This window comes from bacterium, from assembly GCA_035527515.1.
In the GTDB taxonomy this organism is placed as follows: domain Bacteria; phylum B130-G9; class B130-G9; order B130-G9; family B130-G9; genus B130-G9.
Genome location: DATLAJ010000108.1, coordinates 1 through 57,671 on the forward strand (window position 1 = coordinate 1; position 57,671 = coordinate 57,671).

The 57,671-nt window shown below is 56.0% G+C and carries 48 protein-coding genes (1 of these 48 running past the window's edge); 20 read left to right on the forward strand and 28 right to left on the reverse strand.

Going from position 1 to position 57,671, the window contains the following annotated elements; all coding sequences use genetic code 11:
• Window positions 1-329: 329 nt before the first annotated feature.
• On the forward strand, window positions 330-1,688 hold the full coding sequence (locus tag VM163_08055) for a glucose-6-phosphate isomerase (protein HUT03826.1): 1,359 nt from the start codon (window positions 330-332) through the stop codon (window positions 1,686-1,688).
• 394 nt (window positions 1,689-2,082) lie between these two features.
• Here the strand turns inward: VM163_08055 and VM163_08060 are convergent, their stop codons facing one another.
• Window positions 2,083-2,637 (reverse strand): hypothetical protein, encoded by a 555-nt coding sequence (locus VM163_08060; protein HUT03827.1) that lies wholly within the window; start codon window positions 2,635-2,637, stop codon window positions 2,083-2,085.
• A gap of 188 nt (window positions 2,638-2,825) precedes the next feature.
• A complete protein-coding gene (locus VM163_08065) occupies window positions 2,826-4,217 on the reverse strand; it encodes a DNA methyltransferase (GenBank protein HUT03828.1) in 1,392 nt (463 codons plus the stop codon).
• Window positions 4,218-4,382: 165 nt separating this feature from the next.
• On the opposite strand from VM163_08065, the gene VM163_08070 reads away from it, so the two are divergent.
• The gene (locus VM163_08070) at window positions 4,383-6,284 is read left to right on the forward strand and encodes an oligopeptide transporter, OPT family (GenBank protein HUT03829.1); all 1,902 of its coding nucleotides are present in this window, start codon (window positions 4,383-4,385) and stop codon (window positions 6,282-6,284) included.
• 30 nt (window positions 6,285-6,314) lie between these two features.
• Here the strand turns inward: VM163_08070 and VM163_08075 are convergent, their stop codons facing one another.
• The 7 genes from VM163_08075 to VM163_08105 all read right to left on the reverse strand — a co-directional run bounded on the left by VM163_08075 (window position 6,315) and on the right by VM163_08105 (window position 10,762).
• Complete coding sequence (locus VM163_08075; protein HUT03830.1) at window positions 6,315-6,587, reverse strand: twin-arginine translocase TatA/TatE family subunit; 273 nt, start codon at window positions 6,585-6,587, stop codon at window positions 6,315-6,317.
• 123 nt (window positions 6,588-6,710) lie between these two features.
• Window positions 6,711-7,301 carry a flagellar biosynthetic protein FliO gene (locus VM163_08080; GenBank protein HUT03831.1) on the reverse strand — a complete coding sequence of 197 codons (591 nt, stop codon included), beginning with the start codon at window positions 7,299-7,301 and terminating at the stop codon, window positions 6,711-6,713.
• 36 nt (window positions 7,302-7,337) lie between these two features.
• The gene (locus VM163_08085; protein HUT03832.1) at window positions 7,338-7,658 is read right to left on the reverse strand and encodes a FliM/FliN family flagellar motor switch protein; all 321 of its coding nucleotides are present in this window, start codon (window positions 7,656-7,658) and stop codon (window positions 7,338-7,340) included.
• Between the two features lie 133 nt (window positions 7,659-7,791).
• Entirely contained in the window at window positions 7,792-8,340 is a 549-nt protein-coding gene (locus VM163_08090) for a flagellar basal body-associated FliL family protein (protein ID HUT03833.1), read from the reverse strand.
• 78 nt (window positions 8,341-8,418) lie between these two features.
• Entirely contained in the window at window positions 8,419-9,189 is a 771-nt protein-coding gene (locus VM163_08095) for a flagellar motor protein MotB (protein HUT03834.1), read from the reverse strand.
• Entirely contained in the window at window positions 9,164-9,904 is a 741-nt protein-coding gene (locus tag VM163_08100; protein HUT03835.1) for an OmpA family protein, read from the reverse strand. Before VM163_08100 ends, VM163_08095 begins: the two co-directional genes overlap by 26 nt.
• 99 nt (window positions 9,905-10,003) lie before the next feature.
• A complete protein-coding gene (locus VM163_08105) occupies window positions 10,004-10,762 on the reverse strand; it encodes a motility protein A (GenBank protein ID HUT03836.1) in 759 nt (252 codons plus the stop codon).
• A gap of 208 nt (window positions 10,763-10,970) precedes the next feature.
• Between VM163_08105 and VM163_08110 the strand changes: the two genes are divergently transcribed.
• The 4 genes from VM163_08110 (at window position 10,971) to fliP (ending at window position 14,509) form a co-directional block, all read left to right on the forward strand.
• Window positions 10,971-11,390, forward strand: coding sequence for a secondary thiamine-phosphate synthase enzyme YjbQ (locus tag VM163_08110; protein ID HUT03837.1), 420 nt, complete (start codon window positions 10,971-10,973; stop codon window positions 11,388-11,390).
• Between the two features lie 187 nt (window positions 11,391-11,577).
• Window positions 11,578-12,447, forward strand: coding sequence for a sigma-70 family RNA polymerase sigma factor (locus VM163_08115; protein HUT03838.1), 870 nt, complete (start codon window positions 11,578-11,580; stop codon window positions 12,445-12,447).
• Between the two features lie 78 nt (window positions 12,448-12,525).
• Entirely contained in the window at window positions 12,526-13,575 is a 1,050-nt protein-coding gene (locus VM163_08120) for a glycosyltransferase family 4 protein (GenBank protein HUT03839.1), read from the forward strand.
• Between the two features lie 127 nt (window positions 13,576-13,702).
• Complete coding sequence (gene fliP, locus VM163_08125; GenBank protein ID HUT03840.1) at window positions 13,703-14,509, forward strand: flagellar type III secretion system pore protein FliP; 807 nt, start codon at window positions 13,703-13,705, stop codon at window positions 14,507-14,509.
• Here the strand turns inward: fliP and VM163_08130 are convergent.
• The 3 genes from VM163_08130 to VM163_08140 all read right to left on the reverse strand — a co-directional run bounded on the left by VM163_08130 (window position 14,498) and on the right by VM163_08140 (window position 18,811).
• A complete protein-coding gene (locus tag VM163_08130; GenBank protein ID HUT03841.1) occupies window positions 14,498-16,237 on the reverse strand; it encodes a hypothetical protein in 1,740 nt (579 codons plus the stop codon). The two genes, fliP and VM163_08130, sit on opposite strands and share 12 nt — an antisense overlap.
• Entirely contained in the window at window positions 16,234-17,229 is a 996-nt protein-coding gene (locus VM163_08135) for a 2-hydroxyacyl-CoA dehydratase (GenBank protein ID HUT03842.1), read from the reverse strand. The genes VM163_08130 and VM163_08135 overlap by 4 nt, the downstream gene beginning before the upstream one ends.
• A 124-nt stretch (window positions 17,230-17,353) precedes the next feature.
• The gene (locus VM163_08140; GenBank protein ID HUT03843.1) at window positions 17,354-18,811 is read right to left on the reverse strand and encodes a hypothetical protein; all 1,458 of its coding nucleotides are present in this window, start codon (window positions 18,809-18,811) and stop codon (window positions 17,354-17,356) included.
• Between the two features lie 214 nt (window positions 18,812-19,025).
• Between VM163_08140 and VM163_08145 the strand changes: the two genes are divergently transcribed.
• A complete protein-coding gene (locus VM163_08145) occupies window positions 19,026-21,233 on the forward strand; it encodes a right-handed parallel beta-helix repeat-containing protein (protein ID HUT03844.1) in 2,208 nt (735 codons plus the stop codon).
• A gap of 301 nt (window positions 21,234-21,534) precedes the next feature.
• Here the strand turns inward: VM163_08145 and VM163_08150 are convergent, their stop codons facing one another.
• The 8 genes from VM163_08150 to VM163_08185 all read right to left on the reverse strand — a co-directional run bounded on the left by VM163_08150 (window position 21,535) and on the right by VM163_08185 (window position 31,311).
• Entirely contained in the window at window positions 21,535-23,058 is a 1,524-nt protein-coding gene (locus VM163_08150; protein ID HUT03845.1) for a hypothetical protein, read from the reverse strand.
• Between the two features lie 122 nt (window positions 23,059-23,180).
• The gene (locus VM163_08155; GenBank protein ID HUT03846.1) at window positions 23,181-24,092 is read right to left on the reverse strand and encodes a PEGA domain-containing protein; all 912 of its coding nucleotides are present in this window, start codon (window positions 24,090-24,092) and stop codon (window positions 23,181-23,183) included.
• A 71-nt stretch (window positions 24,093-24,163) separates the two neighbouring features.
• On the reverse strand, window positions 24,164-24,808 hold the full coding sequence (pilO, locus tag VM163_08160; protein HUT03847.1) for a type 4a pilus biogenesis protein PilO: 645 nt from the start codon (window positions 24,806-24,808) through the stop codon (window positions 24,164-24,166).
• 32 nt (window positions 24,809-24,840) lie between these two features.
• Window positions 24,841-26,622 carry a pilus assembly protein PilM gene (pilM, locus tag VM163_08165; GenBank protein HUT03848.1) on the reverse strand — a complete coding sequence of 594 codons (1,782 nt, stop codon included), beginning with the start codon at window positions 26,620-26,622 and terminating at the stop codon, window positions 24,841-24,843.
• A gap of 61 nt (window positions 26,623-26,683) precedes the next feature.
• Window positions 26,684-27,436: a prepilin-type N-terminal cleavage/methylation domain-containing protein gene (locus tag VM163_08170; GenBank protein HUT03849.1), complete on the reverse strand. Its 753-nt coding sequence runs from the start codon at window positions 27,434-27,436 to the stop codon at window positions 26,684-26,686.
• Between the two features lie 65 nt (window positions 27,437-27,501).
• Complete coding sequence (locus VM163_08175; protein HUT03850.1) at window positions 27,502-28,716, reverse strand: type II secretion system F family protein; 1,215 nt, start codon at window positions 28,714-28,716, stop codon at window positions 27,502-27,504.
• 20 nt (window positions 28,717-28,736) lie between these two features.
• Window positions 28,737-30,509: an ATPase, T2SS/T4P/T4SS family gene (locus VM163_08180; protein ID HUT03851.1), complete on the reverse strand. Its 1,773-nt coding sequence runs from the start codon at window positions 30,507-30,509 to the stop codon at window positions 28,737-28,739.
• Window positions 30,510-30,690: 181 nt separating this feature from the next.
• Complete coding sequence (locus VM163_08185) at window positions 30,691-31,311, reverse strand: prepilin-type N-terminal cleavage/methylation domain-containing protein (GenBank protein ID HUT03852.1); 621 nt, start codon at window positions 31,309-31,311, stop codon at window positions 30,691-30,693.
• Between the two features lie 357 nt (window positions 31,312-31,668).
• Here VM163_08185 and VM163_08190 point away from each other — a divergent pair, with 357 nt between their 5' ends.
• The 4 genes from VM163_08190 (at window position 31,669) to VM163_08205 (ending at window position 34,868) form a co-directional block, all read left to right on the forward strand.
• Window positions 31,669-32,247, forward strand: a complete 579-nt coding sequence (locus VM163_08190; GenBank protein ID HUT03853.1) for a hydrolase — start codon at window positions 31,669-31,671, stop codon at window positions 32,245-32,247.
• 297 nt (window positions 32,248-32,544) lie between these two features.
• Window positions 32,545-33,363, forward strand: coding sequence for a hypothetical protein (locus VM163_08195; protein HUT03854.1), 819 nt, complete (start codon window positions 32,545-32,547; stop codon window positions 33,361-33,363).
• A gap of 133 nt (window positions 33,364-33,496) precedes the next feature.
• The gene (locus VM163_08200; GenBank protein ID HUT03855.1) at window positions 33,497-34,183 is read left to right on the forward strand and encodes a hypothetical protein; all 687 of its coding nucleotides are present in this window, start codon (window positions 33,497-33,499) and stop codon (window positions 34,181-34,183) included.
• A gap of 220 nt (window positions 34,184-34,403) precedes the next feature.
• On the forward strand, window positions 34,404-34,868 hold the full coding sequence (locus VM163_08205) for a hypothetical protein (protein ID HUT03856.1): 465 nt from the start codon (window positions 34,404-34,406) through the stop codon (window positions 34,866-34,868).
• Between the two features lie 51 nt (window positions 34,869-34,919).
• Here VM163_08205 and secA read toward each other — a convergent pair whose 3' ends face one another.
• Complete coding sequence (secA, locus tag VM163_08210) at window positions 34,920-37,478, reverse strand: preprotein translocase subunit SecA (protein ID HUT03857.1); 2,559 nt, start codon at window positions 37,476-37,478, stop codon at window positions 34,920-34,922.
• A gap of 254 nt (window positions 37,479-37,732) precedes the next feature.
• Between secA and VM163_08215 the strand changes: the two genes are divergently transcribed.
• Window positions 37,733-37,942 carry a 2-oxoisovalerate dehydrogenase gene (locus VM163_08215; GenBank protein ID HUT03858.1) on the forward strand — a complete coding sequence of 70 codons (210 nt, stop codon included), beginning with the start codon at window positions 37,733-37,735 and terminating at the stop codon, window positions 37,940-37,942.
• Window positions 37,943-38,139: 197 nt separating this feature from the next.
• Here the strand turns inward: VM163_08215 and VM163_08220 are convergent, their stop codons facing one another.
• From VM163_08220 to VM163_08240, 5 genes are all read right to left on the reverse strand, one after another.
• Complete coding sequence (locus tag VM163_08220; GenBank protein ID HUT03859.1) at window positions 38,140-38,370, reverse strand: DUF2283 domain-containing protein; 231 nt, start codon at window positions 38,368-38,370, stop codon at window positions 38,140-38,142.
• Window positions 38,371-38,381: 11 nt separating this feature from the next.
• On the reverse strand, window positions 38,382-38,642 hold the full coding sequence (locus VM163_08225) for a DUF4258 domain-containing protein (GenBank protein HUT03860.1): 261 nt from the start codon (window positions 38,640-38,642) through the stop codon (window positions 38,382-38,384).
• Between the two features lie 298 nt (window positions 38,643-38,940).
• Window positions 38,941-39,855: a M23 family metallopeptidase gene (locus VM163_08230; protein HUT03861.1), complete on the reverse strand. Its 915-nt coding sequence runs from the start codon at window positions 39,853-39,855 to the stop codon at window positions 38,941-38,943.
• A 261-nt stretch (window positions 39,856-40,116) separates the two neighbouring features.
• Entirely contained in the window at window positions 40,117-41,082 is a 966-nt protein-coding gene (locus tag VM163_08235) for a hypothetical protein (GenBank protein HUT03862.1), read from the reverse strand.
• Between the two features lie 145 nt (window positions 41,083-41,227).
• The gene (locus tag VM163_08240; GenBank protein HUT03863.1) at window positions 41,228-42,538 is read right to left on the reverse strand and encodes an SGNH/GDSL hydrolase family protein; all 1,311 of its coding nucleotides are present in this window, start codon (window positions 42,536-42,538) and stop codon (window positions 41,228-41,230) included.
• A 666-nt stretch (window positions 42,539-43,204) separates the two neighbouring features.
• On the opposite strand from VM163_08240, the gene VM163_08245 reads away from it, so the two are divergent.
• Window positions 43,205-45,925: a hypothetical protein gene (locus VM163_08245; protein ID HUT03864.1), complete on the forward strand. Its 2,721-nt coding sequence runs from the start codon at window positions 43,205-43,207 to the stop codon at window positions 45,923-45,925.
• An 18-nt stretch (window positions 45,926-45,943) separates the two neighbouring features.
• Here VM163_08245 and VM163_08250 read toward each other — a convergent pair whose 3' ends face one another.
• A complete protein-coding gene (locus VM163_08250) occupies window positions 45,944-46,990 on the reverse strand; it encodes a metal-dependent hydrolase (protein HUT03865.1) in 1,047 nt (348 codons plus the stop codon).
• Between the two features lie 557 nt (window positions 46,991-47,547).
• On the opposite strand from VM163_08250, the gene VM163_08255 reads away from it, so the two are divergent.
• Window positions 47,548-50,346, forward strand: a complete 2,799-nt coding sequence (locus VM163_08255; GenBank protein ID HUT03866.1) for a PEP/pyruvate-binding domain-containing protein — start codon at window positions 47,548-47,550, stop codon at window positions 50,344-50,346.
• Window positions 50,343-51,725: a hypothetical protein gene (locus tag VM163_08260; protein HUT03867.1), complete on the forward strand. Its 1,383-nt coding sequence runs from the start codon at window positions 50,343-50,345 to the stop codon at window positions 51,723-51,725. Before VM163_08255 ends, VM163_08260 begins: the two co-directional genes overlap by 4 nt.
• 34 nt (window positions 51,726-51,759) lie before the next feature.
• Here the strand turns inward: VM163_08260 and VM163_08265 are convergent, their stop codons facing one another.
• Complete coding sequence (locus tag VM163_08265; protein ID HUT03868.1) at window positions 51,760-52,611, reverse strand: undecaprenyl-diphosphate phosphatase; 852 nt, start codon at window positions 52,609-52,611, stop codon at window positions 51,760-51,762.
• A gap of 353 nt (window positions 52,612-52,964) precedes the next feature.
• Between VM163_08265 and VM163_08270 the strand changes: the two genes are divergently transcribed.
• The 5 genes in view from VM163_08270 to VM163_08290 are tightly spaced (at most 50 nt apart) and all read left to right on the forward strand, a layout consistent with a single transcriptional unit that may run on beyond the window.
• Window positions 52,965-54,005 carry a rod shape-determining protein gene (locus VM163_08270; GenBank protein HUT03869.1) on the forward strand — a complete coding sequence of 347 codons (1,041 nt, stop codon included), beginning with the start codon at window positions 52,965-52,967 and terminating at the stop codon, window positions 54,003-54,005.
• A gap of 17 nt (window positions 54,006-54,022) precedes the next feature.
• Complete coding sequence (gene mreC, locus VM163_08275) at window positions 54,023-54,877, forward strand: rod shape-determining protein MreC (protein HUT03870.1); 855 nt, start codon at window positions 54,023-54,025, stop codon at window positions 54,875-54,877.
• A complete protein-coding gene (locus VM163_08280) occupies window positions 54,871-57,243 on the forward strand; it encodes a PBP1A family penicillin-binding protein (GenBank protein ID HUT03871.1) in 2,373 nt (790 codons plus the stop codon). The genes mreC and VM163_08280 overlap by 7 nt, the downstream gene beginning before the upstream one ends.
• Before the next feature lie 3 nt (window positions 57,244-57,246).
• Window positions 57,247-57,534 (forward strand): EscU/YscU/HrcU family type III secretion system export apparatus switch protein, encoded by a 288-nt coding sequence (locus tag VM163_08285; protein HUT03872.1) that lies wholly within the window; start codon window positions 57,247-57,249, stop codon window positions 57,532-57,534.
• Between the two features lie 50 nt (window positions 57,535-57,584).
• A protein-coding gene (locus VM163_08290) for a corrinoid protein (protein ID HUT03873.1) crosses the window boundary here: on the forward strand, window positions 57,585-57,671 show its 5' end (the start). Its footprint extends 549 nt past the window's final position; 87 of the gene's 636 nt are visible here — the first part of the coding sequence; its start codon is at window positions 57,585-57,587; its stop codon lies off the right edge, out of view.

Here is a 57,671-nt window from a genome sequence, read left to right on the forward strand (position 1 = left end):
ACACGGGGCTACTCACGTGGCCCCCTTTCAGGGGACTCAAGCAATAGCCACCAGAACTCAATCCCACCTTTCCCATACCCTGAAGCCCCCCATATAGCCACATACCCGGTCAACCAGCACAGGGAAATACGAAAACTCCTGTTTTACGTCCGGAGTGAATCTTGCCCGGAACAAGCCGGCCAGCGATGGGAGGTCCTGATTTGCGATAGCTCTTGCCGCTTTCGCTTTATGGGATGGTTGACCCCTGGACCTCGGTCAAATATATTGAGGTTTGTAGCCGTTTGTGAGCGTTTAACCGGAGGATTACTTTTACCGATTCGGAGAGTGAGATGGATATCGACATCAAGCTGTTGCAGTTTGACTGCCAAAACGCCCTGGCGGATGTGGTCGGCAGTCTCAATGGTATCGAGCGTGAAGAGCTGGATGAGTTTGCGAAAAAAAGAGGAAACAAGGCAGCACGTGCCATAATGAACAGGCGTGTGGACCTGAAGCTGGCATTTGCTGACGCCGTGCATGATCACGAGAGCATCGGAGCAGCCAAGTCCCTTGCCAAGCGGCTCGCGGGAAGGTTCGACAACCTCGTGATTATCGGCATCGGCGGCTCCGCTCTGGGCAACACTATGCTCCACTCGGCCCTGCTTGATCCCCTGCACAACTTGAAGACAACCGAGCAGCGAAATGGCAGTCCCAGGTGGTTTGTGCTCGACAACGTCGATCCTGATTGGACATCCGCGCTTCTCGAGACGCTAGACCTGTCAAAGACGCTCTTCGTCGTAACAAGCAAGTCGGGCACGACGCCTGAGGCCATAGCGAACTTCGCCATCGCCTACGGGCGACTTCGCGGCGCGGTCGCTCAATCCGACGTCGCATCACACGTCGTAGCCATCACCGACCCTGAGAATGGCTTCCTGCGGCGGCTGGCCAAAGACGAGGGTTTCAAAACACTCGCCATTCCGCCCAAACTCGGCGGCAGATTCTCCGTGCTATCGCCGGTCGGCCTCTTCCCCGCTGCGCTATGCGGTATCGGCGTTGAATCGCTCTTGATGGGAGCTCGTCGGATGCTGGAAGGCTGCTACGACCGAGGCGTAGTAACCGACAGCCCTGCCTATCTCGCCGCCCTGGTCTATTACCTGGCGGACACGACCAAGGGCAAGCACATCAACGTCCTATTCCCCTATAGCTCGCGGCTGGCTGCGTTCTCGGACTGGTTCGTCCAGCTTTGGGCGGAGAGCCTTGGCAAAGCCGCAAATCGCGATGGCATGACGGTCAATGCCGGTCAGACACCGCTTGGCGCCATCGGCGCCACGGACCAGCACTCGCAGAATCAGCTCTTCATGGAAGGACCCGCCGACAAGATAATAACGTTCGTTGACGTCGAGCGGTTCAAACAGGACTGCACCATCCCTGACGACTTTCAGAATGACCCACAAGTGGGCTACCTTGCCGGCCACTCGCTCGCCAAACTGCTCAGCGCAGAGAAAAAGGGCACTGAACTTGCGCTCAAAGAACGCAAGAGACCAACGTGCTCGATCAAGCTCCCCGTTGTGGATGAGGCCACCGTGGGGCAGCTCATCATGATGTTCGAGATGGCGACCGCCTTCGCCGGCGAGCTCTACAACATCAACGCCTTCGACCAGCCCGGAGTGGAATTGGGCAAGAAGATCGCCAAAGACCGCCTGCGCCGTTAAAGCAAGGCACGGATGATCCTGGGCGGAACATATGTGCCGGTTGGTAATGCGGTTTGCCTACACTTCTCTGGCTGGTGAGGATCAGATCAAACTGGCATCGAGAGCGTTCAGCACCTTCGGTACCGGGCGCGAGTCAGTCTTGGATAATGTGATTGAAACCGGCTCCTCACATCGTGAGATGGGGGAGCTTAATCGTTTTGCTCGGCTTCCTTTTTCTTTGACGGCGAGGCCGTGAAACTCTCTACTAGCACCTCCAGCTCAGGCGCTTTTACGCGAGAGTCGATTCTGACGCGTGCGCCGCCCGAACGCCCAGAGGATCCGGGGGATTCCCGATCTTCATCTCTGGCCTTGGTGGGGTGACCTTTATCATCCTGAACCATACCATTCCTCCTAATCACAACCTGCTGTAAGACAGCGCATAACTGATTACTGCCACAAGCAGCATAACCAAACCAATCAACACCGACAAGTACCCCTTTCGCGCCCATTTGACTTTCTGCTCCAAGGCGGCACGGTTTCGAGCCGTTGCCTCGGCAAGACGGCGGCTCACGGAATACAGACTGTCCACATATGTGTTCTCGCGAAAGTGGTCAATCAACTTCGTAGGGGGCAAAGAGTAAGTCGTCTGGAAGGACAAAGCCTTCCAAAAAAAAGCCACAGCGGCAACCAGAACGAGAACGGACATAAGGCTTATCACCGCCGCTAGCCGGGCGAGACTGGACTGCACGGAGGGTACCGACCACATCCTGTCAGTGGCCCCTAGAGAGAAACCCAACAGCACGATGCCCGCGGCCATAAACGCAGCCATCTTAGTGTAGAGTCGCTGCCAACGCTCAAGCTCAGAATTGAATAATTCGCGCAGAAGCTGGTAGAGGCCTTCGAACTTCTTGACGAAGTGCTCGTCACTCTCATCCTGACCCGGATAGATGAAACCGTCATCAGTCGCCATACTCACTCCCCAGACAAATCACCCATTGCGACCCAGAACGAATAAACACACCCTAACAAGACTAACGCTAAACAGTTCGCTTGTCAAAAATTTGTGCTTCGGGCGGTGGGAAACACTCTTAGACTATACTGCCGCGACTCACCTGCCAGACGGTCTGAAGCCTGTACTTAGGCCTGGAATGATGGCCCTCACTCATACGTGGTGTCGATGTCCACCAGCTCCGTCTTGATGAGCTCGGCGTTGACGAAGGTGTCGTCGTCAAGATAGACGTAGGCGAGCAGGCGGCCCTTGTCGTCGAACTTGAAGCGCTTGGACTCCCTTAAATAGACCTTCTTGCCCAGCGTGAGCCTCTCGAGCAGGGCGGTAACCTCCGCCTCCTTGCCCGCAATCGGCCGGTAGCCGATCAGGTGGACCTTCGTCTCGTCGTCGAGCTCCAGAAGCCACGGACCGAGGATGAGCTTCACCTTGCGGAGCTCCTCTTCGGGCACGTTGCCAGCCCGAACCCGCGAGCCGTAGGTCTTCTTTCGCGGATCGACCTTCCGGGTCATCTGGACCACGTCCTTGAATATGTAGGGCAGCGCCTTGATTCCATTTGTGATGTCAGACCTGCCCGACTTGTCGGACTTATCATCTTGCTCGATGAACTCGAATCTGACGTCACCGCCGAAAGTGGCCACATCCCGGGCGCCGGTCTTCTGCTCGATAAGCGGGCGGTAGTCAGCGTTGATCTCGTAGCCGATCGAGCTGCGGTCCTGATTCTTGGCCGCGAGAGTCGTGGTGCCGCTTCCCAGAAATGGGTCGAGCACCGTATCGCCGACGAAAGTGAACATCCGGATGAGTCGCTTTGGGAGCTCCTCGGGGAACGGCGCGATGTGCTCAAGCTCGGGCGCCCTGCCCCCTTTTGGCCTCATCTCGCGCCCCGACACTGCTGGCGATTCGTCCCCAAACGGCGATGAGCTCTTTAGTGTCGGTGGTGGCTTTTTCTTGCCCGCCGAGCCGCGCGATATTCGCTCGCCGGGGAAGTTCCAGTGCCCGTAGAAGCACTTGTTCCAGTCAGTTAGGCTGAGCTTCGAGGCTTTTCTCGCCTCGTCCGAGACCTCGGGCGGCTCGCCGAGTTTCTTGAAGATGAGTATGAACTCGTAATCCAGCTTGATGATCCCGTTCCGGGGGTAGGGATAAGAGCCCATGATCGAGGCGCCGCCAGTGGTGTTGCAGGTCGTTACTTTTTGCCAGATGATCGCGCCCATGTAGTCTAGCCCCAGCGCCTCGCACATCCTGACGACCTCGGTGCGGATTGGGATGACCTTGTATCTGCCGTAGTATGCGGCACGGGCGAACTGGTCGCCGATGTTGATGCAGAGTCGGCAGCCCTTGTGCAGGACGCGCTCGCACTCCTTCCAGACGAGGTTGAGGTTGTTGATATAGTCCTCGTAGGTGTCATCGAAGCCGATCTGGCCCTTGACGCCGTAGTCCTTCAGCTGCCAGTACGGTGGCGAGGTGATGATAAGGTGGACCGACTCGTCGGCCAGCTCCGTCATCGAGCGGCTATCGCCGAAGACTATCTTGTGCGTCGTTGGCATTGGTTACAATCCCCTGTGTCCGATAGAAGCACCACGATTCTAGCATTCTGTAGATTCCAACCACGGCAGTCAACAGGAGACCCAGATAAGATTTGGGATGTGGAAGCGGGATTTGCTACAATGGCTTTTCTCTTATGATTCATTTTGAAGCCAAAGGACGGGGCGATGCAAGAGGATAATGAGCATATAAATCAGGACGAGCAGGAGTTCAAGCCCTACGTTCCAGCCGAGCGCATAGTGCCTGAGATGACCGTCAGATCAATCGTCTTGGGCGTCGTGCTGGGGATAGTGTTCGGGGCAGCCAACGCGTATCTCGGCCTGAAGGTCGGCATGACCGTCAGCGCCTCGATCCCCGTGGCAGTCATCTCGATGGCGATATTGCGCGGCCTGATGCGAGGCGGGACTGTGCTTGAGAACAACATGGTTCAGACGATCGGCTCGGCCGGCGAATCGCTTGCGGCCGGCGTCATCTTCACCATTCCGGCGATGATTCTGCTCGGTATTGGCGATGTTGGCCTCCTGAAGATCATGGTTCTCGCGCTCTTGGGCGGGTGGCTCGGCGTGCTGTTCATGATCCCACTGAGGCGCTATCTGATCGTCTCTCAGCATAAGAAACTGCCGTATCCCGAGGGGACTGCGTGCGCCGAGGTGCTCGTTGCGGGCGACATGGGCGGCGCAAAGGCCAAGAAGGTCTTCTTTGGCGTGGCGTGGGGCGCCATCTTCAAGTTCCTAATGGACCCTCACGGCCTCGCCATCTGGAAGGAGACGCCGAGCTGGCGGCTCCCCCTCCCGCAGGGCGCACAGGTCAGTGTCGAGACGCTCCCATCGCTCTTGGGCGTCGGGTTCATAATTGGCCCGAAGATATCAGCCTACATGCTCTCCGGAGGCGTTCTGGGCTGGCTCGTCTTCATCCCCCTGTTCTACGCACTGGGCTCACGCATCAACGAGCCGCTCTTCCTCGCGAGCGTGCCCATCAGTCAAATGGAGCCAATAGATGTCTGGCACAACTACATCAGATACATCGGTGCGGGCGCGGTCGCGGTCGGTGGGATAATGAGCCTCATCAGGGCGGTCCCGACCCTCGTCGAGTCCGTGAAGCTGGGACTGAGCAAGGCCTACAAAACACTCGGAATCGCCGAGACCAAGCGGACTGACCGGGACCTCTCGCTCAAGCTCGTCGCAGCCGTCGCGGTAGCGATGGGTATAGCGATCTGGCTTCTTCCGCAGGTTGACATCGGCCTTGTCGGGGGGTTCCTGACGGTCATCTTCAGCTTCTTCTTCGTTACGGTCTCCTCCAGAATCGTGGGCATACTAGGCAGCTCCTCGAATCCCGCATCTGGCATGACGATAGCAACACTCTTGGGAACTTCGGCCATCTTCGTCCTGTTCGGGATCGATGGCACGGCGGGAATGGCCGCGGCTCTCAGCGTGGGCGCGGTCGTCTGCATCTCGATCTGCATAGCTGGGGACACGTCGCAGGACCTAAAGACGGGCTTTTTGGTTGGGGCAACGCCGCGGCTGCAACAGATAGGGGAATTCTTGGGCGTTCTGACGGCTGCACTGTTCGTCGGCGGCACCCTGTTCATCCTGCACGAGGGATACGTCATCGGCTCGGCCGCGCTCCCGGCGCCTCAGGCAACGCTGATGAAAATGGTCGTTCAGGGCGTTTTCCAGGGCAGAATGCCGTGGACATTGATCATGGTTGGGGCATTCACCGCACTGGTCGTCGAGCTCTTCGGCATCTCCTCGCTCCCCTTCGCGGTCGGCCTCTACCTACCGCTCGAACTCACAACGCCAATCATGATGGGCGCCCTTGTCAAGAGCGCAGTGGAGAAGACCAGGAATGCCAAACGGCTCAAGGGGCGGGGAGAGAGCGGGATATTGTTCAGCTCGGGGCTGATAGCAGGTGGTGCCTTGGTTGGCATTGCCTTCGCACTCATCGCATACTCCGGCGTAAAGACGGGCTTTGGCGGAGGCAACTGGATGGGCCCCTGGGCAGATCCTGTCTCAATGGCTCTATTTGTCGGGCTGGCCGTAGTCCTCTACAAAGCCGCCCGATCAAGTTGAGCAGAAAAGCCCACACAAGCGACGGAGCCGCTACGTCTTGTCGTCATCTTTGCCGAGCGGCCGAACTTTGATCGAGCTTCCGGGCTTGGCAACGTCCGAGAACCAATCGGGCACGCTTGAGCCGTCCGCGTCCTGCTGCCTTGCGGCATCTGTCAACGCCATATAGAACTGCCGAGACATATCGGAGAGCTGGCCCAGAGCCCGACCTATACCCCGCGCAACCCCGGGCAGCCTCTTCGGCCCAACGAACAGCAGCGCTATCACAAAGACTAGCAGAAGCTCCGTCAACCCAATGCCAAACAAGATCTTTCTCCTCTCGATGGTCGGAAACATGCCACCGGGTTGGGCTAAATGCAAGCCAGAAGTCCGCCCCCCAGAAAACGCTTTTTTACAGCGGCCTCTTGTTCCGAAGCGCGGAGCAGTGCGCTATTCCTTGAGGCGCGATATTTTCTTCTTCACCTGGTCAGTGAGGCTGTCCAGGAATGAGTGGGCTTGGTCTGATTCCATCGTTGAGAGCTTGTCTGCCAGCACGTCTGAGAAACCTTCCTGATTCTCTTTAGGGTTCGTGCCCTCCGGAGTGACCGCAGCCTGTGCTTCCAGGGGCAGCGCCGCCCCTATGTCAGCCAGCAGCGCAACCGAATCTGCGCCTACCCCGACGATCAGTGTTCTTCCGAGCACCTCAACCACGGCGATGTATTTCCTATCTACGATGTGCGTAACGCACAGGACAGTTGCCATCTTGCCAGCCCCAAACCGTCGTCCCTTCAGAAACTTTCCCATGAAAAACCCCAGTAGGATGATCAGCCCGATAATTACGATAAGGACTATGAACATGCGGACCGACATCTCAGTGAAGGATGGGGCCTCCTTCGGGGGCGAGGGCGAGGGCGAGGGGGATGCTAGCTCATCCAGCGCATTGCCGAGGTATTCTCCCTGAGCCCACAAAGGGACGGGGAGAACCGAGGCCAAAAGCACGCCCGCAATGAGAATGAAACCTAAGTATGCCTTTCCCCGCATCGATGCTCCCCAGCAGAAAGTCGGGATAGAAATATCCTACCCCTCGAAAGGATCAACTATCTCCGCAATACGCAGACCGTAGGTGTCCTCAATGACCGATACTTCCACTTTCCCAAACGGCGCTCCGTTTATATTGAGGTCAAAGCTCTCGTCGACCGGCCTGTTGATCTCCAAAACACTGCCAACACTCAATTCTAACAGTTCCCTCACAGTAATGGTTGTCCGGCCCATTACGACCGAAACTGTAACAGGGACATCCGAGAGGAAACCCATTGAGGTCTGCGCAGCCTTGTCCGGTTTTCTGCCTATGGGTTCTGAAACGGACACAGTCTCAGATGAGTGCAGAATCTTAGCCATTATTCCGCCTCCGCTTCTGGCTCAACCGGCGCCTCGAAGCAGCCCAAACGCGGTGCGAAGGACGTGCTGCCAGCGGGGTCTCCAGGGCAATCGGCTCGACCACAACGGTGCTCGGTTCGGAGCTCGAAACCTCTCATAGAATCTGAAATTCGGTGAAGTAGACAGATATAACAACATTAACAAGACCAGGCAACTCGTTCAGTGCTTTGTTGATGTCGTCCTTGAGCTTCATCTTCCCATGTTTGGTTGACAAGGACTTGGCGCTTTTGGAGGACAATATCGTCAGTATGGCATCTCTTATCTGCGGCTCTTTGCTCTTTAGAAGCGGCTCCTGCTCTGCAATGCCGTAGCCCAGCGCTAACGTGATCTTGAGATATGACCCGCTGTCCGCTAGATTGACAATGAACGATTTCAGTTCGTAGGTGCTAACCACCGTGGAAGCCGCTGGTGTCAAAGGCGCCCCGGACTCTTGCGGCTTGCTGGGCACCGTCTTCGAGGCGCCGCCAGTGTCGCTCGATTCCACACCATAGAGAAAATACAGAACACCTGCGGCAACACCACCAAACACGACAACGGCGATCATAAGAAGGATAAGTATCTTGACAATCGAGACTTTCTTCTTCGTCTCGCCTCCGCCCTGCTGCGACCCTACGCCTTGCGCCTGTCCGTTACTTTCCGCCACGATAATCAGTCTCCATAGCTATTTGACAAGTTACAGGTCGAAGATACCAGAAAGTTTATCTCGACACAAATAAACTTCTCAATCCCTATCGCCTGCATTACTAAGATAAGATTCCATCAGCGCATACCAGAACGATTCGGCGTCAGGCGGGTCAACAACGAAGATGTCAACTCGCCGATTGGCCCTTCTGTCCCTGTCATTTCGCTCCTTGGGACGTACCGGATTGTACTCACCAAAAGCGCCGACACAAGCGCCTCGCGGTGTGAAGGTTTTTTCTTCTAAAATGGTCTTCAGGACGCTGGTCGCCCTGTATGCTGAGAGGTCCAGGTTCGAGTTGAATCTCTGACCAACGACTGCTGTGCTGTCGGTGTTGCCCTCTACCCTCACTGTCTTGGCAAGCCTTGTTGCGATGCCCGCTATCTTGTGAAGCAAGGGCCGCGCCGCCGGCTTGACCGCTACGGAGGCTGTATCAAACAGGACGTCCGCCGCAAGGGAGACCTTTATCCTTCGCCCTGCCCGAGTGACTTGAGCATCGTCATCGAGGTCCTCAGCCGAAATGAATCTCTTGATCTCGTCAACTGCGGCTCGTATCTCGTCCGGCCGTATCACCAGACCGGGGTTCTCCGGCGCACCGGCCGAGCCGCCGCCTATGCCCAAAGTCCCGAGATTGAGAGCAGCAAACTCATCCTTAAGCGCCTTCATCGCCTGGTGCAGCTTCTCGCTGTCTGTTGATGACATTGAGAACAGGAGCACGAAAAACGTCAGAAGCAACGTCATCATGTCTGAGAACGTCAGCATCCAACGCTGGTCAACGCCTCCGCCCTCAGCCGCCCGTTTCTTCCTCGCCATCTCTCTCCTCTGAGTCTTTCAGCAAGCCCTGCACATCCCCTATATCTATCAGCATTGTTACCCTGCGATTGAACTTCTGCTTGTCGCCATCTTCGCTGGTGAGCGGATTGAATTGCCCATAGCCGTAGCTGGACAATTTGCCCGGGTCGATGCCGAAGTCTATCAAGAACCTCGTAACCGACAAGGCCCTTTCAATGGAGAGCTCCCAGCCCGAAGCGAACTGCGATGCCTTGATGTCCGACTCATCGCAGTGGCCCTCAACAATTGCACGGCTCTGAGACTCCTCGAGAAGGTCAGCCACCTTGGTCAAGAACTCTCTGCTGCCCTTGTTCAACTTCGCGGACCCGAGATCGAACAGCACTCGTTCAGCCGTGTCAATTCGTATGCCCTTAGAACTGTACTGCACACGGACCCCCTTGCGCGCCTGGCAGAATCTTGTGAACGCGCGAACCTTTTGCGCCCTCGATCTCGTCCTTGGGGTCTTCGACACATCCTTGGGGCTGCGAATTGAGGAAGCCCCGCCGCTCATGGGAAACAGCCCCAGCGAGCCGGAAACCCCAAATGTCCCTTGCAGCGATCCGATCGCCTTCTTGGACCTCTTCGTGTCAAATGACGAATATGCCACGAGCAGAATGAAGAAGGCGCACATTAGGATCATCAACGAGGTGAAAAGCGGCACCCAACCGGGAAGCTCTTGCGATTCCTCTTCGGCCATCTTGGCTCCTATGCCTTTAGGGCATGACCCCTCTCAGTTCGATTGCGCCCAGCATCATGTCCGCCCGATGCAGAGCCTTATTTTCTCCCGTGCGTCAGCCTACTCGAAAGAGGTCTCGCGCTCTTTCGGCGGCAGGAACGTATTCAGCTTCTGCTCCACCAGCCGCGGATTGTCGCCGCTTTGGATCGACATGATGCCGGAGACTATCATCTCCTTCCGCAGCCTTTCCTCTTGAGACCTCTTCTTGAGCTTGCTGCTCAGAGGCACGAAGACCAGGTTCGCAAACAAGGCCCCGTAAAAGGTCGTTATCAACGCAACCGCCATTGCCGGGCCGATGCTGCTCGGGTCATCCATTGACTGCAACATGAGAATAAGCCCGATCAGAGTGCCAACCATGCCGAACGCAGGCGCATAGCCGCCCATCGCCTCAAGTATCGAGGCACCGAGCTTGTGGCGGTCGGACAAGTAGTCCATCTCCGTCTCGAGTATCTCCTTTACGAGTTCCGCTTGAGTTCCGTCAACCGCTAGACCTATCCCCTTCTTCAAGTATTCGTCGTTTATCTCTTTTGATGCGCCCTCCAGCGAGAGCATTCCATCCCTTCTCGCCTTCTGTGAGAACGAGACCAGCTCCTTAACAAGGTCGTTGGGGGGCTTAACCCGAACGAAAAGGGCCTGCTGGACAACTCCTGTCAGACTCATCATATCCTTCAGTGGAAAACTGATAAACGCCGCACCCACCGTGCCACCGGCCACGATCAAGAAAGATGGTATATCGACAAAAGCTGTGATTGAGCCGCCAATCCCGAACAGGATGAGGCCGGCGCCAACCAATAGCCCCAAAATAGTCGCTATGTCCATAACCCCTGTCTGTTCCTGCCTTTCAGACTTACTTGACATCCAAGCACATAAAAAGGAACTTTCAACATGCGCTCCTATATATCGTAACGGGTTGAGGTTTTCTTAACCGCACACGTTCGCAACCGACTGAACGCCTCAGCTGTTATTTAAGCGGGGAGCCAGGTTCGGACTGCTTGATATAGTCATATTGTTTGTAGATGGAGATAAGATGTCTGTTGTCCTGAAAGAGTTTCAGGTCTCCACTAAGGGGTTCACGGACGTCATAGATATCACCGACCATGTCAGAAGGGCTGTCTCTGAGGACAACATGCAAGATGGGATTGTAACGGTCTCAGTCGCTGGCTCTACCGCGGCTGTGAGCACTATCGAATTCGAGTCGGGCGCCGTTCAAGACCTCAGGGACGCGATTGAACGCATGGCGCCTTCTGATATACCATACGAGCACGATTTGAGATGGCATGATGGCAACGGCTTTGCACACGTCAGGGCGGCCATGATCGGCAGCTCGCTCTCGGTGCCGCTTCACTCCGGCGGCCTTGTCCTGGGCACCTGGCAGCAGATAGTTCTTCTGGATTTCGACAACAGGCCACGCAGCCGGAGAGTCTTCGTTCAGATCACGGGCGAGTGAGCTCCCGTCGCCGCTGCCATGCCCGCAACTCCGCTAGAAAGATAGGAAACTGCCTCATGGCGGAGGCAGTTTGCGGCGCGGCTTGTTCCTACGTCGGTTGTTTAATATCTTGAAATCTGTTTATGTTCAATAAGTGCCAATACGATGCCTAATCGGGTTGGCTGCTTCAGAGGTGTAACTCAGAATAATGGGCGACAAGAACGGGCTCAAGCGTAAGGAAGGGCCTCCCGAGGACATCCTCGGCACATACCTTGATGAGATCTCGAGAACACCCCTTCTCACAAGGGAAGAGGAGATCGAACTGGGCCGACGCGCAAGAAAGGGAGACAAGAGCGCCATCGAGCAGCTGGTCGAGGCAAACCTGCGCTTTGTGGTCTCAATAGCCAAGAAATACGCCAGTAGCCGAGTCCCGCTGCCTGACTTGATCAACGAGGGCAACATAGGCCTCATCGAGGCGGCCAAGAGGTTCGATCCCAACAAGGCTAATCGCTTCGTCACCTATGCCAAATGGTGGATCCAGCAGGCCATCAGGTCAGCGCTGGCGGCGCAGGCCGGCGTCGTGCGCTTGCCCGTCAAGCAAACGATCAGACTGCGGGCGATTAAGAGGGCCTACGAATGCCTGCGGGACAAGCTGGATAGAGCTCCCGATGCACGCGAGGTGGCCGAATATGTTGGACTTTCTGAGGCGGAGGTCGAGACCCTTATGAGAGCGGCGGCTGACGCTATTTCCATCGAATCATCAAAGGAGCAAGGGACGGACATCCTCGAGGCGAATCTCGACGACGCCGAGACATACGGTGAGAGCGAGATTGAGCGGGCGCTAATACTCCAAAGCTACACGGACCGACTTCGAGAGCTCATTGAGCAGCTGAACGAACAAGAGAAGAAGGTAATCACGCTCAGGTTCGGCCTCAAGGACGGCGTCAAGAGAAGCCTCGAGAGCATCGGCCAGGAGATGGGACTGAGTCGAGAACGGATCAGGCAGATCGAGGCAGCGGCCCTGCGCAACATGCGGTTCTACGCGAAGGAAAGGCACCTCGCAGTCGTCCTCAACTGAGCCTTCAACTGCATCCTGCGTCAATGCGTAATCAGAGAGCCGCCTGACCACGCCACCAGTGTGATATACTCCTCAACCATGAAACGAATATGCGTGGTAACTTCTACTGTGCCTTTCGTCAGGGGCGGCAATGAGCTGCTCGCAGAGACATTGGTTCGAGAGCTTGTGCGATTCGGCCACCAGGCGCAGCTTTTGACCGTCCCGCAGAATCGGTTTGGGCGTCAGTTTTCCGCATATCTTGCTGCCTATCTGACTGATGTGCGCTTCGAGGGATGCCCAGAGCGCGTGGACCAGGTGATCTCGCTGAAGTTCCCCAGCTTCGCGATTCGCCACCCTGTCCACGTCTGCTGGTTCAATCATCGGATGCGCGAATACTATGATCTGTGGGAGAAGTTCTCGGCCAGCTTAGTCTCCCAAAAGCAATTTCTTAAGGAGAGAATGCGCCGGGGACTACTACATAAGATCGACACCTTCCTGCTCAAGAAAAACGTCACGAAGCTCTACGCTCAGTCCAAGAATATCCAGCAAAGGCTCCTGCAATTCGGGAACATCCCATCAGAGGTCCTCTATCCGCCCGCATCGGACTTGCTCCGGTGCAGCAAGCACACGTTCGGCACATTTATACTCTCGCCAGCCAGGCTTGTTGAACTCAAGCGGCACGACCTACTCATACGTGCTCTTGCCGACTTGAAAAAGCCGGGCGTTGACGCCATTATCGCTGGACAAGGGCCGCAAGAAAATGAACTCAAGCGATTGGCGGAGCAGATGGGACTTGGCAGCAGGGTCAAGTTTGTGGGCGAGATGAGCTATGACGATCTCAGCCGTTATTACTCCGAATGCCGCGCAGTTTTCTACGGCCCGTTCAACGAGGATTATGGGCTCGTGACGCTGGAGGCAGGCAAATGCCATAAGCCCGTGATAACCTGCACGGATAGCGGTGGCCCGAAAGAGCTAGTAAGGGATGGCGAGACCGGTTTTGTCTGCCAGCCCAACGGACACGCGATCGCGGACGCAATAGACAGGCTCGCGTCGGACCTGAGCCTGGCGCGATCGCTCGGCGAGAGGGCATACGAGGCGTCATTGGAGCACAGTTGGGAGAACACGATCGAACAACTGGTTATAGTATAGATGCGTGCTGCCGCGAAATTGATTTCGGTAGGTAGCCAGAACATGGTGTTCTGTGCATTCAATGAGGCCGATACTGATATATGTCTGACCTTGAATGGCTATGAACGATGGGAGTAAGCCGAGGTCCATGCTGAAACCCACACGCGCCGTCCTGGCGGCTCTTATCATCACGAGCATTCTCGGCCTATGGTGCAATACCGGTGTCGCATTCGCTCAGGCGCCCGTTGCTCCACCCAAGGCGCCGGCCCCTCCTGCAGCGCCCGCTCCGTCCGTAACCCTGACGCTCGGCGATACCAGCTCGCCGGACACCATCGCGCTCACGCTAAAGCTTATGCTACTGCTGACCGTGCTGACCCTCGCTCCGGCGATACTCGTGCTGCTGACCAGTTTCACCAGAATAATCATCGTCTTCCACTTCCTGCGGCAGGCTATCGGGACTCAATCGACCCCTCCGAACACGATCCTCGTCGGGCTCGCCCTCTTCCTGACCTACTTCATCATGAGTCCCGTCATCAATCAGGTCTATTCCGACGCATTCCTGCCCCTTATGAACAATGACATAGGCTACCAGGAGGCTTTCAACGCTGGTATGTCGCCGATCAGGCAATTCATGCTCAAGCAGACAAAGGAAAAAGACATCGCGCTGTTCGTGCACTTGGCGAAGGAGAAACGGCCAGCCAAGCCGGATGATGTCTCCAACAAGGTTCTCGTGCCAGCCTTCGTGCTGAGTGAATTGAAGACCGCATTTCAAATAGGGTTTCTTATCTTTGTGCCATTTCTCATTATCGACATGGTCGTCGCAGCCGTCCTGCTCTCAATGGGGATGATGATGCTGCCGCCTGTCATGGTCTCCCTGCCCTTCAAAATACTGCTATTCGTGATGGTTGACGGCTGGTATCTCATCGTCGGCTCGCTCGCCCGGTCATTCCACTGACGGCCTTTCTTTGGCCTGCTCGACAAGCCAATCATAGAGACCCCGACACGACGCCGAATTCGGCGACTGTCTGATCGCCCTGCCTGCCTCGTCAATGACGAGCTTCCGCGTCCGTGCATCGCCCAGGTAGCCAGCGAGATAGGCCGGATTGGCGACCGTAGGATCGATGAACCTATACTCGAACTGCCTGCGCACGGCTCGGAACTTATCGCTGCCATCAACGTAAACTGCGCAGATGTCATCCCAAAAGACGAGATGCCAGCCGTTATGACGCTTCCACCAGTCCAACAACCTCTCTGCTTTCGCCAAACGCGGCGGCCTGGCGGCCGATCTGACCGACCGGGCTGAAAACTGCCGGCGCCTCGAATCGAACTTATAGTCCAAGACGGCGTAGTCTATCTGGTATTCGTCTGCTATCTGTTCGAATGGCTCTTTGGCGAACTTCTCCCACAGCGCTTTGTGCACCATGTTTCTACCGTCGATGAAGACCTTCCGGCCCGGATAGGTCCTGAAAATGATGTAGCCTCCGAACCTGTGCGAGTTATAGATATTGCCGTATATGTTGTGCTTGACAATGAAGTTGACGCCGCCAACCGGATATGCGCTGAGATTGACTCCAACGCCCGGCACAAAAGCGGAGGGCTTGGCGAATATCACCACCATGCAAATCGCGGCAGCCCCTACCGCCGCAACTTGGAGGAGAAGGCGTGCCCGAGGTCGCGGCCGGACGTCCCGAGAGAACACCGACCATTGCGAGACTATGTGGCCGACGGCGGGAGTTACGATCAAAAAAAAGATGGGAACGTAGCGCCTCGCCATGATCGCCAGGAAGGATGCGAGCAGCAGGGTAACAGCGTCTCGTAAGCGCCATCTCCCGAAGCCCGCGAGAAAAACCGCCCAGACCAAGGCGAAGAGCGCCCAGAAGAGCTTGAAGCGAACGCCGGGCGGGGTCCACTCCATGACCGATACACCGCCCCCGGCCCCGTGCTCGGCAATGGCAGCTCTTGCGAAATCGAGGATGCGCAGCCCGTAAGGGTTGATGAAGAGAGCGCCGGTTGAGGCGAGTGCGGCGAGAGCGAGCGTCCGCCTGCCGCCGTGGTTGGCTTTTGGCTTTGGTTGTTGGCCAAACTTGGTGGACACGAGGTCTGAGCCGAGCATCAACCAGAGGTAGGCCGGGCCGATGATGGCGCCCGCCTGCATGTTGGCCCAAACGAGCGTCACCGGGGGCAGCAAGAGCAGCCATTTTGGCCTTCCGGTGTAGAAGAGCTCGAGCACAAGTAGGACAGCAGCGACGCCGATAAGATTAACTATGTGAGGTCTCGCAAGGAACCTGAAGCGCGAGGCGCACGCGCCCAGGGCCACGAATGTGGCCGTTACGATCATGGCGCCGGAGCTGAGTCTCGTGCGAATGGCAGCGGCGAGCAGGACAAGCGTGAAGGCGGCGGCGACAATAATCGCCTTCAGGACGACTAGCAGGCCGAGTCCGAGATGGCGCCTAACGAGTTCGGCGACCAGACAGAACAGCCACTCGTGCATCACCCACGGCTTTGCGAACGACGTGTAGGAGAACGGGTCGGACTTGGGCACTGCGCCCGTTTTGAGTATTAGATCGCCCGTCTTGAGAAGGAGCCAGATGTCGTAGTTTACGATGCGGAAGAGTCCCAGCGAGAACACAGCCACAAAAACAAGTGCGATCACCCAGGACTGCCGTCCTGCGCGGGCATTCACGGTTGCCCCCTCGAGAGCCTCAACTGCTCAATGAAGGCCTCAATCCGGAGCCGATTAGGCGCAGAAAGCGGCCCCGGGTAGTTGCCCTCGATCGAGAGAACCGGCACTAGCAGCTTTCTTCTCAGGATCAGGTCCTCGATCTGGCGAAAACAGAACGCCTGCGCGTAGTGGATGATCCCGTCCAGCCGCCTTACACGTATCTGCTCATCGATGTCGGCAATGCGGCCAAAGACGTCGTAGGGGTAGGTGTAACGAGAGTACTGCTCAACTATGCCCTCCACCTCTTGCAGCATCGCAAACTGCCGCTGCACCTCGTTGAACACAACGTTCGCTCCATTCCTCTGGACGAAATCATAGATATCAACGTTGATCGGAGGCACACCCACAAAACCAAGCCTAAGCGCTGACTCGAAGCCGTCCGGCGTCTCGCTACGTGACGCATCCCGCAAGAGACCGTCAAGATAAGCCTCGAACGCGACGGGATCGCCCTGCATGTCGCTCGAGGAGACAAGTGCGATATGGTTCTTGAGCCCAGAGAACTTCCCCTCTCGCCACGTCAGCTCGTCGATGAGTCGCAGCTTCTCGCGAACGGAGGACAGGCGAATGCGCTCCCGCTCGGCCTGCTCCACATCAGTGCCAAGGCGCCGGCAAAAAACGTCTATCTGCTCGGCAAGCAGTCTTCTGTCGCGACCGTAGGGATATGAGAATGGTATGACCTTCACGCCGGCGAGCTGGAGCGTCTCCGCGAGCGCTTGTGTGTTGCTGCAATCGCCTTGGGACACGGCCACTACGGTCTTGATGCCTTCAGACAGAACCGCCCCGTATATACCCTTGACCCAGCCGCACACAGTGACCGGATAGCCGTCCTTCTCAGCCCGCTCTATGAACTTATTGCGGTCGGGGTGGCCGATGAACAGGTTGTTCAGATCGACCGGAGTGTGGCCAGCGGCAAAGATCGCCTCGACGGGCACAGTCGTTGTTATGCCGATCATCACGTAACTAACCCATCCTCAGTCGGAAACAATGCACCTCGGGCGACAGACCTGGGCCAAAAGAATAGGAGCGTGCATAGTAATTCCGCGTTTTAGGCTCCAGATCAACCGTATGCGGCCACTGTCAAAACGCCGAGAAGTGAAATGGCGCAGAATCCAACGAGAGCTCCTCGCCCGTGATGGGATCGATGAGCCGCGCGAATATCTCGTATTCGCCAGGCCCCTCGGTCCCGGCGAACGTGTATTCATAGACAGAGACAACCGCGTCGGCTTCGGGCCCGATCGTGAAGATTGAGCAGGGGTCCAGAACCGACAAATTCTCGCCGTTCGGGCACCTAACCCAGACCTTTGCCTCAACCGAGACTTCCTGCTCGCCAGTGATAACATGGGCGGAGACGACGATCGTCCCGTGCATTTTGAAAGAGTCGTCATTCAGCACAAGCTCTGCTGAGACGTCGGCCACTGACTTGCCCTGCTTGCCCCGGAGATAAAGCAGCGCGTTCGAGCCGTCATCCGTTGTGTCCTCGCCAGAATACACGATATACACATACTCAGAATCGGCGGCCATGGCCGTCATTCTTGAGGCAAGCGACCACTGCCCATACCTTGCGATCGGGATGTTCTCCGAATGCCAGCCCAGACCGTCCCTGAAGGCATATCTGGTCTTGTCCTCCTGCGTATAGGACTGGACATGGGCTATCTGAGCCGTGTATGACCTGCCAGTGCCGATCTGTGCCCATATCCCGCCGTCCTCGACAGGCTCTATGTCCCAACTCTGCCCGCTCTTGGTCCCATAGAATAACTTTGAAGAGAGCGGCGGCGGCCCGTCCAAATAAGCGAGGCGCATGCTGTCCTGATCGTCTATGGTAAGGGAGTCCCAGAGCCCAATCACGCCATAGGCGGGAGACGCAACCAGCTCCGAGTGCCACTCGTCATCGACAAACGAGGCGCACATCAGCTCTCCGTCCCGGTCGAGGTATGCAATGTGCGGCACATAGGAGGAATCGACTACGATTCCGGTGACCTCGTCAGCATCGGCCTGGAAAACGCTGCTTTGCCAATAGCTGCCTGTTCTCCAGAGATATTGGATCGACGCGTTGGCGTAGCTGAAAGCGACATGCACGTTGTCGTCCCCATCGATGAAGATCAGCGGAGCGCCGTGCTGCATTTCAAGAGCCGGGCAGTCAGAAATATCCCAGAACCAGCCATTGAAGACTGCTAATTGGGGTGGCTCAACAGCATAAGTCGAATAGGCGATGACCGGCTCCCGGTCGCTGTTTACGGCGATGTCCGGACGCGTGCCGGAGAGCATCTGCAGCTCATCAACCGTCTCAGTCGTCCAGCTTCCCGAGACGTTTGACGCGTAGGCAATCACAGAAGACCCGAATTCCGGGGCATACAGGTAGGCGACATGTAGGCCGTTATCCCTGTCGATAAGGACAGATGCGTAATAGTCGCCATCTCGCTGGTCAATCACAAAGGGTGTGGACCACTCGGCGCAGAAGCCGGCCGCAGCGGTGAGAACAAGGCCCAAGAAAACTAGACAGGTTGCCGCAAAATAGGGTGCTTTTCTGGCGTTCATTTAAGTTCCTCCACGGAATCTACGAAATAAGTATTGATGAATTACTGAGGGTACATCGGGTTTGGATGTTATGCGAAACCAGAGCTCATGACAAGAAGCCGTATGTGCACCGGCGCCTCGGCGGCCAGGAGTTATTCAAACATTGCCGCGATGGACCGTCGTCGGCCCGGCTATATTGCGATCCTTGTCCTGACAGTGCAATGAGGAGACAGAGATGAGAAGGATTCTTGCGTTTTGTTGGGCAGTGGTCCTTGCGTTCGCAGTTCTCTCAACGGGACTGGCATCTGCCAGCACGACCTATTACGTCAACAGCACGATCGGCGATGACACAAACGACGGCTCGCGCAGCGCTCCGTGGAAGACTATCTCCCACTCTCTCGCCAACATAGGTGGGGCGGACCCGAGCCGGCCTGCGAGGCTTTCGATAGCCTCCGGCAACTACTCATCGTCAGCGAACGGCGAGACGTTCCCGCTCGAGGTTAGGAGCTACGTTACGATGGTCGGGATGGGCCCCGAGTCAACGGTGCTCGACGCTGGACTGAGCGCTCCGCACGTCATCTTTGTGCAGAATGCCCAGTCAGTTACGATCGAGCGGATAGCACTGACGCAGGGCGCAGCGACCGGTGATTGGCCGGACGCGTGCGGAGGCGGCATCTGCGCCATCAATTCGGATATTACGGTCCGAAGCTGCAAGATATACAGCAACAGCGCCACCGTGGTCGATAAGCACGGCGCAGGAGCAGGTGTTTACCTCTACGGCGATTGCTCTCCGCTGATCGAGGACTGCCAGTTCGTGCTCAACACAGCGACCGCCGGCGGTGCGGGCATCTGCTGCGAATACTACTGCTCGCCTACGGTCATAAACACCACGTTCGACCGAAACACCGGCGCCGCTATCTACGCCTTTAGGTGGTCTGATGTTAAGGTCAATAACTGCTCGTTCACCGAGAATACTGGCGGGATGATACTGGAGGACTTCTCCACCGCCCACGTTGAGGCGTCGAGCATCTCCAGAAACAGCGCCGACAGCGGAGCCGCCATCAATTGCCTCCACCATTGCCAGATAACGCTTGAGTCTTGCACGCTTTGGTCAAATGTGGCGACCGGAAGCGGCGGGGCTATCTTGTGTGAGCGGGACGGTAGGTGCAACATTACCGACTGCGAGCTCTCTCTGAACACCTCGGGCCAGGACGGCGGTGCGATATGCTGCGTTGGCTCTACCCTTCAACTTCTGGACTCGGACGTAACGGCCAACTCGGCAAGAGGCCAGGGCGGTGGCGTTTTCTGCGGTCAAGATTCCGAGGCGACAATTGACGAGACCAACATAGCTGGAAACGATGCCGCATGGGGCGCCGGGGTGGCGTTCAGCGATAACACCGGCGGCAACATAACATCCTGCAATTTCACCAAGAACAGCGCCTCGTCCGGTGGCGCTGCAGTATTCTGCCAGAACTACTCTTCCCCGAATTTGCTCCATTGCAGAATAATGGATAACGTGGTGGCCGGAGATGCACCGCTTGGCGGAGCGGGTCTCTATTGCGAGTATTGCTGCGACCCTAACCTCAACAACTGCTTGGTCGCGAGAAACGACTCCCAAGTCCCCGGCGCCGGTATCTATTCCAACGAGTATTGCAGCCCCACGTTGACCAACGTTACCGTCTGGGACAACACGGCCGCCTCAAGCGCAACAAGCATCTTTTGCGATAGCTACTCAGAACTCTCACTTCTAAGCTGCATTGTGTGGGGCGGGGAGGACGGGATCGCAACGCTCGGTGAGAGCGAGGTCCAGGCCTCATACTCCTGCGTATTCGGCGGATACTCCGGGCCAGGAACCAACAACATCGATCAGAACCCACGCTTCGCCAGCGCCTCGGATGCACGAGGCGACTACTACCTAAGCGCTGAGGCCGCAAAACAGAAGGAGGATAGCCCCTGTATTAACGCAGGATTCGGCTTCATCGAGAACGCCTCTGGCGGGCTTTCGTTCCGCACCACCCGAACGGACGACGGGTTTGACGCGGACGAAGTTGACATGGGCTATCACTATCTTACGAGCATCGCGGACATCAAATGCTACCTCAACGCCTCGCAATACCGCGTTGGGGACACGTTTGACCTTTCCATTCGTATCGCCAATCCGTCGGATGAGAGCACCACCGCCGACGCTTACATCGCTATCGTAAGCCCGACAGGGCAGATATTCTGCGTCGGTGATACGGCTTTTGGTCCCGGCCTGTTCCCATGGGTCGCGGGCTTTGAGATGCCGGGCGATTATCTCTTCGGGCCGGCGAGCGTTCTTGCGTTTCAGGTTCCGCAAGGATGTCCGGTGGGAACGTATCTGGCCGCGGCCGCGCTTTTCATCCCAGGTAGCATGACACAGATGAGCGAGATGAGCCTGGTTGGCTTTGAGATGCTCGACTGAGGAACGCGGGATTGGTGTTTCAGACCTGGACTATCACTTTGTAGGGGCAGGCCTTGTGTCTGCCCGAATAGATAGATGGGTGGAGACAAGCCCCGCCCCTACACAACCTCAGACCCGACTTATTGGACAGCCTCCACGAACCGCCCTTAAGGTGCCCGATCGGATTAGACCAGAGCGATTCACAAAATCGCCCGATCCTATTGACGCAACCGGATTTACCCAAAGCTGTTTGGCAGGCATCATAAGAAGGGCTGGGCAAGCACCGGGCCCCTACACGACCTGCTGCGCTTGAAGCCCCCGGTTACTTCGGAACCATCGGATAGTGGATGGGCCTGCCCGCTGTGCTGTTGCAGGTTGCTCTTTCCGCCTCGGCGAAATCTGCGATGTTTGTGTCGTTCAGGATATGAGGCGTCAAGAAAATGACCATCTCGGTCTTTCTAGTAGAGCGCTTGGTCATTCTGAACAGCCGACCTATGTATGGTATGTCCCCGATCACTGGGATCTTGTAGGTTAGCTCCTGAGTGTTGTTGAACATCAGCCCGCCGATCACGATCGTCCGGCCATCCCTAGCCCTCGCGTAAAGATCGCCCTCTCTTCGGTTGGTCTGCGGTTGCCCTCCAACAGTCCCAATCACAGTCTCGATGCGAGGCTTAACCGACATGGCCACGTAGCCATCGGAGGATATCTGCGGCGTGATCTCCAGTCGTGTTCCGACCTCGCGCCACGCCACTGTTGGCCTATACTCTGTGTAGGCGATGCCGAGCGGGTTCACGTCCGTAACCTTCACGTATTCTGTGTATGGTATGTTGGTGTATATGTCGAACTTAGACGTCCTCCGGTCCATCGCGACAAGCTTTGGTGAGGATATCATCTCGACATCGCCCTGCTGAGACAAGGCCATCAAAAGCATCTCCACATGATCGTTGCTGAGGCCAGCGGCGATGACCTGCCCCCCTAGATAGCCTGTGAGAAACGTCATCGCTGTGCCACGCAGGTTGGACCAGCCAGATAAATCAACATCTTTGAAGGTCCAGTCGATCCCCATCTCGTGGTCGCTGTCCAGCTGCACCTCAAACAGCTCGACCTCTATCTCAACTTGCGGAGGCTTCACATCGACAGCCCGTATATACTCCTCAACATAGTTCGCTACCGTTGGATCACAGTTTATGAGCGTCAGCGTCCGTGAAGGCATGTCAGTAAGAACCAGGCCACGTCCAGCCAATATATCCTCGACCTGGGACTTGATGTCCAGAATGGGTGCCTGCTTGATCCTGAAAACCTTGATCGGCTCGCCAGGTGTGATGATAAGGAACTTGTTGTCTATGCGCCACGAATAGCCAAAAGACCTAAGAACAATGTCAAATATCTCCTCGAGCGTAACGCTTGAGACGTCCAATGTAATCGTGCCCTGGAGCCGCTGTGGGATGATAACGTTCAGGCCCTTGCCCTTGACCAAAGTCTGGACAACATCCTGCAGCTGTGCGTCCTGAACCTTTATGTCGAACCGCTGCTGAAGCACAGACGGAACCGGCGACTCGGGAGCCTCCGCCAGCGAGAGCGCCTCGGAGACGTCCGCTAGATTAAGGGTCTCCAAGACGGTCATATCCTCAAGCTCTGGTTCATCTGACTCGGTGCTCTCAGTAGCAACCGTTGGCTCCTCAACTACAGCCTCTGCCTCGCTCGTGGCAGGTCCCACCGCAGGGGCACGCATCATCGCACACCCCGAAAGCGACACAAGCATCAAAACAAGAGAAAGAATAGCGATTGAGGTCGCCCCCATTACCCATCCGTTCTTCACATCAGCCTCCCGTATGACAAACATCATCTTCTATTCCGCCCTAAACGAATTCCTCATTCCCGTTACCCATATACTACCCAAAATGCGACGCCCGTCAAAACATTCCCGACCAAGCACTCCCATCTTGAACGCATATCCCACAACCACGTTTACGACTTCGCCGCGGCCTCCTGCTTGGTTTCCGAACCCCATGTGCCTCCGATCGGGAAGTCGTAATCAAGGTTGATCAACAGATTGCGGATGGTTACGACCTCAGGAAGTATCCTGATGATCCTGATCCTCTGAGACACTTCTTCTGCGCCTCTTGGGCCGCCAGTCGGTGTTGAGAACTGGATGTCCTCCCCCTCTGTGACTACCCATTTGATGCCCTCAGATAGCGGCAATCGTTGGATTACTGCCCACGACTGCTTGCCGCTATGCATTATCATAGCCACTCGAACCGGCGGCTCGCCGCGAACATATAAGAGGTTTCTCTGGACTTGCTGCGCGCTCGCCTCAGGCTTCTTGCGCAGAGCGGCATTTATGGTTGTGATCTCTTCAAAATCGCTGAACCCTTCCGGGACCACAAGGTCCGTAACGTAAGGGTTATAGCCCTCCTTCCTCAGCTCCACCAGATACTTGCCAGCCGGAAAACTCACGGGAACCAGCCAGTCGGTCTGCTTTGGCATCAATGTATTATTGATATAAATCTCTGCACCGCCGGGGCGTGACCTTATGAATATCTTGCCCAGTCCCTCATATTTACGCTGAAATGGCGACCTGGAAGTATCCCTGCTCGCGGCCGCAAACTCCCCCATCCATTTGGCCTCAGCCTCGCCTGGTCGAGCTACTGCCGATACCGCCGAGGCGGCCGCCTGGCCAGACACTTCAAGCCCAACGTCCCGCGTGGGCACCTCAACATCCAACTCAGGAGCCGTTTGGACAGCGGTCTTAGCTATATTGGTCTCACTGGGGCCCTTGTGCCGCGATACCCTCTCCACGATAAACGGAATCAACTGCCATGCGAGAACAAGAACGGCCAAAGCGATGACCACACCCATAAACCACTTATTCCTGAGCAAACCCTATTCCTCCCAGATTAAAGGGCGCCATATTTAAGGACCTCAAATAGTTGCCCTCACGAGCCCCGATATTAGAACCCAGCATTCCCTACGCCCCCTGACGAAGCCGACTCAGCCGCTGCGCCCTTGAGCTGATACGTCTCCATCTGCATGTCCACGCGCAGCCCAGGAATCTCATACTCCCCGCCTTTCTCCTCCGCAGTCAGCCGGCGAGCGTCAATCCACTTGATATTCACGAGCCTGTCCAGATAGCCTAAGCCCTCGAGAAACTTCACCAAGTCCTTGAACCTACAGTCAACGTTGTTCATCCTGATAGGAATGACATAGAACGGGAGATCGCTCCCCGGCAAAGTGTGCTGGTAACTGTCCATCTGCTCGATCGGAAGCTGATTGATACTAGCTCGCTGGGCGGTTGAGGCAAACTGCTCCAGAAGTGCCGGAAGGTTGTAATCAACGGGTACCTTGAGCATCAAGACTTTTGCCTCTTCCTTCATCCTTGCCAGGAGCAGTTTCTTTTCCGTCAGGTGCGAGATGAGTTCCTTTGCCTTTTCGATCCTCACCTGCTCTCGCCCCGTCTTGACGCGGAGCTCCTTCGTTTCCTGAATGATGGGATTGAATAAACCAAAGTAAACTATCACAAGAAAAACAACCGCCACGCCGGCAACGATACCGATCCTCGCGCCCGCTGGAAGCTCGCCGAACCGCCCTAGTACCATATCATACTACCCCACTATGACTAAAGTAAATCCTATCCCTTCGTTCTGACCTTGTCCCAGAACTGCTGCCCCTCAAGCTCGCAGCGTATCTCGAATTTCTGCTTATACGTGCCAGGCACAACATCAGAGTAAATGGTCGTAAGCGCTTCGGTAAAGAGCTTCTCGCCCTTTGCCGCCCCCTTGGTGGATGCTAAGAGCGGCTCGGCCTTGACCCGCTCCACGGTCTCCCTGCTTGGCTGCAAATACGCCTCCTCGAAAAACGGAGACTCCGTAAGCCTATCAACGAATCTCGCGATCCTCTCCTGAAGCGCTACCTGTGAATCGTCGTAGGCATAGCCAATAATCAGAGCTTCCCATTTGGCGCTGCTCTCGACGCCCGGCCCCGCACCCCGGCCCCGACGACCTCGGCGCCCCGTGCCTCTCTCTCCAACGCGGTTGATCTTCACGGTCTCCACATACATGTTGGCCGAGACAAGCGTCGCCAAGTTCTCATATATGTCAGGCCAAAGCGGCTCGTTCTCGGTGAGCTTGGCCAGAAGGCCAGAGTAACTCTGGAACCGCGCAATCTGCCCGTTGACGCCTTGGAGCTCATCCAAGGCAGGTTTGAGCTCCTCGTAGTTCCCCTTCTCTACCTCGTAATTCTTCCTCGCTTTCCCCAGATCGTCACGGAGAAACAGGTAAAACAGGCCAATTATGGCAAGCACAACAACAACCAAACCCGTATAGACGAACCGCTTGACCGCCACAAAGGCCTGGGCCTTTATCTCGGACGGGAGCAGGTTGATCCTGACCAGCTTGGGCGGCTCCAGCGCAAGACCTAAACAACTTGCAAACCGAGGCGCAAGAGTCTCTAGCTCCGTGGACTGAGAACCCAAGCCCTCCAGATTGAGACCCTCCAACGGGTTGAAGAACTTGATCTCGACGTCCTCGAGCCCCTCCGCCAAGAACTCGTCAATTCGCGGAAGCCGAACCCCCTCGCCCGAAACGTAGAGCTTCTTTACGATATTGCCCCTGAACTGCTGCTTGTAATACAAGAAAGAACGCTTCAACTCCGTCGCAACTCGCTGCAAGGCAGGAATCTCTTCGATTGAGCTCGGCCCACCGGCAACACCGGGCCCGAAATCCATTTCCGCTTCGTCCTCGCCCTCCTCGAAGGCGGTCTTCATGTCATCGTAACCGGTGAAAATCTCCCTTTGGAAGTAGAGCGTCTCATTCCCAAAGATGAACATTGTGCTTATGTCTCCACCGATGTCGATCAGCGCGACCGCCTCGCCACTCGACCAGACCCCCGAGCGAGACAAAGATGCGTATAGACCGCACGAAGGCGCTGCGATAGCCGCTGGGAGTATCCCAAAAGTGCGCAGGACGTTGATGTTCTCATACACCAAGTCCCGGTTGGCGGAGACGATCATCACCTGCTGCTTGTCCTGACCCCGCTCACGAACCATCCGCAACAGCGAATAGTCAAAGATGAGGTCCTCTATCGGAACCGCCGCATCCTTCCGAACCTCGCGCTCAACTACACCCGCTACCTCTTTCCGAGGCATCGGTGGAAACGACAGGATCCGAGTCCGGACGTCCCGACCCCTGACAAGGCTCACAACGCTCTCGAACTTCTTTCTCGGTGGCAGGCTAGCAATCGCCTCCGAAAGCGCCTCGGTCTGAGCTCTCACAACCTCGTCCGGAGACGGCTTCTCCTTGAACTCCAAGTTCGAGACACCAAAGGCCCTGACCAAGGGCTCCTTCCCTGGCTCGATCTCTACTACCTTGACCGAGCTGGAATCAATATCGATGCCGATAACAGTCTTTGCCATATCCTATGACCTCGGTTATTGCCCTAAATCACGGGCATCAATCAATCAAAGCCAGTCTATACTACTTATATGCCTCAGTTGCGGCAATCGGGTACCACCAACTCTTCCCGTAATCTGTGCCAGCTATCAACAGCACTATGTCGTCGCCGTTCTCAGGATATAGCTCGCTATCGCTCTTCATCTTCGGCGTGCTGCTCGGAACAACATCGGTATGCCGCTGATCCCGTCCCTTACTTGCTATGAAAACCCTTGCCGGCTGGATGGGAACGCTTATATATCCCCCACCCGCCTCGCCCTGCATCGGACTGTCCGAATCAGGATCAATATAAACCACATAGTAGCCCGAGTAGGACATATACGCGTACTCGTTGCTCCAACTGTCTGCGTAAAGACCACCATCTGTCTCTGACTCAGTAGTCGCATACGGCCCGTTCCAGCCCATCCCGGTCGATGCGTCGTAGCTCGGCACCGGAACAGCATACAAATACGACTGCCCGCTGCTGTCGCATGGCAGCAAGTAACCATAGCTCGTCTTAGTCGCCGCAAGCATCTTCAAGCCAGAATAGACATTACTCCCGTCAGACACCCGCGTCGGAGGCCACTGGTTCACATCCCGGTAATAATTCACGGCCGCTTCCCGAATGTGCGCCATCTCCTCTCGCGTGGTCGACTCGTTCGCATCGTCCAAAACGTTGAAAACCAGTGGCGTTATGACGCCAGCCAAGAGCGCTATGATCGCTATCACAACGACCATCTCGATCAGTGTGAAACCTTTTCCGCTAAAATCTCGCAGCATAACCTTACATCCCATCATCGGTTAACACCTCATCTCGCACTAACCGGTGCCCGACAACCGAAAGACATATATTGTTATCCGTTCTATTTCTTGATGAATGCGATCATTCCATAAAGAGGCAAGAACACCGACAGCGCAACCGTCCCCACGATCAAACCCATTGACACGATCATCAGCGGCTCGGCTATCGCGAAAATCCGCCTGATTGTGTAGGGAACCTCCTTGTCGTAGTAATCGCTCACCTTCTCCAAAGTCATGTCGAGCTCCCCAGTCTCGTCACCAATCGCCAGCATCCGCAAAACCAGCGAAGGGAACTCCCCGCTCTCCGCAAGCGCCTCGGGCATGGACCCACCGGCGCGAATTCTGTCGTGTGCCTCTCTTATGACCCGGCCCAAAATCACATTGCCGATGACTTGCTCGACGATCCTTAGACACTCCGTAATCTCAACACCTGCACGATACAACGACGACATTGTATGGGAAAACCTGGAGAGCGCAACTTTTCTTATTAGCGTCCCAAACAGCGGCAGCTTCAGCTTGAACGCATCCCAGATTCTACGGCCGCTTTTGCTCCTCTTGATCACTATACGGAAAGCTATGAATAGCCCTATCAGCGCAATAATAAGATAAAACCCGTAGTGAACCATAAAACCGCTTATGCCGATAACGATCCGCGTCGGAAGCGGCAGCTCCACATCAAACTTACTGAAAATCTTCGCGAACCGCGGTATCGGAAAAACCAACAGAAACACGACCACGGCAGTGACAACGAACAAGATAACCACAGGATAGGCCAGTGCCTCGCGAATCTGCCCTTTCAGCTCCTCCTGCCACTCCAGATATGGCACAAGCCTCTCAAGAACCTCGTCAATACGACCCGTCGCCTCGCCCGCGCGCACCATGCTGACGTAAAGCTGGTTGAACACTGTGGGATGGACTGACATCGCATCTGCCAGCATAGCGCCGTTCTCTACCTGGCTTGTTATATCGTGAATGATCCGCTTGAAACCCGGCTTCTCGGTCTCACGCGTTAAGTCCTGCAAACCCGTGAGAAGAGGCACCCCAGCCGAGATAACCGTCCCAAGGTGGATAGTGAACGTGATCAGGTCTCGCGCCTTAACCTTAACTTTTTGGGCCTTGCGCTTCTTGGCATCTTTGCCATGTCCCTTCGATACTTTCGTAACTACGTAGCCAAGCTCACCTAGCCGCTCTACTAGAACCCCTGAGTTCTCTGCCTCCAGGACGCCTTCTGTCTCGCGGCCCGAAGCATCTCTCGCCTTATACGAAAATACGGGCAAACCTTCCTCGCTCAGTCTTTTTAGAACTCTACCTCTGCCGAAAGCAGAGTAACTCTACGAACCTCATCAATGGTCGTTATTCCATTCAGAACCTTGTTCATCCCATCCGTAAACATCGAGTGCATCCCGAACTTCCTCGCTGCTCGCCTGATGTCCTCGATCGACGCACGCTGCTCCGCCATAGCCTGCATTTTCTTGTTCATAACGATCATCTCAAATATGGCTATCCGGCCCTTGTATCCTGTGTGGTTACAGTAGCTGCAGCCCTTGCCTCGATAAAGCGTCAACACCTGATCCTTCCGCTGGATGGCCTCCTTGTCCTGAACGATCGATTCAAGCGCGTCCAGCCCGAGTGTCCCCTCTACGGCCTCCTTGTGAAGCGAAAGCAGCCTCAAATCCTGCTCACTAGGCTCATACGCCTCCTTGCAGTTGGGACATATCAGCCGCACCAAGCGCTGGGCCATGATCCCGAGAATTGACGACGAAACAAGAAACGGCTCGATCCCCATATCCGTCAGCCTCGGCAAAGCGCCAGCCGCATCGTTCGTGTGCAACGTGGACAGCACCAAGTGGCCTGTAAGAGCCGCACGCACGGCAAGCTCCGCTGTCTCATCGTCTCTGATCTCTCCGACCAGAATAACGTCAGGGTCCTGCCGAAGCATTGAACGCAAGCCCAAGCCAAACGTGAAGCCTGCTTTGGGGTTGATCTCCGACTGCTGGATTATCGGAAGCTGGTATTCGACCGGGTCCTCAAGCGTAACAACCTTCCTCTCAAGCGTATTCACGTGGGAAATGGCCGAATAAAGGGTTGTAGTTTTCCCACTTCCCGTGGGGCCTGTAACGAGGATAATCCCATAAGGCATATCTAGCAGCGCCTCGAACTCGTTCCGCTCGTGTTCAGGAAACCCCAGCTTCACTAAATCAAGCTGCAGCGTTGCCCGGTCAAGCAGCCTCAAAACCGCGTTCTCACCGGTTACCGTGGGAAATACGCTCACCCGGATGTCGATCTTCCGCTTCCCCACCGAGAACCCGATCTTGCCGTCCTGAGGAATACGACGCTCGGCAATATTCAAGTCCGCCATGATCTTGATTCTCGAAATGATAGACTCCCTTAAGTCCAACGGTATAGTCTTTCTCTGGTGCAAAATCCCGTCAATCCTATACCGAACACGCATCAGCTTCTCGTCAGGCTCAAAATGAATATCAGTGCAGCGCTCATGAACGGCCTGGACTATAATCCTATCTACTAACTTGATGATCGGTGCCTGCGAAGCGGCCTCTTCGATCTCTCCAAGGCCAGCCTCGCCACGCCGCCTCATCGTATCTTCGGCCATTTTCATGCCTTCATCAATAATATCCTCTACGTCCTCATCGCTGCCGTAGAACTTATCGAGCGCCTTCTCCAAATCTTGCTCCGTTACCGCCACAGGACGAATCTGCAAGCCGGTCCGACGCTCCAACCCGTCAATAATGTTCACGTCATACGCGTTCACCATCGCAACGGTCAGTGTGAAATCATCTTTCGAAAGAGGCAATATGCTATGCGCTTTGCAGAAATCGGTCGGCACCAGTTTGAGCACGTCCTCTCCGATATCTGCCGCGCTTAGATCGATCTCGGAGCGACCTCCCTCGCCAGAAAGCGCGTTGACAAGGTCGTCCTCCGAAATGAACCCAAGGTCGAATAATATCTGACCAAGCAGCTCCCCTGTTCGCTTCTGTTCACTCAGAGCCAACTCAAGCTGCTGGTCATCTATTAGACCAATCTCTCTTAGCTTCTCCCCTAACAGCGCCATCTCTCGAATACCTCTATCTCAAGGTCAAACTCTTATACTTGCGGCAAAACTACCCGCCTACACCACACCAGCAATATCCCTAATAAACAAACTATTATTGCGCCCGGCGCCTCTACCGCGACCAAGCACCACAGCCCAGAGGCGCCGGCTTGTCAATTCAACAATATCTGACTCTCACACCTTACATGGTGCGGTAACCAATGTCGTCAAAATGTGTCTCCGTTGCCCAAATCGGCGTTTGGACCGCAAAGTCCGGGCCAGCGCTCAAACACCAAACGTTGCTGCGCGTGCCTGTTTTCTGCTGGCTAGACGGCCCGTAATCGAACGCCCCAACTGACACGACATACTTGTAAGCCCAAGGATCGTCGGTCACGTAGGGCAAATAAGGTCCATTCCAACCGTGAGACATAAAGCCACCCTCGGTCGCCGCTCTCTTATACCTATAAATATAGGTATTCTGATCCGGATTACCGTTGGTTACCAAATGGAAATACATGTCATCGGACGTATTGCCCCAAGAGGACTGAGCGTCCCCCTCGAAACGCGGCATGTCGCCCATATTCCCATAAAGGTAATCGATATCCGCCTCCGTCTGATACTGCGAGAAATACGGCCAAGTTCCCGTATCCTTGTGGAACAGCAAAAGCGCGGTTGAAATGTTGCGGCAGTCACCAAGCGCTCTGGTCTGGTTTGCCTCGTCGATATACTTAAAGATCAACGGGGTCAGGATACCAGCTAGCAAGGCGATAATGGCGACAACCACAACGACCTCGATAAGGGTAAATCCCTTCTTGTTCATCATCTCACCTCCCTCACTTCCAAATTTTTCCATCACTCCGCGGCCATGCTTGGTATGACTCTCAGGAGTGATGATACCAATTGAAAATTGATTTCTCATTTATCACTATCCCAGTGTATAAGAACCCTACAACACATACTCAATAGGAGTCAACCCCCTTTTCACATTCCTAAATGCCCGTGTAAACATGCCAAATGTAGCGACAAATGGCAAGCCCCACAACAATCCCAATATGTAGTATGCTCTCCCCACTACTACACTCAATACTGGCACTTGACCCGCAAACATGAGTATATATACAAAATAATGGCCAGCACAATCTGCCCTTTGCAACCATGACAACCAATAAAGGAGCAAAAAATGAACAACCAAAACTCATTCAATACTAAACCTCAACCCAGCCAAGACCAGATTCTGGTTATGATCATAGACCATCAGGAAAAACTCCTCCCACACATACTAGGACATGAGAGCATCCTGCAAAAGGTCTCCAGGCTACTCAAGTTCTGTAGCCTGCTGTCGCTTCCGATCACTGCTACTGAGCAATACCCGGCCGGGCTCGGCCCCACCGTGGCGCCGATCGCAGACCTTTTGACCGGCCACGTCTCGACCTTCCATAAGACCACCTTTTCGTGCATGAAGGACGAGCGTATCTCACAGCACCTAAGCGGCTCCGGCCGGCGTTGCGTGGTCATTTCTGGCATCGAGACTCACATCTGTGTCCAGCAAACTGTCTGTGACTTGCTCGCCGCATCATACTGCGTCCACGTTCTCGCAGATTGCGTTGGCTCTAGGTCAGAACTTGACCACGATACAGGCCTTGAGAGGATGCGGAATGCGGGGGCGACCGTATCCACGCTCGAGGCGTTCATGTTTGAGGTCCTCGGTTCATGTAAGCACCCGCTCTTCAAACGATTCCTTAGCGAGATTATGAAGTAGGCGCCCGCGACTGACGTCTGAGCATTCTCGCTCTCTGCTCTTCTGCCCTGAGCAAGGACTGACAGCTGATGGCGCACCCCTGAACGCAAACTTCGCCGACCCAGCCGGACCTCCCACCAAACAGCGCGCCTCCCAGCCTGCCATCCGCCTCGAAGACAAGCGCGGAAGGACGAAAACGGTTGCAGCTCGAATGCCCTGAAGGGGTATAATGCGAAGAGCTGTGGGCACTGGCCCAATATAAATATCTCAAGACGAAAACCGTGGAGTAGTTTAGCATTTGACCAAGGAACCGGAGCAATGGCCGAATACACGAAAGCTGTCGTAACCTTCATAGATATTCTCGGATTCAAAGAGCTTGTGAGGACCCGGACGTGTGATGACATCAAGCGGATCCTGGGATTCTTCAGCCAAGTATCTCATGAAGCCAAGCTCGATGCCGGCATCCCGGGAATGTGGGAATCGACATTTGTTTATTTCTCCGACTCGATAGTCAGAACAGTAAGAAACATAGACGACAGAAGCAAGCACAGCCTGACTGAAGATTTTTACTTTGAACTCCATGCGTTGAAACACATTCAGTGCAATCTTCTCTTGGAAGGGCTGGTCATCAGAGGAGCGATAACTGTCGGAGACATATTCGCCGAGGGTAAGATCGTTTTCGGGCCAGCGCTCATCCGGGCGTGTAAACTTGAATCGGAAGTGGCCGAATATCCCCGGGTGATCATTGACCAAGGCGCATTTGACGAGCTCGACAGAAGTGAGTGGTTCCACGGAGCGATTGAGAACTACGCAAGGATGTGGGATGACGGTGTACTATTCGTGGATTATCTGCGTGGGCATCTGAATGAAACGGCACAGTCCGGCCCCTCCCTTGGAATCCCTTTCAGAGCGGGGATTGAGCCTATAGTCCGCCATCGTAAGCTTGTCGAAAGCAACCTGAGGAAGTTCGCGCAAAACCCCGCAATCCTAGAGAAATACAGGTGGTTGGCCGACTACCACAATTCATTAGTAACAATGATCTCAGAGTCAGGCGAGAGCTTCTTTGAGATCTGCGAAACGTCCCAAGACGAATTGCTGGTCCAGGATGAGGATATTGTGAAGCTACATGAACCATGAGGCAATCGCTGTAACGAGAGCTGTGTCTGGGAGGCTGAACAGGACGAGTATCCTAGGATGAGGACGTTCGCAAGGGAGTATGATACCTTTCTGAGGTGATAAGATAATCCTGGCAAGAAGGAGGACACAGGCTATGGGTGTTGATCAGAAAATCATCGATGAGGCTCTGAAGCAGATAGACTTTGCTCTTGAGGAGGTAAGCAGAGCCGGTTCCTCCCTGCGCGACGACTATCCGGACCTTGATATGCAGCCGAGAGCAGAGTTTGTCACTCTAGTCGTGGCAACGATTGAGCGATTTGCCCCCCCTGGGAGCGTCCATAGAAGGAACGCTGAGATGGCTATTAGGCATTTCCCCGAGGGGAATCGCTATTTCCTGTCAGAAGCAATCGGAACTCTGAGGGCGTTACGTGCCGATTATGAAAAGGGCTACTTGGCGGAGATTCACGAGCTCATTCATGGAGATCTCTTCTCTGACTTTCTGGAGCAAGCTGAATATCTTCTCGAGGAGACCTGGAAAGATCCTGCGGCAGTCATCGCCGGCGGAGTCCTTGAAGAACACCTCAGGAAACTTTGTCAGAAGAATGGCATAGAAACCGTAGCCCCAGACAAAAAGGGAAAGATGCAGCCAAAAAAGGCGAGTAGAATGAATGATGAGCTGAAGGGCAAAGGTGCTTATGAGAAACTCGGCCATTCGCAGGTGGACAGCTGGCTCAAGTTGCGCAACCTCGCCGCCCATGGGAAATACCACGAGTATGACGACAAACAAGTTGGCATTATGATCAGCGGCATCCGGGATTTCATTGTTCGTCGTCCAGCATGAATTCGCCATTGCTTCTAGCTTGTCTCACCCGTCCAGATCTTCGCGTCTGATGCATGATAATTCGCATTTTGGCCTCTTAGCGCATTCAACAACGGAGACAACGGCATGAACCGGAAGCGAATCTCAAAGGGCTTCTTCGTCTGGGCTTATGCGCTGAGCGTTGCGCTTTCTCTCGTAACTTCCGTGCTGTGGCCTCGATTCGTAGAGCGAGAACACCCCTATGTGTGGGTGTATCTGTCCGCTATCTCCGGTGTCGCCTCTCTTCGCGTTGGTGGTTTTCGTGGTCTTTGTTTACAGGGTCTGGAAGGCCATTCAGGATGGGCACGCCCGGACAACCGCCGGAAAGGCTGCTGGATTCCTATTGATACCGTTCTTCAATATGTACTGGCTGTTTCAGGCAATATGGGGATTCGCCAAGGACTACGACCGATTTCTGGACCGCAACGAGTTCAGCGCCTCGAAGCTCCCTGAAAAACTCTACCTCGCGTTCTCGATCCTCATCTCGACGAGGTGGCTCTACAGAACCGTCGCGACCTTGAAGCCAATACCCGGAGTCGGGTGTCTATTGGGGCCTTATTCGTATTTTCTCACCATCCCGACCTATATTCTCGGGATAATCGTCATCTACAAGAGCTGCAACGCGGTGAACAGCCTGCCAGAGCCAGCTGAAAAACGAGCTTCATGAGGCGAGCTCGGCACGTGCGAGCCGACGATTTCCGGCAACCAGCAGAAGCAGTTACGCGGCCGGAGGCTCTCCGTCTCGGCCGCAGCACTTCTTGTATTTCTTGCCGCTGCCGCAGGGACAGGGGTCGTTGCGGCCAATCTTGCCGTGTTGCTTCTGCATTCTTACCAGCTGTTTCTTTGAGGCGCCTTCCTGCCCCTTTGGACTGACATCTGAGGTCTGGACTGGACGACGGGCGGGCCTGCGGGACGGCCGCCTTCCTGTCTCAGGAGCCATCTGAAGCGTCATAACGTAAAACACCGAGCTCCGGGCGATGCCCGACATCAACCGCTCAAATAGATCGAAACTCTCCCGCTTGTACTCGACCAACGGATCAACCTGTGCGTAGCCGCGAAGCCCAATCCCCTCGCGAATGTGGTCGATCCCAAGAAGATGGTTCTTGAAGTCCCGGTCGATCACCCTGAGCATGATGAGCCGACACAAGACCCCCAGCTCCTCCCTTCCGATCTCCTTCTCCTTCTGTCTAAAGCCATTCCTGACGGTTTTGATCAGAATCTCCCTGAAATCCTCATAATCGTACTTCGCCGGGTCGAGCTCCCCCGTCAGGTCTATCCCTAAAGAGCCACGCATCGCACCAACCAGCGCCCGAACATCCCACTCCTCTGGGTCCTTCTTGCGGTCAGCGTGCTTGGCCAAAATGTCATCAACTGACTCTTCGGCAAAATCCATGAACTCCTCCTCGGCCTTGCCAAGAAGGATTCGCCGCCGCAGATCATATACGATCTCACGTTGACGGTTCATGACATCGTCATACTCCAGAAGATGCTTTCTTATCTCAAAGTTCTGCGCCTCGACCCGCTTCTGAGCTGTCTCAATCGCCCTCGTCAGCAACGGATGCTCCAGCCGCTCGCCGGGCTCAACCTTCAGCCGCAGCAACAGCGACTTGATGCGGTCTGCGCCGAATATCCTGAGGAGATCGTCCTCAAGCGACAGAAAGAACTTCGAGGAGCCCGGGTCCCCCTGACGACCAGCTCGACCACGCAGCTGATTGTCGATGCGCCGTGCCTCGTGCCGCTCAGTCCCGAGCACGTGAAGCCCGCCAAACTCAGCCACTCCCTCGCCCAACACGATGTCCGTGCCCCGGCCCGCCATGTTCGTCGCTATCATTACCGCCCCCTTTTGGCCTGCTTCGGCAACAATCTCAGCCTCCTTCTCGTGGTGCTTCGCGTTCAGCACCGAGTGCTTGATCCCCCGCTTCTTCAACATCCGGCTCAACCGCTCCGATTTGTCCACCGAAGTCGTCCCAACAAGAACAGGCCGACCGTTCTCATGAAGCCCCTCTATCGACTCCACGACCGCCTCGAACTTCTCCCCCTCCGTCAAATAAATCGCGTCCGGCTGACTGTCCCTGACCAGAGGCCTATTCGTAGGAATCACCACAACCTCGAGCTTGTATATCTTGTAAAACTCCGACGCCTCAGTGTCGGCGGTCCCCGTCATCCCAGAAAGCTTTTCATACATCCGGAAATAGTTCTGGATCGTGACGCTCGCCAGAGTCTGGTTCTCGCTCTCAACGCGAACGCCCTCCTTCGCCTCCAATGCCTGATGAAGACCGTCCGAATACCGCCGGCCAGGCATGATCCGGCCCGTGAACTCGTCAACTATGATGACCTTTCCATCCTTCACCACGTAGTCAACGTCTCGCTTGAATAAAAACCGTGACTTAAGCGCCTGGTTGATATACGAAAGAAAATCCATCTTCTCCGGCGCATACAGGTTATCGATCCCAAGCTGCGTCTCTATCGACTTTATCCCTGCCTCCGTCAGCGTTATACTCCGAGCCTTCTCGTCAACCTCGAAGTCCCGGTCCTTGTGCAGACGACGAACGACCCGGTCCGCCTCGTAGTATCCTGTGGTCGATTCCTCTGATGGCCCAGAGATAATGAGCGGCGTTCGCGCCTCGTCTATCAGGATGCTGTCCACCTCATCCACGATCGCGAAGTTGTGGCCTCGCTGGACAAACTCACTCACGTCGTGCCGCATGTTGTCCCGCAGATAGTCGAACCCAAACTCGCTGTTCGTCCCGTAAATAATGTCGGATTGGTAGGCGGCCAAACGATCCTTATACTCCATATCGTTCTGAAGCGCAGCGACCGAAAGCCCTAGCGACTCATAAACCGGGCCCATCCAGACCGCGTCCCTTCTCGCAAGGTAGTCATTCACCGTAACGATATGCACGCCCCTGTCAGTAAGTGCGTTCAGATACGCTGCGAGCGTCGCCACGAGCGTCTTGCCCTCCCCGGTCGCCATCTCCGCTATCTTGCCCTGATGAAGCACAATCCCGCCGATCATCTGCATGTCAAAATGGCGCATACTCACCGTCCGCTTCGCCGCCTCCCTGACGACGGCGAAAGCCTCCGGCAAGATGTCATCGAGCGTCTCGCCATCACCCAGCCGGCCACGAAACGCATCCGTCTTCGCCATCAGCTCACTGTCCAAAAGCTGCGAGATACCCTCCTCCAGAGAATTGATCTCGTCCAAAGCCTGGGACATCCGCTTCAGGACCCGCTCGTTCCGAGTCCCGAAAACTTTGCTTAAAATGGCGCTAAACATCCCAAAACCACCTCACTAATCCCCCACAGGGGAACGCCACTGATAGTAACTGCGCTATTATACTATGTCCCCTCAAAAGACCAATCGCCATAATCACTGCAAAACGCATCAGTCGAGCGGTTCCCATGCTTGGACTGTAGGATGGCCTTTTCAGCCTGACGGCGCTTGAACTTGCAGGCTCCCATGATACGCACTACTGCATATAGTGTTCAGCTGACGCTCAGTCTCTGCCGATTCTCGAGGAGAAACAGCAAATGCCAAAGGAGAGCATCTCCCAAGTAAAAGAGTCACCGGAGGGCGGCTATGAGGCGTGGGCTCTCGGCCATTCGATCTTCACGGAGGCGGACAACCTGGAAAAGCTGAAAGAGAGGGTCGCGGAGGCAGTCCGCTGTCATTTCGATGACGACGAGATGCCAACCGTCATCCGGTTACATGTGATTCGCAGGGAGGTCCTGACCCCGTGAGGCTCCCCAGGGGAGTTAGCGGGCAGGAGTTGGCGAGACTCCTGGCAAGGTTGGCTATCGGCCCAACAGATACTGACAGATATTGCAGCCCGTATCGAGATCGACAAGGCGGAACTTATCGAGCGACTTTGGGCCAGGTGAGTCAAGGGGCCAGCCCTGTCGTCCCAACCCTCCAGAGGCTGTCCGCCAGGCGCCTTTCAAGACACGCCGACTCGTTCGACCGCGAGGTTCTCGAACTGCATTAGCGGCTGGTCCCCCGCGAATCTCAGGTATTCATGCGCGGAAAGTATCTCAATCCCCACGATTCCACCCTTAGAGTCGCAGTCGATCGCAACGTCCTCACTCAGGCGCAGCGTCGTAACCTCCTGCTTGCCCTCCACGAACCGGAGGTAAACTGCATCGACCTTAGGATCATAACTTACTCTCATCAGCGCCCCTCCTAGAAATAGAAAGCATAAACCGTAACCACGACTAATCTCTCCTTCTCCTCAACAACAATGGGAACCACTTGCTTGACCGCATAGTATTTCCCGCCCCAACGCCTGTTGAAGTCGAAGTTGAGCCTGAACGACAGTCGTCCTTTTTTTGCAGGGACTCTTTCGCCCTTATCAATAGCCTCTAGCACCTCGTTCTTGCTTATACCTCTCTCCTCTATCTGCCTTAAAGCATGATCGGACAAGACAGTTCTTTTCTCAACCATGACCATCCAATGGTTGCTCTATCCCACACCGAAGAAGACGCCTGTTCTGCCTGCAAACATAGCAGAAAGAGCCAGATTGTCCAATGCGCCAGGTCTATACCGAAAAGGCCCGAGCAACGTGGCTATGTATGTGGCTTGGTCCTATTCCCACACCCTATTATTTCGGGCGTTATGTCGTGAACCCCAAAAGCGGGCATGGCGCCCAGAATGTCTTTTATATCTAGCAGGGAGTGAACCACAGACACACGGAGCTCTCTCCTTGGTGTGTCTTCGTGTGTTTCGTGGACGGGGCGGGCGGCTATCTCCTGTCGAGCATGTAGTAGATGGGGTTTTGCGCTTTGCCGTTGATCCGGACCTCGTAGTGCAGGTGAGGCCCCGTGCTTCTGCCCGTGGAGCCAACCTGCGCGATGACATCGCCCCGCTCGAGCCGGTCGCCGCGCTCCCGAGTTAGCTTAGAGCAGTGGGCATACCACGTTGAGAAGCCGTTCCCATGATCGACCTCAACAGCATAGCCCCAGTCCGAATACCACCTCACTCTCGCGACTACGCCATCAGCAGTAATGCAAACAGGCGTGCCTACCGGGCAAGCGATATCGACGCCATGATGGAATGCCTTTCGATGAGTGAATGGGTCCCGCCTGTACCCATAGCCAGACGACAGCCATCCGCCATCAATCGGCGTTATCGATGGAATCGAGGCTAGGAGTTTCTTGTGCTCATTAAGGTATGACATGAGCAGGTCCGCCCGTGCGCTCTGACGGTCCAGGTTCGCCTCGAGCATGCCCAGCTCGTCCGAGATCTCCCCCAAAAGCTCCTTCTGTTTACCATTGTAGTAGCGCGAGAAAGCGTCCGAATGCCGACCGCTGTCAGGCCCACCAACAGCCAGCTCGCCGTCCAGACCGATCATCGTCTCGATCTGGGCAGCCTTAGTGTCAACCCTCGAGACCCGCATCTTCATCCGGTCCACATCGCCCAAAAGCTGCGCCATCTGCCGGGTAGATACACCTTCTGACCTGAGTCGAGCGACCTGCGCCTCAACCTGCGCGATCCGCTCCCTCGCAATCAGCTGCGCCCTGACAAGCAGCCCAACGCCCGCTATGGCTGCCAACAGACAAGCCAGAACCAGTAGTATCCACCCACGCCTGAGAAGAACAGTCCGGACATGGGACCTGGCGTCCGGAATTATCATCACCGTGTAAAAGCGGCTACGCACTATCCTGCGACTCCACACACAAATAAAACATCAAGGCATCCCACCCTATTTATCACGGACAACAAGCACCCTCCTTCTGCATAAACAGCCTACACAGAGCAAAGCCAGCAGAACTCAAGTTGTTGAATATGGCGAATCGGCCAACTTAAGTCAAGGCCTCGTGCCATTTCTAGCTATCGTTTACTCTTTTGCACAAGAATAGGCGAAATCTTGACCAAACGCGGGAGGCCGTCCGCTCGATGCATGAGGCGGACGTCAGTCCTAATCGAGCTCGTAGTCCAGTAGCTCCAAAGTCCCGAGGCCATAAAAGGATGCAGAAAAACTCCCCTTGACAAGCCCAACGTCCTTGGCAAACCAAAGGTCTCCCGTGACAATATCAAACAACGTCCCAACTTGAAGGCGCCAACAATCCTCAAAATCACCTGCCAGAACGCTTACGTCCTCCTGACCCTCCACGGTAACCGTCGCCGTGATCGGCAAGCCTTCGGCAGTAAACTGAACTGTCCAATGGTCGCCCTCGTCAAGGTCAGCAGGTAGAATCAGCTGGTCATCTGAGCAGCTCGAATCGCCATCGATAATCACGTCGCGGACGTAGATGTCGCCACCGTCGTCCAAGAAAATCAGCTCGACGTCAGTGTCGCCCTCCTGAAAAACGTGGAACTCATAGATGTCCCCATCCGCCTGCGCATCCTCAACGACAGCGGTGCCCTGGCCACTCTCTCCACTGCCCTCGGCGAAATAGGTCCAACTGTAACCTTCCGCCAAAGGAAGATAGTCGTTTCGGCTTACTATCTCCACGCCTCCCGACTCAAACGAGAAGCTGCACTGGGCGATCTGGCTCTCAACAGTATAGGTATCCCCCGAGAGCACGGCCGCCTTCAGAATGTAGTCTGCCTCCGGGACGCCCTCCGAAAGCGAGACCGAGAACACCATCACATCGGACAAGCTGGCTCCCGCAGGGCAGTAAGCTGATATAAGAGGCGCCGCATCCGTGCTCAGACCAGGCAAAAACAATAGAACACCACCGTAGTCGATGGCCACATAAAGCTGCGCATTGAAGCCATCGCCCAAATTCTCCAGCGACACATAGACTTCAAAAGTATCCCCAGCGTGATAGACCTCCTGATTCGTGTCTATCGCGAGGTCAACGTGTTCTGCAAACAGAGCCTGCGCCGACGACAGCAGGACAATCGCGAAGAGAACTGCCAATAACCTAAGCCTACTCATTGCCTCACCCTCCAAAGAAAACGATCAATGCTCAAACATGACGATCATCTATGGTTCATCATCCATAGAGTTTTAATCAGCCCCGCACATTTGTCAAGCTCGGCTCCCGCCAAGAGATGAATACGGAGCAAAAGCCAGAACTACTTCAAAGCGCATTCTTGCCCTGAGGCAGAAACTCCGCCTCAATGCGCTGAAGAAGCAGCTTAGCTGCAAGGGCGTTCCCATTCGCGTTCCAGTGCATATCGAACCTGAAGTGCAAGCACTGGCCCTTCGCGGCGAGGCGCCGTGCCTCGCTCCGAAACACGTCAGTCGGCTTCATGCAGGGGATAGAGAGTTTCTCACAGATGGATTTCACCCTCTTGCCTGGCTCGTCGAGGTCAAAGAGCTCATCCGTAAGACCATAATTGCGCTTGGTCCCCTCAATCCCGTCTTCTTCCACGCTCCCCTTGTCAGGGATATAGAAAACCAGCAGTCGGCCCCCGTTCGCCTCGACCGATCTTCTGAGCCTCGCCAGGATAAGTTCGGTTACTTGCCAGGCGTATTGAATCTCTGACGGTGGGCTCTTATACCACACCTTGTAAACGTCTGGCAGAGGCGCGGCCGGGGCGCTCTCGTCCAGGACGAGCAGGCCGCTCGCCGCCGGCCCGCTGGACTTTCCCAAGCCGTGGGAGAGCCCGAGCCAGACCGCGGCCCTGTTGAGCCACGAACTGCCTTTGATCCGCGACCTCACGAAGGAATAGATACGAGAGTGCTCATTGAGCCATTCCTTGACCGACGCGACCGAAAGCTGCTGGCGAGGCATTTGCGGGCCAGTCTCTTCTGGAAACACGTCCGCCCGTGGAACAGGCGAGTTCGTAAGCACCAGCTTCTCGTCCTCGAGCTTGAATAGCGGCTTCGGCTTCGGAGGGTATTGATCTCGCGTGTTGAACCAAACATCGTTCAAGCAGAAAAGAAGCACCACGAGGTCCGGATGATACTTGTGGCCCTCGGTCTCGTAAAACAAAAGCTCCTGGTCTGTGCTGTAGGCCGCGGTACCGCCGTTGATCACGCGATACTTCCGGCCATCGTTTCTTCCGTTCAGAGCATCCTGAAGCAGGTTTGTGAAAAGGTCCTTAAGCTCAACCGCATAGCCCTCGGAGAACGAGTCCCCGAGGCAGAGGATTCGGTATTCGTTCTCAGGCTTCTCATACGGACATTCCGGCCCCCTTAGCCCCTTAGAGTTGATCTTCTTGTAAACCGTGTATTCAGGGCAAACAAACCAACCCTCTTTGCCAGGAATCTTGCTCCATCCCACCTGGGGATTATATTGATAAAACTGCGTTCCCGTCGGCGGAACAGTCGGACCCGATACAATATGCAGAACTCCCTCTGCAAGCGACAGCGCCACAACGAGGGCCGCCATTGCCAGCAACAGATTGACCGCTGTGCGCCTCATAGGGCCAAGATACTTGCTCATCGCTTCACCTGCCTCGCAAACAATGAATTGAGTGAGACTGCCATGACAACAGGCTATTCAGCTCCAATTCTCAAGTCAAGCGCCTGAAAGGAGGAGTTCTCGTAATCGTGCCCGGGCCTGCCCAACTGACGGCGTTCTTCCCGCATCCCCGCAAGGGGATTAAGTTGAGTAGCCGTAGGCGCCGGCCGCAGGCCCAGCCTACGGACAGGTGGCCCCAAACCTCCTGAAAGGCGACCTCAACGGGGTCGAACGATGTCGTTGCTCTGTCCATTTGTTCGACCCCGTTGGGGTCGCCAAGACGGATTTGGGCACGCCCGTAACCCCACGTTGCACGTGGGGCTACTCACATTCAGCCCCGTTGGGGCTGGCGGCGTCCAGCTCGCCGATTCCAGTTCTCGCACACCCAAATCACCGCCTTGCGGCCTGCAACCCAACACTCCTCTCCCCAAAAATGCGAAAACTCCTGCCTGAAAGAGCGCTCCCAAGAGCTCGGCGCCCAATCAGTTGAAACGGCTCGCCTCGTCAAGTAGGATGATGATTGTTTCTAGTCTCGCCGGACATAGGCGGTGGGCGCTGGAGTTGACCTAAAAAGCTTCGTAAAGCATGGATCAGAATGGAGAGCCTTCACATCCGGCAAGTAGTAGCCACAATAAGGAGGTCGCTTACATGAGGCGCAAGATATTCCCCATTATCTTAACTCTCTTGGTCACGTTTATGACGTTACTCCCGAGCGGTCTATCTTGGGCGAGGCACTTCAGGCTCCTCGCCTCGGGTGAGGGTTCCGAGAACCATTTTGGGGTGGCGCTATCCTTCCCCTACAAGGGCTCCGAGTCGCGGTATGGCCGCATATTGCGAGATCAGGCGTTCGAGCTTGGCGCCGCTTGGTTCATCGTCTCCCACTGGGACACTCCGCTTTCGTGGGCAGCGATGCAGGGCCAAACCAACGTGTCGGGGCAGCCGGTCTTCTCCGACGTTGACAACGAGACGCTCGAGACATTCAAGGAATGCCACGACCGTGGGGTCAAGACGCTCGTTACGCTGTCGTTCAGCAATCCGCTGTTCTATCCGGACTGGCTCTACACTCCGGACGCGTCGAGTTCGTGCGACGGCGAGCAGAGATGGTGCTTCTACGTTCGCTCGGCCGACGATCCTGGCGGCAGGACCTCCTACGACGACGAGGACCCCGACATAGGCCATATCGAGACGACCTACATCTGCGCGGAATGGCTTGCGAGATTCCTCAAATACTGCAAGAAGGTCGCGGAATACTACGGCCAATACGTTGACGGATGGATGGTCTGGGAGGAGGAGAACTGGGTCCCCAGCGGCAGTTCCAACGAACAGAGCTGCCTCTGCAAGTCGGAGTTCTGGAGACCGTATCCGCCTTATGCAGGCGAGGAGGACTGGAGGAAGATGACAAGGCTCTACGCTGAGATGCTCTTTAACGCGGCTCCTCTTATGAAGCGCCTTACACCTCACGCTAAGTTGCTGTTCGGCGCTACCTGCGGCTGCGACGTGCCTTACGTTGAGGCGGTCGTCCAGCAGATGGCGGCGTTAGGTGCAACGCAGGAGTTCTTCAGGACCTACATCGATGGCTATGGTTTCCACGGGTTCCGTTCTGGCGTCTGGCGTTCGGCTGCGGAACGGTATCTCGGGGCGCCCGAGCTTGAGGTCCCCTCGCCTCATCAATACGCGCCGGACGATGACGACTACGGGCTATGCTCGATGTTCACTCACTACGCGAGCCTGGGGGCGCCGACCCAGGGTTTCTTGAAGCAGGTGGGCGACCTCAGGGCGAGAATCGGGGCGGTAACCGGTCAGGAGCCTGGCTCGATAGAGCTCTACAATACGGAGGACTGCGCTCCGTTCCACTACAATGACCCGTGCGGAGACCAGATGCGCGGCTTCGTGAGAATGGCCAAGTATCTCTCCCGATCAGACATGACCTGCTATTACGCCAACGTGCACGTTACGCACTGGCAGCTGCAAGAGGGTGATGCGGGGGCAACTGGCGCGGACTACGGCCTAATCAATAGGACGCACACGAACTCCGGCTGCACTCTCACCCCCGACAGGCCCTACATGTTGCCGGAGCTCCGCAGGGAGGCATACTACACGTTCCAGATGGTCGCCAGCATCTTCGACAAGACGCTGTCGCGCCTCGATCCGACATCGATTGGGGTTACTCTTTATGACAGGGCGCCTGACGAGACGCCGTTTTCGATCGGCTACCAGCCAAAACCCGAGCGTTCGGACGTTGCCACCGGCCAGCAGGAGATCGCTCTAATGCTGCACGTGCCTACGGCGGACCCGACGCGTCAGGGAGAGATACTGGTCTCGGACTGGAAAATGACTGATTTCCCGCTTGCGATCGGCAGCAGCTATCACAGCGTGCCCGGATTGACCCACGTAACGACAGACGAATCGACGAATCCCAACACGATGCCTGCATGGGTCAAAATAGACCTCGCCGCGCCTGAACTGAATTACGACACGACTGTCCCGCCCGAGGTCTGGGAGGTTAGCACATTCCCCCAGGGCGACTTTCACACTCTCGACATATCCTGCCCCGAGAGGCCGCTTACCTACGGCGTTGACGCACAGAATCCAACCACGATAGTCATCGAGAAGACTACGGTCTCCGACTATGTGAACGTCATCGAGATCGCGCCAGCGCAATACCCGGCATTCAATGTCGCAGGCACGCTGGACTCATATCTCAAGGTCAGCCCCGACGGCGGCATCACAGGCAACATCGCAGTCGTGGCGCTGCCCTATGGCCCATCCTTTATAGATGTCATCAGGGCTTTTTACTCAGACATTGACCTGTCGGTCTCCTTGAACGACCGCGGCGAGGGAGACGATCCTACGGCTCGCGACGGCATCTTCACGGCCAAACTAACGGCTCCGGGAACAGAGCCCGGCCCAGTAAGCAGCCTCATCGCTGACGGAGCGAAGCACCCGATAGTGTTTGGGGCCGGCATCTCACAGAACGCGATGTTTGCGGCCGAGAGCGGCAGTTTCGTTGTAAGAGCCTACGTGTTTGACGGCGATAACCCGGCCGACCCGGGTGCGATCGCATCTTGCAGTGCGAGAATCCCCGGAACTGCTCTTACCTTCCCTATGGTGCGGATGGCCGCGAGTTTGGGGGGCCTCGAGTCTTATGAGTGGTCAGCGAAAGTTCAGTTCGACGATCTGTCGGGCGTCGCCACGGGGCTCTATCTGGTTGAGGTGATAGCGACGGACAGCGAAGGCCTCAAGAGCGTGCCCTGGCCGCACATCCCGACCGGAGACGGCACATACATCGAGGGACTCTACTTGAACCTCCGCGTCAAGGGCCGCAGCGGCAACCTCGTGCGCTGCTGGCCGGAGCTCAGGCTCAACTAGCCCAAGAATCGCCTCTAACTAATCCGGACCAGATTGACGCTCTGCTCGCCAAACGTCTGGCCAGCGCTCGCGGAAGTCCTCGTTAATGACCGACAGATCTGGCCGCATCGTGATCCGCGCCGCGTAGAAATCAATCGAGTCGCTGAGAGCGTAGCTCAGGTCCTGCCACTGAACACGGACAATATCCCCGTCATCAATCGCAAAGACCCACGGAACGATGCAGGCCGAAAGGAACTCCCGGACGGTCTTCGTTGACTTGGACCTCTCGACAGCGAGCGAGGATGCGGACTTCGGAAATGTCCGGATGGCCCGCGGCTGGCCCACGCGCGAGTTCAGCCAAAGCAGCCGGAACCCATCAGGCACGGCGCATACAGCGAGCCATTCAAAGGGCGAGAAGTCGGCGGGAAATGCCCGAACGTCGGCCGCTGCTGGGACAAGCCCCAGTGCTATGCGCCTCACCTTTCTCTTCTGCAAGTAGCACAGGCACAGATAGAGAAGGCCAAGTATGGCGCCTGCGAGCGCGAGGCCGAACCTCAGCGGGCCGGCAAATGTCGAGACAACGGCCGCCAGAACGCCAAGCCGCATCATGGGGGCCTTGATGGCGCTGTGAAGCTGACAGACTGTGCAGACCCGGAGCGACTTCTCATGACATCGCGCGTGAGAGGTCTTGGGGTTCAATCCTAACAGAAGGCTGCCGGTGAGCATCCGTCTCGAGAAGGGCCAGAACACCATCGCCCCGGTGCCGTGCATGATAAGGTCAAGGACGCAGTGGCTCGCCCCGGCCACGAGCGCGACCAGATAGCTTTCCCAGAAACCGATACCGGGGAAGATGAGACATCCCAGCCATGCGATGACGAAACCGGCGGCCGCCACGCTCACGAGCGAGTGCGTAACGCTGTGGTGATACTTCAAGAAGTAGATATTCTTAAAGAATTTAGTAACGAAATCCAGGTCTGGCACGACGGCCGCGGCAGATGCGATCGCAACCCTGGGCAACGTCGCATCAGGCCCCGGCAAGAGATTCGTTACCACAATTCCCCAGACGACATGCGAAACCGGATCCATGGCCGAAAGGCTTATCAGACACAGATGCCGCCGTCAAGCACATACCGCGAGGCGCAGAATGTTGGCCTTGCGCCTCGGCGCTATCGGGCCGCGCCCGAGGTCGCTTGAGCGCGGGTGCGATTCTGGATTGTAGGTGGAGTGTCGCACTGACCTCGGCCGCGTTTTAACGCGGCGATATAGATGGCTCTCATTATCCTAACACCCGACTTCGAGTCGGGTGGCTTCAGAAGGCGAGGCGCCTCCTCCTCCCTCCCAGAATGCCCATGTACAGGGAAAGGATGAGGAGAGCGGTCGCGTGCCCCAGGCCGCCCCGAATGAATTCGGGGCTTACGATCATGATAGCCTTCTCGCATCGCCTCGACTGAAGTCGGGCGATGAGGCAATGTGCAACTCATGCGTGTTGCAGACCGCGACCTGGGCGGCATCTATGTAGCCCTCATCGCATAAGCGCTGGATTACCTACAATCCTGGGTCAAACCCATAGGTGCAAGGTGATTGATCATCGGGTCAAGCTCTGTTTTGATTATCGAGGCGCACAAAGATGATGAGCGCTTGAGATGGCTTTGCGGACGAGACGAGGGCTTTACAGGCCAATCGTGAGCGGAATGGGCGACTTCGATCTTGTGAGATTCTATCAGGGTATGCCTGAGGGTTACCTGGAATGCGACGAGCGACGACGCATCGCTGTACTTGGCGCGAAGGCGGCTGGCCTCGTGCATCTATGCGAGCTTGGGATGCCATGCCCAGACGGTTTCGTCATCCCCACTTCGGTAACCGACGAGTTCAACAGATTGAACGCCGGAGTGCTCTCGGAAGTCGATTCATCAAACCTGCCGCCCAGCGCCGTGATGGAGCGACTGTTGCTGCCCGATAGTCTGTGGGAAGGCATCGAAAGGGGCATCCATTGGATCGAGAAGAAGAGCAACCTGCTATTTGGAGAGGTCGGGCGCCCGTTGCTTGTCTCGGTCAGGTCAGGCGGGACGGTCTCGCTGCCCGGGCTCATGGAAACCATCTGCAACGTGGGCCTCAGGAGGAAGATGTTTGGCCAGCTGGCTGACGCAGACGGACGGCAGAGATTCCTGCTTGACTCCTTCCGAAGGTTCATCGAGGGCTACGGCAGCGCGGTTTACCGGATCAAGAGAAGACAGCTCAGGGACATACTTGGGGATCAGGGCCGCAACAGACCTGATTCTTTGGCGAAAGCGATCGATAAATATCTGGCAATTTGCCCAGTCCCCGATGACCCCTGGCTTGCGCTGCGCAGGTCCGTGATAGCAGTGATGCTGTCGGCAAGGACCGAGGAGGTGCGCGAGTTCATGCGCACCAACTACATTCAGGAGCCTGTCAAGACCGCGGTAACCATTCAGCGAATGGTGTTTGGAAACCTCGATGCCAGGTCCGGCAGTGGCGTCGTGTTCAGCAGGAATCCCTCTACCGGCCAGCCTGCCGAGGCGCCGGGGAAAACACGACTCTTCGGACAGATTATCGTGCAATCACAGGGGGACGACGTCGTCAGGGACCTGGGCGAGGCGGGTGCCGTGAAGGACCTCCACTCGGCCTATCCTGACATCTGCAAGAGGCTCGCCGAGATCGCCCGGAAGCTGGAGAGCGTGTCTGGCTACGTTCAGGATATTGAGTTCACGATTGAATCTGGGAAGCTCTATCTTCTTCAGGCAAGGCCGGCCAAGATGGCACCTGCTGCTTTCTTGCGGGCACAGCTGGACATGATTGAGGAGGGCATCGCATCCGATACTGACGTCATCGCCAGAACAGACCCGAGGCAGCTCGAGCAGGTTCTCTCGGCTACCGTAACCTGCACGCCTCCGGGCTCAATGAAGTTGATCGGCGAGGGCAGCCCGCTCGTGCCGGGTTACGCGACCGGCAGAGCTTGCTTCAACATTGACGAGATTAGGCAGTTCAAGTCCAAAAACGAGCCGGTCATTTTCTGCTGTGCTCGATTACTTCTATCAGACATGGCAGCCGTGGAGGCTGCGGATGGGATCATCTCCTCGCAAAGGAATGTGCTCTCGCACGCAACGCTGAACGCACGCTATCTTGGTCGGCCAAGCATCGTCAAGGCGAAGCTCGAGATCGACCCCGTGGCCCGCACCATCAAGTATGGAGACAGTGGGATACGACCTGGGGTCCTGCAACAGGGCGACATCGTCTCAATAGACGCTCACCACGGGCTTATCTACGAGGACCAGATGGAGATCCGCATTTCTGGCATCAAGGACCCGCTGGCAGAGCGCTTCTGCGAGCTTGTCGCTAGGCACAGCGACATAAAGGTCTATGCCCAGGTGGAGGATTATGAGACCTATGCAACGGCCAAGAGGCTCGGTGCGGACGGCGTGGCCAACTTCCGAAGTGATGTCCTTTTCTTCAAGAAATCGGTCAACTTCGCGCTATGCGACTTTGTGCTTAGCGTAGGCACGCCAGACGAGCCACGAGCCCGCAAGCGGCTACACTCACTGCTAAAGAGGGATTTCCTGCGCGTGTTTCAGACCATCGATGAGAACTACATCGCGATCAGGCTCTGCAAGCACACGATATATGAGTATTTCCCCAAGGAGCGGTTCGATGTCATCAACCTCGCCAAGTATATCCTGAGTGCAAGGAATGGCGAGGCTCTAGAGGCCAAAGATGTGGGTCTGAGCAGCCGCCAGATCGAGAAGATGGTGAGAATAATCAGAGAGCACAAGAGACGGCAGGAGGACTACAACCCGATCCTGGGCAGGCGGGGCGTGCGGCTGGCAACGACGCTCCCACAGATTTACGAAATAGAGATTAGGGCGATACTCTCCGCCATGCAGAAGATTCAGTCTGAAGACAAACAGATGCACGTCGAGATACTTGTGCCCTATATATGCGTTGTGGGCGAGCTCCTTTACGTGCGAGACCTCACCGACAGGATCGCGTCCGAATTCGGTCAGGCGGACCTTCACTACGATGTGGCGCCAATTGTGGAGATAAGTGGGATCGCTTTCGAGATGGACAAGCTCGCTCCCCACACCAACCTGGTGGTGATCAGGTCCGACAAACTAACGACATCCACGCACCACATCGTCCGGGAAGATGCCAGGCAGTTCCTCGGTGCATACGTTGACCGGGGCTGGTTCTACGGGGACCCGTTCAGGGTGATACAGAAAAGCACGGAGAGAATCATTAGGCACGCGGTCGAGGCCGCCAAAAGCGTCAATCCAAACATACGCATACTTGTGGCCGGAACCCACTGTTCAAACGAATACAGCCTCCGCAGGCTGCTTGACCTCGGAATCACCGAGATATGCTGCCCACCGATCATGGTCCCAGTCGCAAAGCTCATCGCAGCCAAAACAAAGAGGACAACAGCTTGACAGCTCGCAGCCCAAGAGAAGAGCTCCGACAGCTCGTCAAGCGATATAGCCCGTTTATGGAGGCGAACAAGAAAGCTATCAGAAGCCTTGACGAGCTCGGCAAGATGTTCTCCAAGATGACGCACGTCGTTGTCCGCTCCAACGAGCCGTTCAGCATTGAAAACGTGGTCCATCGATGCAGCAAGAAGCAGAGCCTCGAGGAGATCTGCGCCAAGCTCAGCAGGCGGCTCCTGTCGTGTATGTCCAGCATCAATCTGCTAATAGAGACATACGCAGAGATCGGCGAGGCCGACACGAGCGAGATCAGGACGACCCTAGCGAACATCAGGGAGAAGTTCCTCTCCCACTTCTGGTTTCTCAAACGGATTCTTCTGTTCAACCTGTGCGACGACGTGATGTATTTCTCACAACACAGGAGGGCGTTGGGTCTTTTGACCGAGATCAGGCCCAGCGTAACCAAGTCGCTTCGGAATCCGAGGGAGGATGGCTTGGCCTCAAGCCTAAGAAGTGTCAATGAGGTCGTGCGATACCTTCACCAGAAGGGCGAGGATGCGTTTTTCGCCCGGGCGAGGGAGATGGGCGCCTCGCGGACGTTTGCGCTTGGGAACGACAACATGTTAAATCTTGTTGACCTCGACAGGCTTTTAGGAGATCGGCAAGCAGCGAAGAGCTCGCCCGTGCAGACGCTTAACGAGCCGGTGATGAGCGCGCTGCTGAGGCCCTACAAGGCGGGTGTAAAGGGCGAGGGCGCCGAGATACTGAACGTAGTTAAGTTCCGGGATATGATCGACACTCAGCTCGAGCTCGGCCTGCACAAGGCCAGACTGAGGAGCAGAATCAGCGCCAAGTCAGGCTCCAAAAGAAGCTTCATATCGCTGTCGTACTTCGAGCCGTTTCAGGCGCTTGTGTCCCAGACGCTCGGCCAGCGCGTCCGTTATTTCTCCGGCATTCTCTCACGCCTCAAGTTCACTGTGGAGACCGATTTCATCACATTCCTCAGCGCGAGCTTCTCGGGCGGCGCCGGCAAGTGCAAAAAAGTGCTTAGCGAGCTCGTGCGAGCGATGATCTCGCTCAAAGACCTTGACGAGCTCCTCTCCCAGCCGGGCAAGACGGAACAGGCGATCTCGCTCTTCTGCCAAGGAGTGAGCAACGTTCACGGCTACTTCAACGCGCTGAGGTGCCTCGAGCTTGCCATCTCAGACCAGATCACCCCCGAATCGCTGCAAATGATCTTGAGGCAAGAGGAGCTCAACCGAAGCGAGATGGACCTGCTGCTGAAGCATGACTTTCCGAAGATTGCGGCGAGGCCCAACGTTAGGCGCGAAACCACCGCCTCGCTGCGGCGTGCTCTCGATCAGATGAGGGACAGCCTCAGCTAGTCCATCCCAGCGTCAGCCAGGTGCTTCAGCGCTGCTAGACCAGACAGAGCGTCAATACTCCAGCGGCGAGGCAATAAAGACCGAACAGATGCAGCCTGCCCCGGCTGACGATACGCAGAAGGACTGCTATTGAGACGTAGCCAATCGCAAAAGCGGCAAGGAATATCAAGACCATTTCCAACGCGCCCTGGGTGCTCAGAGCACGAGCGATGTCGCCGAACTCGAGCACGAAGGCGCCAGCTATGGCCGGTATCGATAGCAGGAAGGAGAAACGGGCCGCGAAATCCCGCCTGAGGCCGAGGAATATGCCGGCGGCGATCGTGAAGCCGGACCGCGAGATGCCTGGCGTTATGGCCAGAGCCTGGGCAATCCCGATGAGAAAGGCGCTGAGCAGCCAAGTGTGCCAGACCGTTCTCTCGCCCTGCTGGGCCAGTCTCGTCAAAAGGAGCACAGCAGCAGTTACAAGAAACATCGCGCCAACCACCTTGACGCTCGCGAACACCCGCTCAATCGTATCCTTGAAGGCAAGGCCTATGACTGCGGCGGGGAGCGTCCCGACTACGATCATTGCGAGGATGCGCTGATATGACAGCCTGCCATGATCATCCTGCGGCGGCAGCGCGATGAACAGTTTAGAGGGCCTCCTGACGACGCTCGACAGCGTCTTGGGAGACAGGATGCGGGCAAACATTACCAGGTCCTTGCGGAAGTAGATCAGAACCGCTAAAAGCGTCCCCAAATGGGCGATTACGCCCATTGGAACCATTGACTCCACTGCGGCGCCAAAAAGCTTGTGAAAGACAGCTAAGTGGCCGGAGGAACTGACCGGCAAGAACTCGGTCAAGCCCTGGAGCGCCCCGAAAAGCACCGCTTTGATAAGGCTCACAAGAACGCCTCCTGTGTAGGTATCACGGGGCCTCTGGACACAACGTCTCCCGTTTGTGAGCGCCGGTCGGAATGGTTCTTCCCATGAATGCTCTCCCTCATCTGCTCTGGTTCATTTCTGTTGCTTGAATAAGGGCATCCGGCCACCGCGGACGAAAGAGGCGTCAAGGGACCGCACACCAAATGTGCCTTGGATATTGCGATCATTCTGTGTGGTCGCTACGACTAACCTCTTGTCTTGACAGCAAGCATGCTCACGCTTAGTTTAGTGTGTTAGGATTTCGCTGGAATTATATAGCATATTAGCAGGATGACTCCCGGCAGGTCAACTGGGCGGGGGCGGAGGTAACCTTGATGTTTCAGTGGCTTTTTTCATTCTTCTCAAACGATCTGGCCATCGACCTGGGCACAGCCAACAGCCTCGTTTACATGAAGAATCGGGGCATAGTGCTCAGCGAGCCATCCATCGTGGCGATTCAGCTCGATACCCATAAGGTCCTGGCGGTTGGCAAAAAGGCGAGGGAGATGGTTGGCAGAACGCCGGAGAACATACTCGCGATAAGGCCCTTGAGGGACGGCGTTATATCGGACTTCGAGGTAACAGAGAAGATGCTTCGGCACTTCATCGGCATGGCGCACGGCGGTGGGGCAATCTCGAGGCCCTTCATCAGGCCCAGGATAATCGTTGCGGTGCCTTCGGGGATTACCCAGGTTGAGCGCAAGGCCGTCATCGAGTCGGCAACGAAGGCCGGGGCGGCAGAGGTTTATCTGGTTGAGGAGCCGATGGCGGCGGCCATCGGGGCAGGGCTGCCGATCGAGGAGCCAATAGGCAACATGATAGTCGATATCGGCGGCGGGACGACGGAGGTGGCGGTGATCTCACTCGGCGGGATGGTGTTCAAGCAGTCGCTTCGACTCGGAGGCGACAAGATGGATGACGACATCCAGCAATATATCAAGAGAAAACACAACCTACTGATCGGGCAGCGGATGGCTGAGTATGTGAAGATACAGGTGGGCTCGGCCTATCCGCTTCAGAAGACGCTTTCGGTCGAGATTCAGGGTCGAGACATAATAAGAGGGGTGCCGAAGCGCATTACGGTTACCGGTGACGAGATACGAGAAGCGCTGAAGGACACGGTAGATTCGATCGTGCATTTGATACGGCAGGCGCTTGAGAAAACGCCTCCGGAGCTTTCAGGAGACATCGCCGAGCGCGGTCTGACGATTTCAGGGGGCGGCTCACTGCTGAGGAATCTCGATCTACGCTTGAAGGACGAGACAGGGCTGCCTATCAAGATATCAGAGGACCCGCTCACATCAGTGGCGCTCGGTGCAGGCCGGATGCTGAACAACCCCGACCTTCTGCGCAAGGTGTCGGCGATGTCAAGATAGCCGACCAGGGACGAGACATGCCTGCTTTCGCTAGTAAACACGGAACTCTTGTGTTGCTAGTAACCTACATCGCATCGTCAATCTACTTGCTCTCGTTGGACATTCGCAATCCTGACCGGACGCTCATCGTCGAACGTGCCGTTATGGCCACATTCGCTCCGCTGCAATCCACCTGCGCGACGGTCTGCGAATTCATCGGGGATACGTTCCACACATACGTCGATTTCGTCAACACCAATAAACTGAACGCAGAGTTGAAAAGGAAGGTCTCACGGCTTGAGGCCGAGAAGGCCAAGCTGATGGAAGCCGCCATTCAGAACGAGCGCCTCAGGAAGATCGTCAAGCTCGACGAGTCGAGGCGCTTCGACTCGCTTGTCTGCTCTGTGATAGGTGTTGATCCGTCCAAGCTCTTCAGCAGCGTGTTCATAGACCGGGGGTCTTCAGACAGCCTTAGTAGGAACACGCCCATCATCACTTACGATGGTGTCGTAGGCAAGATCGTTAAAGTCTCAAGCCACGTTGCACGTGTTCAGCTCTTGACGGACGCGAGGTCCAGCATAGCGGTGCTGGTGCAGCGGTCGAGGGCGCCGGGGATACTCCAGGGCACCGGCACGAACCTCTGCGAGATGGTCTATATCGACGCGGCGGCAGATATAAGAACGGGCGATACGCTGCTGACCTCGGGATTCGGCGGAGTTTTCCCACGCGGCCTGAGGGTCGGAAGGGTTCGCTCAGTTGTTAAAAAGAAGGGGGCGCTGACCAAGAGCGCTAAGGTCTCCCCCCTTATCAATGTTCACCAGCTGGAGGAAGTTCTCGCACTGGTGGCGGAGCGAAAGAGCGAGCTTGAAAAGATCGAGAGGCAGCAGTGGTAGCGAAGCGTGGGTCAGGTAGGGGCAGAAAGTTGATCAAAACGCTGGCGTGGCTCATCCTAATTATGGTGGTGCTTGGGGCCGTAGCCGGCTTTGCTGTGTATTCAAGACTTGCATCCAACCTCCCATCTATCGAGATACTCGACGATTTCAGGCCGAGCCTCGCCTCACTGGTCTATGACGGCAAGGGCGACAAAGTGCACGAGTTCTACATTGAGCGACGAATATGGACGCCAATCGAGAGAATCCCCAAACTCATGCAGCAGGCGATCATCGCCGTGGAGGACGCGAGGTTCTACTCACACGGCGGCGTCGATTGGCTCGGCATCCTTCGCGCCATGTGGGCGAACCTCCGCAAAAGACGCATCGAACAAGGCGCAAGCACAATCACCCAACAGCTGGCGAGGCGACTCTTCCTAACGCCTGAAAAAACTTACAAGCGAAAGATAAGGGAGATAATCCTCGCCTGCCAGATCGAGAAGAAGCTGGCCAACAAGCAAAGGATCCTGGAGTACTACCTCAACGAGATATATTTTGGGTCCGGCGCCTATGGCGTCGCGGCCGCAGCACAGGTGTACTTCGGCAAGCCGCTGCAGGAGCTCTCCATGCCTCAGTTCGCCCTGCTTGCCGGTCTGCCTCGCGCACCGAGCAGGTATTCACCGCTGAGGAACCCGTCCCTGGCTCAGAGACGACGGAACTTCGCTATCCGGCGAATGGCGGATGTGGGGCTCATCTCCGAGCAACTCTGCCGCGAGGCGACCGCAACCCCTCTTAATACTGTCGACCCGGACAAATCAATGAAGACGACTTGCGGAGCTTGGTTCTTCGAGCACATCCGGCGCAGCTGCCTTGAGATATTCAAGGCGCCATCGGAGAAATTAGAAGACGAGAATGAACAGGAAACGGAGACCATGCTTTTTGGGGCTTCTCCCGCAGACATGGTCTATCGCGATGGCCTGAACATCTATTCGACGATCGATATGAGGCTTCAGTGTGCGGCTGAGAGTGCGCTTGACAGGGGGCTGAGGGAGGTGGACAAGCGGGAGGGTTTCCGCGGACCCGTTGAGGGCGGCAAGCTCGACGATGAGCTCGACAGGCAGCATATAAGGCCGGGCCTTATCACCCTGGCCACGGTGACCGGAATAACACCCGAGGCGATTGCCGTCACGTTTGGCAAGGACATTCAGGGAACAATAGAGAAGAGACATTTCAAATGGGCTTTGAACAAGACGCACGAGCTTCTTATAGCCACGGGCTCCGTAATTGAGGTCAAGGTGCGAGACAGCTTTCATGCCGATGACGAGGGTCCCGTCCCGCTCAGTCTGGACCAGGAACCTCTGGTGGAAGGAGCTTTAGTGGCAATAGACCTCCACACTGGTTATGTGAGGGCGATGGCAGGAGGCCGAAGCTTCAAAACAAGCGAGTTCAACAGGGCTATCCAGTCTCGCCGGCAGCCGGGTTCGGCCTTCAAACCTGTCATCTACACCACGGCAATAGATTCGGGAATGATCCCAACCGACATAATACTCGACGTTCCTGTCTATATGGACGAGGTAGATACAGTCTGGAAGCCGGATAACTACGGCGAGCAAGTCTTCGGCCCAGTTACGCTTCAGACTGCGCTTGAGAAGTCCAAGAACCTTGCCACGATTAACCTGATCAAGAGGCTAAGCCCCGGGCTCGCTCTTCACTACGCCCGGCTGCTCGGCATCAGATCAGACCTTGAGCCGGTCCTCTCGTTGGCGCTCGGCTCAATGGGCGTCAGTCTCCTGGAATTGACAAGCCTCTACGGCGTGATTGCGACCGAGGGCAAGCGATTTACACCAGTTTTCATCAAGGAGATAACCGACCGGTCTGGGCAGCCGCTCTATGGTCAGGAGCCGGATATGGAGCAGGTTCTCAGTCCGCAGACCGCCTACGTTATGATCCACATGCTAAAAGGAGTCATCCAGCGCGGCACTGGGATTAGGGCAAAGGAGCTGGGCCACAACCTCGCGGGCAAGACTGGCACAACGAACGATTTCGCCGATGCGTGGTTCGTTGGTTTCAGCCCCAACCTCGTTGTGGGGACTTGGGTAGGTTTCGACGAGCTAAAGCCAATCGGCAAGGGCGAGACTGGCGCGAGGGCAGCGCTTCCGATCTGGATTGAATTCATGAAAGATGCGTTGAAAGACGAGCCTGAAGATGACTTCCCCGTGCCTGAAGGCATCGTGTTCAGGACGGTTGATTCCAAGACCGGGGAACTCGCCACTGACAAGACAGCCGACGCGATAATCGAGGCGTTCATCAAAGGCGCCGAGCCGCTTGAGCACACGGCATCCACTTCGCAAAGGGCGCTCCACTTCAGCGAGATCGACGCGGGGCTCTGATCGATGGCTAAAGGGAGAAAGATCAAAAAAGCGGCCGCTCTTGCCTACGACCACAGGGGTCCAGAGGCGCCGAGGCTGATTGCGAAGGGCAAAGGAGACCTGGCGGAGAAGATCATAAAGCTTGCCAAGGAACACGACATAGCGATTAAGGAAGATGCTGACCTGGTCGAGGCGCTGATGCTGCTGGACCTGGAGGAGGCGATTCCAGCCGAGCTCTACAAGGTCGTGGCGGAGATACTCGCCTTCGTGTATTCTCTCAATCAAAAATGGAAACAGCTCAATCTGGGATAAATGTAGGATTGCTCGTTGTGTAGTTTGGCTAGAGTGGAAGGAGATTAAAATTGGACGAGCGTGGCATCAAGGATTCTCTTATAGTGGGCGAGCAGGAGCGGCTATGTGAGCTCGTCAGAAGCGCGCTGGAAGATGGC

Coding starts and splice junctions, on each gene's coding strand:
- VM163_08255 (HUT03866.1), top strand. CDS start 47,548: ATGGCTTTGCGGACGAGACGAGGGCTTTACAGGCCAATCGTGAGCGGA.
- VM163_08245 (HUT03864.1), top strand. CDS start 43,205: ATGAGGCGCAAGATATTCCCCATTATCTTAACTCTCTTGGTCACGTTT.
- VM163_08070 (HUT03829.1), top strand. CDS start 4,383: ATGCAAGAGGATAATGAGCATATAAATCAGGACGAGCAGGAGTTCAAG.
- VM163_08205 (HUT03856.1), top strand. CDS start 34,404: ATGTGTGGGTGTATCTGTCCGCTATCTCCGGTGTCGCCTCTCTTCGCG.
- VM163_08150 (HUT03845.1), bottom strand. CDS start 23,058: ATGATGTTTGTCATACGGGAGGCTGATGTGAAGAACGGATGGGTAATG.
- VM163_08185 (HUT03852.1), bottom strand. CDS start 31,311: ATGATGAACAAGAAGGGATTTACCCTTATCGAGGTCGTTGTGGTTGTC.
- secA (HUT03857.1), bottom strand. CDS start 37,478: ATGTTTAGCGCCATTTTAAGCAAAGTTTTCGGGACTCGGAACGAGCGG.
- VM163_08240 (HUT03863.1), bottom strand. CDS start 42,538: ATGAGCAAGTATCTTGGCCCTATGAGGCGCACAGCGGTCAATCTGTTG.
- VM163_08060 (HUT03827.1), bottom strand. CDS start 2,637: ATGGCGACTGATGACGGTTTCATCTATCCGGGTCAGGATGAGAGTGAC.
- VM163_08170 (HUT03849.1), bottom strand. CDS start 27,436: ATGATGGGATGTAAGGTTATGCTGCGAGATTTTAGCGGAAAAGGTTTC.
- VM163_08140 (HUT03843.1), bottom strand. CDS start 18,811: ATGAACGCCAGAAAAGCACCCTATTTTGCGGCAACCTGTCTAGTTTTC.
- VM163_08135 (HUT03842.1), bottom strand. CDS start 17,229: ATGATCGGCATAACAACGACTGTGCCCGTCGAGGCGATCTTTGCCGCT.
- mreC (HUT03870.1), top strand. CDS start 54,023: ATGCCTGCTTTCGCTAGTAAACACGGAACTCTTGTGTTGCTAGTAACC.
- VM163_08180 (HUT03851.1), bottom strand. CDS start 30,509: ATGGCGCTGTTAGGGGAGAAGCTAAGAGAGATTGGTCTAATAGATGAC.
- VM163_08225 (HUT03860.1), bottom strand. CDS start 38,642: ATGGTTGAGAAAAGAACTGTCTTGTCCGATCATGCTTTAAGGCAGATA.
- VM163_08085 (HUT03832.1), bottom strand. CDS start 7,658: ATGGCTAAGATTCTGCACTCATCTGAGACTGTGTCCGTTTCAGAACCC.
- VM163_08120 (HUT03839.1), top strand. CDS start 12,526: ATGAAACGAATATGCGTGGTAACTTCTACTGTGCCTTTCGTCAGGGGC.
- VM163_08200 (HUT03855.1), top strand. CDS start 33,497: ATGGGTGTTGATCAGAAAATCATCGATGAGGCTCTGAAGCAGATAGAC.
- VM163_08105 (HUT03836.1), bottom strand. CDS start 10,762: ATGGACATAGCGACTATTTTGGGGCTATTGGTTGGCGCCGGCCTCATC.
- fliP (HUT03840.1), top strand. CDS start 13,703: ATGCTGAAACCCACACGCGCCGTCCTGGCGGCTCTTATCATCACGAGC.
- VM163_08190 (HUT03853.1), top strand. CDS start 31,669: ATGAACAACCAAAACTCATTCAATACTAAACCTCAACCCAGCCAAGAC.
- pilO (HUT03847.1), bottom strand. CDS start 24,808: ATGGTACTAGGGCGGTTCGGCGAGCTTCCAGCGGGCGCGAGGATCGGT.
- VM163_08115 (HUT03838.1), top strand. CDS start 11,578: ATGGGCGACAAGAACGGGCTCAAGCGTAAGGAAGGGCCTCCCGAGGAC.
- VM163_08100 (HUT03835.1), bottom strand. CDS start 9,904: ATGGCCGAAGAGGAATCGCAAGAGCTTCCCGGTTGGGTGCCGCTTTTC.
- VM163_08095 (HUT03834.1), bottom strand. CDS start 9,189: ATGGCGAGGAAGAAACGGGCGGCTGAGGGCGGAGGCGTTGACCAGCGT.
- VM163_08145 (HUT03844.1), top strand. CDS start 19,026: ATGAGAAGGATTCTTGCGTTTTGTTGGGCAGTGGTCCTTGCGTTCGCA.
- VM163_08235 (HUT03862.1), bottom strand. CDS start 41,082: ATGAGTAGGCTTAGGTTATTGGCAGTTCTCTTCGCGATTGTCCTGCTG.
- VM163_08285 (HUT03872.1), top strand. CDS start 57,247: ATGGCTAAAGGGAGAAAGATCAAAAAAGCGGCCGCTCTTGCCTACGAC.
- VM163_08110 (HUT03837.1), top strand. CDS start 10,971: ATGTCTGTTGTCCTGAAAGAGTTTCAGGTCTCCACTAAGGGGTTCACG.
- VM163_08195 (HUT03854.1), top strand. CDS start 32,545: ATGGCCGAATACACGAAAGCTGTCGTAACCTTCATAGATATTCTCGGA.
- VM163_08220 (HUT03859.1), bottom strand. CDS start 38,370: ATGAGAGTAAGTTATGATCCTAAGGTCGATGCAGTTTACCTCCGGTTC.
- VM163_08080 (HUT03831.1), bottom strand. CDS start 7,301: ATGCGGGGAAAGGCATACTTAGGTTTCATTCTCATTGCGGGCGTGCTT.
- VM163_08215 (HUT03858.1), top strand. CDS start 37,733: ATGCCAAAGGAGAGCATCTCCCAAGTAAAAGAGTCACCGGAGGGCGGC.
- VM163_08065 (HUT03828.1), bottom strand. CDS start 4,217: ATGCCAACGACGCACAAGATAGTCTTCGGCGATAGCCGCTCGATGACG.
- pilM (HUT03848.1), bottom strand. CDS start 26,622: ATGGCAAAGACTGTTATCGGCATCGATATTGATTCCAGCTCGGTCAAG.
- VM163_08250 (HUT03865.1), bottom strand. CDS start 46,990: ATGGATCCGGTTTCGCATGTCGTCTGGGGAATTGTGGTAACGAATCTC.
- VM163_08270 (HUT03869.1), top strand. CDS start 52,965: ATGTTTCAGTGGCTTTTTTCATTCTTCTCAAACGATCTGGCCATCGAC.
- VM163_08055 (HUT03826.1), top strand. CDS start 330: ATGGATATCGACATCAAGCTGTTGCAGTTTGACTGCCAAAACGCCCTG.